Origin of the sequence: Aestuariivivens sp. NBU2969 (genome assembly GCF_019931125.1) — a bacterium.
Lineage (GTDB): Bacteria > Bacteroidota > Bacteroidia > Flavobacteriales > Flavobacteriaceae > Aestuariivivens > Aestuariivivens marinum.
The window spans coordinates 57,672-115,342 of the sequence record NZ_JAIOUU010000008.1 but is presented as its reverse complement, the minus strand read 5'-3'; the positions used below and the strand labels follow the sequence as shown (position 1 = coordinate 115,342).

The following is a 57,671-nucleotide window of genomic DNA, read 5'->3' as shown; positions in this document are numbered from 1 at the left end:
AATAAGTCTTCCGCTTTTTTCAATTCCTCAACTTTACCGCCCCCTCTATGTAAAAACTTTTGAGCCTCCTTAAAAACGGCATATGCTTCAGGATTATTTGTTGGTTCGTTATTTAAACGCAACTGCTCTGTATCACTCAATGTTATTTTTAACGCATTGGCTATATCTCTGGAAACGTCACTCTGAATTTTAAATATCTGAACCAAGGTATTATCATAATTTTCAGCCCATAAGTTTTTGTTACTGGAAGCATCGACCAAATTGGCATTAATACGTACCTGGTTTCGATCTACCCTTACACTGCCTTCCAATATATAATTAACTCCTAATTCCTTGGCTATATCCTTAAGCGGTTTATCTGTATCCTTATAATGCATTGCCGAAGCCCTTGAAATTACTTGAATATGCTGAATTTTAGATAAATGTGTTATTAAATCCTCTGTTATACCATCGGCAAAGCTATCCGATTCATTATCATTATTCATATCATTAAAAGGAAGCACTGCCAATGTTGGTTCCTTTAATTCGTATACCGCGCCCCTATTCATAATAAAATAGGTAAGCACCAAAATGGTTAACGATAAAACACCAAGGGCATAAAGGCTTTTTTTTCGGTAGTTTTTATAAATTTCATCATCTTTGGGTTTCGTTTTTCCTTCAAGTTTATTTTTATCAGGAACAACCAGATTGTTATTGGTCACTGCGAAAATAGGAATGACCTTATTAACATTCTTAAAATCGACAGCATCAATAAATTGAGTAGAAATGTCTTTTTGATTTCTAATTTGGTCATTTACCCTGTCTGAAATCAAAATACTTCCAGGAACAGCTAAAGACTCTATTCTTGAGGCAATATTAACCGCATCTCCAATTATGTCCGACTCCGTTCTAATGATATCTCCAACGTGAACCCCAATCCTAACAGGTATAGCGGGTGCTTCCTGAAAGGCTTTCTGCATTTCAATACCACATTTAATGGCTTCAACAGAGCTTCTAAAGGTACTTAAAGCACCATCACCATAATATTGAATGAGCTCTCCATTATAGCGTGCGGTAACATTATTGAATATCTCTCGGTGCTTCTTTCTTATAAGTATAGCCTCTTCCTCATCGTTTTGCATTAAGGACGTATAACCTTCTATATCAGTGAACATAATTGCAACGAGTTGTCTTTGCTGTGCCATAAATACAATTGAGTTTAAGAACTAATTTAGTCATTTATCTTTAAAAAGTATGCATTTAAAGATCCCGAAGTATTAAATACGTATAATAATTTTTATCTTTAACCTAGTCATTAATAGCATTATGTCCAATACAGCAACTAAAGAACTTATAACATTCCTTTCTTCAATTCCATTTTTTTCTGAAGTATCCGAAACGGCTTTACAAAAGCTTAGTGAAAACATTTCTGAAGAAACCTATATTAAAAACGAAAGTATTTTCAAAAAAGGCGATGAAGGGCATGCTATGTACGCTATTCTTTCTGGTGTCGTTAAAGTGCATGATAAAGACCACATATACGACACCTTTACGTCGGGTCATTGCTTTGGTGAATATGCCTTGATAGATAATGATCCCCGTTCGGCATCCATAACTGCCATTGAAAAAACAAGGGTTTTAAAAATTGAGCGCAAATATTTTTTGGATTTAATGAAAATTGATAGTGGTTTTGCCCAAGGCATTTTAGCAGTAATGATTAAACGGCATAGGGAATTGGATACCATTCAAGAACGCTTGGCAACTTCTAAACAGGCTATAGAACTAGCCAACAGTAAAATGAACGGACTAATAAACGGAGCCATGGATGCCATTATTATGTTCGATAGTGACTTTAAGATTGTTCTTACCAATGCATCGGCTAACAAACTTCTAGAAAACAACGATGCACTGCACCGCAACATTCTGTTTTTTTTAGCTGATGAAAGTGCAGGTTTAATTGAAGACATTGTAAAATCTGAAGCCTCTAAGGGACTAACCAATAAATACCTACCCAGCTATATAAAAGTAATTGGTTCTAATGAAACGGAAACTTTAAATGAAGGTACTATAAGTAAATATGGTAATGAGGACAATCCTTATTTTACACTTATTTTAAGAAACATTGAAGACCGTTTAATTGCTGAAGAGACCATAACCTTACTAACCAATAAAACACAATATTTAGAGGAAGAGATTCAGGAATTGACGAATAGTTATGGTATCATTGCCGAAGACCAAAGTATGAAGTCTGTTTTAAACCTGATCCAGCAAGTAGCAAAAACAGATGCAACGGTTTTAATACAAGGTGAAACGGGTACCGGAAAGGAATTAGTGGCAAGAGCGATCCATAAGGAAAGCAATAGAAATGATAAACCTCTTATACGGATTAATTGTGGAGCCATACCTACCAATCTTATTGAAAGTGAATTATTTGGCCATGAAAAAGGGGCGTTTACTGGGGCTACCACAAGTAGAAAGGGCCGATTTTTATTAGCTGATAAAGGCACTATTTTTTTGGATGAGATTGGTGAACTACCATTGGAGTTACAGCCTAAATTGCTAAGAATCATACAAGAGGGTGAATTTGATCCCGTGGGTAGTTCGGAAACCATCAAAGTAGATGTTAGGATTATTACAGCCACCCATAGGGACTTGTTGGAATTTTCAAAATCTGGAAAATTTAGAGAGGATCTTTACTACCGCTTAAATGTATTTCCAATTGAAGTCCCCGCCCTAAACAAAAGAGGCAACGATATTGTGCTTATTGCACAAGAAATGATCGATCGGTTTTCAAAAAAATTGAATAAACCAACTATTCATTTAAATGATTCAGATGCTTCATACTTAAAGTCATACCATTGGCCAGGTAATGTACGGGAACTTCAAAATCTCATTGAACGCGCCGTAATTGTATCGAAAAATGGCAGTATTAATTGGCAATCAATTATTCCCAACCAGCAACCTAATGTACAAGTTATAGACGAAGTGAAGCAAAACCGAATTCTCACCTCAAAGGAGCTGACTGCTTTAGAAAAGGAAAATATTCTAAAGGCTTTAAAACAAACCCGATGGAAAATATCGGGCAAATTTGGTGCTGCGGAGCTATTACGAATTCCTCCAACAACCCTTGCTTCAAAGATGAAAGTTTTAGGCATTGAAAGACCCATATAAAATCAATTTTTTTGTATTTTGGTAATATAAACCACTAATTTTCAATCCATGAGACACTTCTTCTTTATTTTCGCAATTTTAGCTCTTATGAGCTGTAATAATTTATCCGATACAAAAACACAACCCAGTGAAAATTTAGATTTATCAACATCGATTAAAGAATACCACAGCTATACGAATCATGATGACCAATATACTGGAGGCATTAAAATGATACCTATACAAACGCCTAAGGGTGAATTTAAGGTGTGGACCAAACGTATCGGGAACAACCCTACAATAAAAGTACTATTACTGCATGGTGGACCTGGCATGACACATGAACTATACGAATGCTTCGATGGTTACTTTCCGCAGGAAGGCATTGAGTATTATTACTACGACCAACTCGGTTCCTTTTACAGTGACCAACCCAATGACCTATCATTGTGGGATTTACCCCGATTTGTTGAAGAAGTAGAACAGGTTAGACAAGCCCTAAACCTTAACAAGGATAACTTTTACCTATTGGGCCAGTCCTGGGGAGGTATTTTAGCTATGGAATATGCCTTAAAATACCAGCAACATTTAAAAGGCTTGATTATTTCCAATATGGTAGCTTCCATCCCAGAGTACCAAAAATATTCAGATAACGTTCTAGCACCCCAATTACCGCCAGAGGTACTGGAAGAAATTATGATTTATGAAAATAACGAAGATTATGGTAACGAACGCTATTTAAACCTGGTTATGGAGCATTATTACACCGCACATATCTTAAGAAAACCACTTGACCAATGGCCAAACTCCATTAATAGAGCCATTCACAATGTAAACCCTAATGTATATGTTACCATGCAAGGCCCCAGTGAATTTGGGATAAAAGGCGATGCGACGTTAAAGGATTGGGACATTAAAGACCAATTGCACAAGATAACGGTTCCTACCTTAAGTATAGGTGCAAAATATGACACTATGGACCCTGAGCACATGAAATGGATTTCACAGGAAGTAAAAAACGGACGTTACCTGTATTGTGCCAACGGCAGCCATTTGTCGCAATACGATGACCAAAAGACGTATTTTGAAGGCCTTATCCGGTTTTTAAAGGATGTAGACACTAATACCTTATAGCCTAAGTTCTATTCTAATTATATTATCAAAACAATATTCAACTCTCACGATATTTCGTTAATATCTTACGATTTATCGTTAATTTATGATTATTCGTAAATACATTTTGTTTTAAATTAAATTTTAATATTCTGATTTTCAATACTTTAAAATGTTTGGCATAGCATATGCATTTTCATTGTCAAACATTTAAAAAATCAATTAACAAATTAAAATTTAGAAAACATGATTACAACAGCAAATGTAAAAAACGGAGTAAACGTAGATCAATTAGTAGAAACTATTGGAGCCGTTCAACAAAACCCAGAATTAGCCAAATTTGAATTCAGAGCAAAAAACAACTGGATAGATGGAGGTCATTGCGTATCTAGCATTAAAAGTTTTTATGGTGTAGGTCAGGAAGACACATCCCGTGAAGAAGCTTTCACTATGGAATGTAGTCACCCCAACGTATTATTAGGACAAAACGAAGCCGCTACTCCTCCTGAAGTTGTATTACACGCTTTAGCTTCTTGTTTAACTGGAGCCATGGTTTATCACGCCGCTGCACATGGTATTAACATTGAAGGTGCCGAATCAAGCATTGACGGTGGTATAGATTTACAAGGCTTTTTAGGATTAAAAGCAGAAGTTCGAAAAGGTTTTGATGGCATAAAGTTTAAATTAAAAGTTAAATCTGATGCCACAGCAGAGCAACTTGAAAATTTAGCCAAATTTTCTCCGGTATTCGACATGATTACCAACCCTACCCCTGTTTCAATTGAAATTGAAAAAGCTTAAATCCTTTAAGAAGGCTATTCGTAATCGGGTAGCCTTCTTCTTCTTATTATTCTTATTCTTTTTCACTTTCAAATACCAAAACACAAACACATGAAAGCTTCTTTCCATAGTATTTTAAACGCCAATCAAGCAGTAGCGCGAATAGCTTACCAAACTAATGAGGTATTTCCTATCTATCCTATCACTCCTGCCTCTGAAATAAGTGAATTGGTTGAAGCATGGTCTGCCCAAAAACTCACCAATTGTTTTGGTAATGTTCCATCTGTATTTCAAATGCAAAGCGAAGCAGGTGTCGCTGGAGCCATGCATGGCGCTTTACAAACCGGATCGTTGTCATCAACATTTACATCATCTCAAGGACTCTTGTTAATGTTACCCAACATGTACAAAATAGCAGGTGAATTAACCCCTAACGTAATTCATGTGGCCACAAGAAGTGTTGCCACGCATGCCTTGTCCGTTTTTGGTGATCACAGCGACATTATGGCTGTTCGACAATCAGGTTATGCTATGCTAGGAAGTGCTTCGGTACAGGAAGCCCAAGATTTTGCGTTGATAGCCAAAACGGCATCATTGGAATCAAGAATACCATTTGTACATTTTTTTGATGGCTTTAGAACCTCACATGAAATTGCCAAAATAGAAACCATATCTAATTATGTTATTAAATCTATGATGAGTTCAAAAGCAATCGAATCGCATAAGGCCAGAGCATTAAATCCTAATAACCCTGTTATTAGGGGCACGGCTCAAGGTCCTGATGTATTTTTTCAAAGTAGGGAGAGCATAAATTCTTTTTATAATGCCTGCCCGAATATTGTTCAAAAGCACATGGATGCTTTTGCTTTAAAAACTAACCGACACTACAAGTTATTTGAATACGTAGGAGATCCCAAAGCAGAACAAATCATTGTTGCCATGGCTTCATCAACTGAAACCATTGAAACTACCATAAAACACCTTAATCAGCAGGGTAACAAATTTGGGTTAATAAAGGTTCGTTTGTTTAGGCCTTTTAGTATGGAGCATCTATTGCAAGCCCTTCCTAAAACCACTAAATCCATTGCCGTTTTAGACCGTACTAAAGAACCGGGAAGTACAGGGGAGCCCTTGTACCTCGATGTCTTAAAATCCATTACCGAGGCATATCAAAATGACTTAATACACTCTTTACCAAAAATTTTTGGAGGACGCTATGGCTTATCTTCAAAAGAATTTAACCCTGTAATGGTTCAAACTGTTTTTGATAACTTAAAAAAAGAAACACCTAAAAACAATTTTACTGTTGGCATTCATGATGATGTTACCAAACTTAGCCTGGAATACAATAATACACCTCTTTTTAATGACAACACATACCAAGCTATTTTTTACCAAGAGAAAAATGATTCTAACAACAAAAGCTTTGCAAACACTCTAAAACTATTAGGTAAAAACAGCTATATACAAGGCTATACCCAAATAAGTTACAAGAAATCCAACGCTTATGATATTGCTCATTTGCGACTCAGTAAAACCAAAATAAAAGCACCTTATCTTATTAAAGAGGCTGATTTTTTGGCATGCCACAATATTAACCTTAGAGAAAATGGTTCCATCATAAAAAATATAAAAGCCAAAGGAATACTTTTAGTTAATACCTCTTTACAAACAGATATCTTTTGGCAGTCACTTTCTTGTAAAACACAACAGTACATCATAAACAAACAAATTGATTTACGCATTGTAGATCTTACTAAACTAAACAATATCATTACTTTAAAGAATATTAATATTAACGCATTACACGCTTGCTTTTTATCCATTAAAAATGAAAATGTTGATAATGATGAAAAAAACACTTTATTCTTAGACGACTTTATTAACAAGGTCAATATTTCAACTCCTATCAAGCAAGAAAAAACAGTTCCATTTAGCGATGATTTCTACAACACCTTACTTGGAAAGATGCTGTCAAACAAAGGTGATGAAATTTCTGTAAGCTCATTACCAGTTGATGGCACCTATCCTACCAATACATCAGTCTTCAATACACCTCAAAACAGTCCATTTTTACCAAAATGGAATACCGATTTATGCACCCAATGCGGCGCATGCAGCATGGCTTGTCCGCAAGCGGCATTACGCATCAAAGTATATGATGATTCGCACTTAGAAAGTTCGCCAAGGACCATGAAGTATATGGCATCCAAAGATTTCGACTTAAAGAACTATACCATACAAATCAATCCAGACCAATGTAATGGTTGTAATAATTGTATTGATGCTTGTCCAGCAAAAGCTTTAAAAGCGACTCACAAAGAGCCCAATCTTACTAAAGAGCAGATAAATTGGAATTATTTTGAAAGCATCCCTGAGTTCGATAGAAATAAAATAGATGTAACAAAAATAAGTCAGCAACAATTACAAGAACCTTTATTTAAATATGCCACAGGTATTAAAGGTTGCGGCGAAGCACCATATCTAAAATTAATGTCCCAGCTTTTTGGCAACAGATTGCTTATAGCAAATGCTACTGGAGCCAGCTCTATATTTGGAGGTGCATTGCCAACAACGCCTTGGTCTAAAAACAGTAAAGGACAAGGGCCGGCTTGGTCCAACTCATTATTTGAGGATAATGCCGAATTTGGTTTAGGATTTAGAATGTCTATAAACCAGCAAGAACAACAAGCCAAAACAATACTAAAGGATTTGGCTACAGAACTTCCTTTTAATTTGGTCTATGACATTTTAAATGCAGAACAAGCTGACGAAATTAGCATAAATGAGCAACGGGAAAGGGTAACTTCCTTAAAGTCCATATTAAAAACCATCAAATCAGAAAACTCTAAAAAGCTTATAAAGCTAGCAGATAGTTTCATTAAAAAAAGTGTATGGATTGTTGGTGGTGATGGCTGGGCTTATGATATAGGATATGGCGCATTAGATCATGTATTGGCTTCTGGTGAAAATGTAAATATTTTAGTTCTAGACAATGAAGTTTACGATAACACAGGTGGCCAAGCTTCTAAAGCTACTCCTTTTGGTGCCGAAGCAAAATTTGACTTCAATGGTAAAACCAAACAGAAAAAGGATCTTGGACTTTTGGCAATGAATTACAATGATGTTTATGTCGCTTCTGTAGCCATAGGTGCCGACCAAGAGCAAACCTTAAAAGCATTTAACGAGGCCGAGAACTTTAATGGCCCATCGATAATAATAGCTTATTGCCATAGCGATTCACATGGCATAGATATGACAAAACCTTGGCAATACCACAAAGCTGCTGTAAATTCTGGACAATGGTTGTTATACAGACATGATCCTAGAAAAACAAAAACCTTACAGCTAGATTCGAATGAACCTTCAATTAAAATCGATGATTATTTGAAACTAGAAGGGCGTTTTAAAAAACTGTTCAGAAAAAATACGGAAACCTTAACCCCTTGGTTAAGAGAGTATCAAAAGAAAATTGACAAAAGATTTGATAACTATTTGATGCGTTCATCTACAACTATTATAAACCGATCTAAGATTATTTCTAACAATAGAATTTTTAAAAGCTTAAAACCAGTAACACGTCATCATAATAATTAATAATCTAAAAAACTTAATCCTTTACATGCCAAACCCAAGACATGAATTATCAAAAAATAAACCTATAAATATACAATGCATGCTATTTTTTTGTAATTTAACCCTATACTTTTCTCCTATGATTTGGCTATATATAGCATGCCCCTAGTCTATCCACCACAAAATCATGCCTCAGATTTATTGATAAACATAGCCACTAAAAAAGTTTAATGCTTTTATGTTCTAACATAAATTTTAAAAAAATAAATGGAAATACTTAAGCATTATAAGAGAATAGTAAAACGCATATTGATATATTTTGTTGCGGTATTGAGCTTAGCTTTCATTTTTATGCTCTATTGTTTTGATGCATTACCCAAAAATTTATTCAAATCTAAATTTGCCCCTTCAAAATTATATTATATGAATTATGACATATCCCAGTTAAACAACTCAAAAGACAACGAGTTGCTAAAATATGGATATGAACTGTTCTTAAATACTCCAAAATACATTGGTCCTGATAATGGTGATCCAAAAATGATATATCAAGGTAACCGATTGGCTTGTAAAAACTGTCATTTAGATTTAGGCACCAAGCCTTACTCTGCTCCCTTAATAGGAATCATACAACGATTTCCACAATACAGGGGTAGGGAAAATAAAATAGGTACCATTGAAGAACGTATTAACGGCTGCATGGAACGCAGTATGAATGGAAAAATGTTACCAGAAAATGGTAAAGAAATGCAAGCCATTGTAACTTATCTAGATTGGTTAAGTCGGTATGCGCCAAAAGATGGCAAAATTAAGGGCACTGGGTTTTTAAAAATTGAAATCCCAAACAGGGCTGTGGATTTAAACCATGGTAAAGCTGTTTTTATTAAGCACTGTGTTGTTTGCCATGGTGAAGATGGCCAGGGTGTTATGTCCTCTAATGGTTACACTTATGAATATCCGCCTTTATGGGGAGATAATTCCTTTAACCATGGGGCCGGTATGACCCGCGTTATTACGGCAGCCCAATTTATTAAAGGGAACATGCCATTTGGAACGACTTACGACACCCCTGTATTAACCGATGAAGAAGCTTATGATGTAGCGGGTTATATAAATTTACAAGACCGTCCAAAGAAATTAAATCCAGAGAAAGATTTCCCTGATCTTAAGAAAAAACCTGTGTCTACACCTTACCCGCCTTATGCAGATAACTTTTCAGTTGAACAACATCAAAAAGGGCCTTTTCAGCCCATTATAAAATATTATAAGGAAAAATTTAACATCACTAAAACCAAGTAATTATGAAAACAATGAACGACAACTCAAGAAGACGATTTCTCGGTGCTTTGGCACTTGGAGCAACTGCAAGTACCATCTCTGTACTTTCAAACCCAATGTATGCCAACACGTCTATTTTTACCGACAAAAAAATGAATGAAACAGAAGATTGGTTCGATAAGATTAAAGGGACCCACCGTATTGTTTATGATGGTTCTACACCTCACATGGGCCTTCCTGTGTTGTGGAACTGGGCATTTTACCTGTCCAACAACTCAACGGGCTCACCTGATAGCGATATTACCGCTATGACCGTCATACGTCATACCGGATTATGCCTAGCATTTAAGGATGAACTATGGGCAAAATATAAGATGGGTGAATTCTTTGGTGTAAAAGATCATACTGGAGACTTCGCAGTGCGTAATCCTTTTTACGAACCACAAGATGGCGATTACCCTATAAACGGACCTGGAGGCATAAAAAGTCTTAATGAGAGGGGCGCCATGTTCTGCGCATGCGATTTAGCCACTAAAGTGTATAGCAATAAAGTTGCTGAGAAAATGGGAATGAATCCAGAAGAAGTTTACGAAGAATGGGTAAATGGTATGCTGGATGAAGTGAAATTGGTGCCATCGGGTGTATGGGCACTAGCTAGAGCACAGGCTCGAGGCTGTGGCTATGTTTTTGCTGGCGAATAATATAAATACAAGATTATGAAACGTTTATTAAATACTGTGTTTGTATTACTATTTTCCACAATAGTCTTTGCTCAGGAGAAACCTGTAAAAATTGTATTCGATGTAACTAGCAGCAATACAAAAGTCCATGAATCGACTATTAGACACGTAAAGGCCATGTCTAGCGCTTATCCAGATTCCAAGTTTGAAGTCGTTATGTATAGTGGCGCTATGGATATGGTTTTAAAGAATAAATCTGTAGTAGCAGACGATTTGGAAATGCTAGCCAAAAAAGACAATATCGATTTTGTTATCTGTGAAGGTACCATGAAACGCCATAATGTTGATTCAACGCAATTAATAACTGGCGTTAGAAGCGTTCCTGATGGCATTTTAGAAATTATTGAAAAACAAAAAGAAGGTTGGGGCTATATTAAAGAAAGTCAATAGTCAACACCAATCCAAATCATTTAGGCTGAATTGTTTAACACTTAGTAATTCAGCCTTTTTTATATCTTAAAACTAAATTATTCGTTACAAAACGTAAATTTTAGTTGTATAACTACAAAAATAGTTATATGTTTGTTGCAAATATTTTCATTATGCAAAAACTAACGAATAAAGAAGAAGAGGTCATGCATATTTTATGGAAGCTAGAAAAAGCCTTTGTAAAAGACGTACTTGCTGAAATAAAAGAAGACAAACCACACTACAACACCCTATCGACTATTATCCGTCATTTAGAAGATAAGGGCTATGTAAGTTACAATGCTTATGGTAAGACACACCAATACTACCCTATTGTTAGTAAAGAAACCTATAGAAAAAAATTCATGAACACTGCCATAGAGCATTACTTCAACAACTCCTATAAAAACGTGGTATCGTTTTTTGCCAAAGAAGAAAAAATTAGTGTCGAGGAGCTAAGGGAAATTATAAACCTAATTGAAAGCAAAAAGTAATTGCTATGGAATATTTACTTAAAGCAAGCTTAGTCCTCATTATTTTTTATGGCTGCTATAAACTGTTTCTACAACGCGATACCTTTTTTCAGTCCAATCGTTGGTTTTTGTTAATAGGATTACTAACGACATTTACCTTACCTTTTGTTATCATTCCTATTTATATTGAATACACGCCTACCCCTATAGAACATCTGGTTTTTAATGAACCTATAACAACTGAAGAAACTATTGAAACCCAAGTTTCTTTATGGTATTATTTAGGCATTATCTATTTAATTGGCTTTAGCTTTTTCGCCTTACGGTTTTGCATTCAATTAGTGTCCTTGCTTTGGTTAATTGCCAAAAACAAGAAACATAAACAACACGGGTATACCTTAATTGAAACCACTAACAACACCCCGCCGTTTTCATTTTTTAGGTGGATGGTCTATAACCCCAAGCAATTTAACAGTAAAGAACTAAAGCATATTATTTCGCACGAACGTGTACACGTCAAGCAATATCATACGTTAGACATTATTATATCACAATTGGCATCCATTACCTTTTGGTTTAATCCCATAAGCTGGTTTTACAAAAAGGATTTACAGCAAAACCTTGAGTTTATTGCAGATTATAAAGCGTTGAATAACACGTTTTGCACAAAAAGCTATCAGGAATTACTACTAAAAACCAGTGTTCCCGATTTTAAAATGGCACTGACCAATAATTTTTATTCATCATTAATCAAAAAACGAATCGTTATGTTACACAAATCAAAATCAAAAAAACGAAATCTATTTAAGTATGCCTTAGTACTGCCCATTTTAGTCTTGTTTTTAATGAGCTTTAATATTGAAGAGATTTATGTTGCAAGGGCTTTAAACCAAAGTAATCAGAAACAAAAACTAGCGGAAACTTACATCATCAAAAAAAACACTTCAGATACCGAATTAAAGGAAATTAAAGAAAAAATAACTGACAAAGGCGGCACTTTTACATACACACACCAAAGAGATAGCCGTAATAACATTATAGATTTAGAATTTGAAATAAAAAATAACGGTATCGGAAATTATAAAAGCGAACAACCTTTTAAAGAAGTATATTTTGGCACATTGAAAGGCGGCGGTATTTTTATTGCTGAAGATGAAAAAAACTATAAGAATTTATTGAAAAGAGAAAAAGTAGAGGCAAACAATCTGAAATCAGAAAACATAAAAATTTTTTTCAATAAGGACTTAACTGATTATGATCTTAAAAAGATTGAAAAAAAGCTTAAAAAACAGAATATCATATTTACATATTCCAATTTGGAAAGAAATGAAAAAGGCGAAATTTCCAAACTAAAAACCAAGTTTGAAGATAATGGTGGCTTTTGCACAACCAATTCTTATGAAAATCCTATAAAACCATTTTATTTTCACACGTATGGAGACGAATTTGGTGTAAAATTTCTTGAAAACGAAGTAAAAGAAGAACCATCTTCCACTAAAGGCGTTGCTATTACGCAGAAACCTTTAAAACCATTTAGCATCACAATTACCAAGGATTTTACAAATCAAGACTTAGAAAGTACCATTGCAAAGGCTAAAGAAAAAGGCACAACACTTAAGTTCAACAAGATAAAACGAAATGCTGAAGATGAAATCATTGCCATTCATGCCGAATTTAAAAACGATAATTCTGCAGGAACAATCACTTTTAATTCAGATGTACCGATAAAACCCTTCGCCTACTCTCAAGATAATTATAATAATGGCTTTGGAAAACCTAAAACAATATCCATTATTGGCTACGGAAACAACACCATTAAAACTACCACACCTGTTTTCTACCAAGGCAGTAAAACTACAGCTACAGATAGCATTTATTTTACAAACAACATTTTTTTTCCTAGTGACACCATAATTGTAAAAGGGTTTAGTACAATCCAAGGAAAAGAACCACTTTATATTATAGATAGTGTTGAGGTTGGCCCTGAACGCATAAAAAGTATACATCCAAATAGAATACAGTCTGTTACCGTTTTAAAAGATGCTGCATCAGTCTCTATTTATGGTGAAAAAGCTAAAAATGGCGTTGTCATAATTACAACAAAAAAAGATTGGGAAACCAAGTTTATTGTTGGCAAACCTTTTAATTCTGAAAATAATCAAGAAGAGTTTGTTATTACTGGTACTGTTATCAATACGAAAGGCTTGGGTTTACCTGGCAGCGAGATTGAAATTAAAGGAAGGGATGAAGGAGCAGTGTCTGATTTTGATGGCAACTATTCAATAAAAGTCACTAAAGGAGATGTCCTTATTTTTTCATATATAGGAATGGTTACAAAAGAGATTAAAATTAATAATAATAATAAAGTAAATGTCATATTAGAAAAAGATAACACAACAATTTTTGAAGAATTTCGAAAAGCGCTTTTTATTATAGATGGCAAAGAAGTAACCTACACAGAGCTTGAAAATTTAGATCCAAACACCATTGAATCCATGACTGTGTTTAAAAACAAAGCTGCTACTAAAAAATACGGTGACAAAGGCAAAAACGGAGTCATAGAAATTACGACAAAAAAAGACTAACTCAAAACAAAGAGCACTTCAAACTAGACACCTTTTATAGGTGTCTTTTTTTATACTCAAAAGTTTCACAAAAAGATGAAATCTAAAAAAACCCACCCGTTTTAAACAAAACTGGTCTAGGTTAAAAAAAATAGCACTGAAAATCCCCTACAATTATTTCAATTTATAATAATATTAAATAAATATATTACATATAATAACTTAATCGTAGACTAATAATTACATATTGTAGTTTATTACATTTTTTTACTTACATATTTGTATCTAAATCCATGAATTTCCATTAAAACCTTTGGAACTAGGGTGCTTAAACATATATATTGAAAACTCAATTGCAAAACAAAGTATATTTTATTAACCCTAAACTCGAAAATTATGATAACACTTGCTGAAATAATAATCGATTTAATTCTATCGATTATTGTCTAAAAAACCAAAAAGTAAAGCTTAGTCTAGAATAAGTTTTACTATTTTTACCTTGATTAAGAATGGTTTGATAAATGAAAAAGCAGGTTTTTAAAGTTTTAGCAAAGGTTAATAAAGCAATACTTCCTAGTTATTCAAAAAAGAATTTAGATTTAGCAAAAGCCAGTAAGTTACAATTGGTCATTATTGGCTGGCGATGGTATGTTACCCGAAACGCTTTAGATTAAGCACATACCTTTATGGTGTTGTCGCTTTATATAGCGTAGCAGATGGCGTCAATGAACTTATACCATAGTTACAATTGGATTCTAAGAAGACCGATTCTCCTTTAGACAACATTAATATCTTATCGGCTTCAGAAACTTCTACTTTACCGTCAATAACTATTAAAATCTGGGCAGACTTTGCCTTAGAACTATAGTCATTCGAATCAATCACCTCTATTTTGCTTAATTCAAAATCTGGAGCAGGGGTTTTATACACGCGTTCCATCCCGTCGGTTTGCAGCTCACCTACCATCACATTAGGAATGGTCGCTTCAAAAGCTACATGCTTAAGCAATTCAGGCACGTCAACATGCTTAGGAGTTAATCCGCCTCGCAATACATTATCGGAATTCGCCATAAGCTCCATATTCTGCCCCTCTAAGTAGGCATGGGGAATGCCCGCATCCTGAAAAACAGCTTCCCCAGGGTTTACCTTCACGATATTAAAAAAGTAAATGGAATAAATGCCTTTATCAAAATTCGTTTTATCTTCAGCAGCATCAACAGCTTTGGCAGCCCAATAATCCGGACTTGATTTTTCCAATTTTCCCGATTGGTATAAAGGCAAAATACGATTCACTAAAGGCTTTAGCACTTTATTACACGCATGAGTAGTTTGCTCCATAACATTTCTGTACAAGCCTAAGTAACCTTCATTAGCAAAAACAGGCAACAAATAGTTAAACTCTGGAACATCTTGCAGTATTTTAATTAGCTTATCTCTAGTCAAAAAACCATGAAGCAACCAAAATTCACTTAACGCAACCATAATCTCAGGTTTATGGTTATCATCCTTATAATTTCTATGGCTTGCTGCAATGGGAATACCTAATTCATTTTCTTTCTTAAAGCCTTTTTCGGCTTCTTTTTTAGTGGGATGTACTTGTATGGACAACATATCATGAACATCCAGAACCTTAAACAGAAAAGGTAATCTTCCAAAAGTTTTGGCTACATCAGTTCCCAAATTAGTACTAAGATTGGAATTTAAAAATTCATTTAATGGTAATCGTTCCCCAGATGATGTTTCAATCACAGAAGGGGCATTGTCATGGGCCCCTAACCAATATTCGGCATATGTTTTATTATCTGGGGTCATGCCCAAAAGGTTTGGAATAAAAGTTTTGCCTCCCCAGGCATAGTGTTGCAGTTTTCCCTTTAGTATATGCAATTTCGACATTTTATCTTAATACAACTTTAAGCAGTTAAATATTATCCTACAAATTTAAGCTAAACCTCATTAATATTGGAGTATAAGTTAACTTTACTTAAGGATTAAAGCCACAATACTTTTTTGGTTTAAATTGTATTATGGCTTTTAATTCTACCCTACATCTTAATGCCCTCTTTTTTATTGGCATTTCCGAAACGATATAAGCATTTATTATTGAAACACTTAAAAAGGTTTGTAATTAATTTTAAAGAAAAGGATGTTTAGCCTTTGTTATCTTAAAAATTAATGTTCGTGAATGGTAGAGTCTGCTTCTTTATTCTCACCTGTTTGATTCATTAACATAGTATGGTCGTATTGACAACATCCCGGTAAATTGTTATAAGCCTCTTCGCTTCCTAATACTTTTTCTGTATCGTAACCCGAAGCAGCAATTGCATTATGAACAGCCATTTCATCTGTTTTTGAACCATCAAAAGCGACGTCGATTTTCTTTTTGTCTTTATCCCAATTGGCAGTTGCAACACCTTCAACACTATTTGCAGCTTTTTCAATGGTCTTTTTACACATACCACAATTACCTCTTACGCCAAAAGACAACTCTGTCATTGCGATTTCTGTTGAAACTTCAGTAGTTGTAGTGTCTACTTCTTTTTTTGATTCATTTTTACAACTTGTAAAAACCATAGTTACTATTAAAGCTGCACTTAGAATTACTCTTTTCATTGTTTAAAATTTAATTATTATTTGTGTTAATTTATTCTATTACTTGTTTTACTTCTCCACAGGTAAGCATGGCGTCTCCAAAATAGGGGTTAAACACCTTTTCCTCCTTGCTCATCCAATAGCCTCCCTTGTTGTTGTCTGCCATGGGGCAAAATTCAACAAATACCTTTTCGTTAATCCCAAATAACTGTACGGCTCTTATTAAATGCAGGGATAACGCTTTAAAGCTGGCTCTTTGCTCTTCAATATCTTTTGAATTTGAAATTAATGTTGCCAAAGACTCAATTTCCTTTTCCAGTTCTTCCCAATGGTACTGTGCCTTGCCCTTTATTTCAATATCTATTTTTGATAAACTAGTTAATAGTTTTTTTGAATCTTCCATAGCATTACTGCCCTGCCCCTTGACCAGATTACTTTTTAAATCGATATAATTATCGTAAACCTGTTTTAGATAGTTCTGGAATTTCTTTGAAACTTCCAATCTTTCTGTATTACTGGTATATCCATCAGCATTTTTAGATCTGTTGTTTCCTGTGCTTAAATGCTCTTCATGACCGATGGCCTCCTTCCCGGTCCCATCATTCATCATAGATTTTTTACCTTGCAACTGTGCAGCTGCATCAACAGTAAACGTACCATTTGTGACTATTTCATTTCCAGCAAACAAACCTTCTAACACCTCATAGCTATCTCCTATTTTGTTTCCTAAAGACACTTCTTTCATTTCAAAAATCGGTGCATTGGGATTTGTTTTGAGATACACAACAGAACGCTCGCCTGTCCAAAGAATTGCTGAAGACGGAATGACCAACACTTCATTTGAGGTGTTTTTAGCCCCTTCAATTTTAGCAGATACGAACATGCCTGGTTTAAAAACATCATCCTTATTATTTAAAACCACCCGTAGATTTACCGTTCTCGTTTTGGTATTTAAAACTGGGTCTATAAAGTTAACCGTTCCTTTAAATGATGCGTTGGGATAGGCATTTGTGTATATGACAACGCCCTGCCCTTTTTTAAAAAGATCTATTTGATTTTCATACACGTCAAAATTTGCCCAAACGGTATTTAAGTTTGCGATTCTAAATAAGGCTTGACCCTGTTTAATATAATCGCCTTGCTCAACCAATTTTTCGATAACTGTCCCAGAAACCGTAGCATATACAGGAAAATTTTCCAAAACTTTGCCTGAACTTTCAACTTGGTTGATTTGATTTTCAGATAGTTTCCAAAGCTTCAACTTATTTCGAACTGCTTTATACAATTCAGGTTGCAATTCCTTTAAAGATGCTGCTGTTAATAACTCTTGCTGGGCCGCATACAATTCGGGAGAATAAATGGTCGCCAACAACTGACCCTTACGTACTTCTTCACCAGTAAAACTGATGTTTAAACCTTCTATTCTACCTGAAAAATAACTAACCTGTACTGCATTGGTTTCTTCATTTTCAACTATTTTACCTGATAATTTTATGACATTATTACCTATAGTATCCTCCATACCAACAACAGTAGTTTGTATGTTCGCTAATGCCATAGCATTTGGCGTTAACTTAAACTGGTCTGCCGTTAAGCCATCTGCAGTCACTTCGGCTGGAATTAAATCCATCCCACAAATAGGGCAATCGCCAGGTTCTGGTTGCATAATTTGAGGATGCATAGAGCAGGTCCACATTTGTTTAGATTCTGCAACTTCATTTTGATCTTGGTTTTCTTGATTAGATGAGCCGCCAAAGAGCAACCACCCCAAAAACATGCCAAACACTAATATACCTGAATAGACAATATATTTTTTCATTTTTATTTATTTTTTCTTTTTAAAATATTTCTTATTGTTGGTGATGATGTATACCATAGTAAAAAGCCACTTAAAACTGTTATTAACCCCAAAAGGGAAAACGCTCTTAAAATAGTAGTATTAAAGTTATCCCTACTTTCATAATCCATGGTGTGAGTCATCCATAAAAAGTCAAACCAACGCCATCTACGATGTTTTACAGTTTGAAATTGACCATCCGCAACTGAAACATAGGCTTTTAAAACATCATTTGTTTTATATGAAATGACATAAGCTGGCAATAATCGTTCACGATATTCGTGATGTTTATCCACTGCTTCTATTTTTTCTATAGATGTTACTTCCAAATTGTTTTTCAAATAACTTTGTGCAACATAAAGAGCCTCTTCTTCTGTAATGCCAGATTTTGGATTTCCATTTAATGCATTAAATAACCGCTTTTGGTTTATCCAGTAGTAAGGTGTGTTATTTATGTCTCTTAAATCAATAGTTTGAATACCATTGTCTATATTAAGTTGAGAGGGATTAATTAGATTTTTAAATGCTTTGGGTTGACGATCTAGATTTTTATAATGGTCTCCGTGAATATCATCAATATCCGTCCAACTAAAATACAAACCACTCATTGTCCAAAACAGAAATTGGATTCCCAAAAACAAACCTAAATAGCGGTGCGTTTTTCTAATTTTTAATGCTGTGTGCCTGTTTATCATAATTAAATATTGATACTTCTTAATCTTAATGCATTTGCTATTACCGATACCGAACTAAAGCTCATGGCCAATGCAGCAATCATGGGGGATAATAATATCCCAAAAAACGGAAACAAAACACCTGCTGCAATGGGTACACCCAAGGTATTGTAAATAAGAGCAAAGAACAGATTTTGCTTAATGTTTGTCATTATAGCATTGCTTAAATAACGTGCTTTAACTATACCTTGCAAATCTCCTTTTACCAGTGTTATCATAGCACTTTCAATAGCTACATCTGTTCCTGTTCCCATAGCAATACCCACATCACTTTTTGCCAATGCAGGTGCGTCGTTAATACCATCACCAGCCATGGCCACTACTTTACCGCTTAATTGCAACTTCCCTACTTCCTTAAGTTTGTCTTCTGGCAACATACCAGCCCGAAATTCCGCAAGATTTAATTCTGAAGCCACTGCTTGAGCAGTTTCGTGATTATCGCCTGTTAACATTACCACATCAACCCCTGTGTTTTGTAGTGCTTTAATAGCTTTTGCACTGGTTTCCTTTATTTTATCACCAATAACTACATAACCAACCACATTATTATCTATAGCAAGATAAGACACCGTTTTACCTTGTTTTTGATAGCTTTTAGCTTCCTCTTCCATTATGGGCGTAACTAAGGCATTAGCATATTCCATCATTTTTGGATTACCCAGTGACACTTTTTTACTATTGATCTCGGCCATAACACCTTTTCCAGTTACTGCCCTAAAATTGTTGGATTTTAATATTTCTGCATTATGCTCTTTACCATATTTAATGGTGGCTTCCGCTAGTGGATGTTCACTGTTTGTGTTTAACGAAACGATGTGGTTAAGCACTTCATTTTTATTGAAACCATTACTAAAAGCACTTACCTTTTGAACGGTTGGCTTACCTTCGGTTATGGTTCCTGTTTTATCTATTATTAGTATATTAACTTTATTCATTTTTTCGAGTGCTTCAGCGTTTTTAATCAACACCCCATTTTGGGCACCTTTACCCACACCAACCATTACCGACATTGGTGTTGCTAAGCCCAAAGCACAAGGGCAAGCAATTATCAAGACTGAAATAGCATTGACCAACGCATAAACATACACAGGGGCAGGGCCCCAAATTGACCAAACAATAAAGGTGATAACTGAAATCATCACTACTAATGGAACAAAATAACCAGATACTTTATCGGCTAAATTCTGGATTGGTGCACGACTTTTACTAGCATCATTCACCATTTGGATGATTTGGGAAAGCATGGTATTACTTCCCACTTTTTCAGCTTTCATCAAAAAGGCCTGATTGCCGTTAATTGTTCCGCTACTTACCTTGTCATCCTTTATTTTGTTTACCGGAATAGGTTCACCTGTAATCATGGATTCATCAACACTGGTTTCGCCTTCTGCTATAATGCCATCTACAGGAATTTTGTCGCCCGGTTTTACTTTTAAAATATCTCCTATTTCAATCGTATCAATGCCAACTTCCACCTCTTCACCATCAAGTATTTTAATGGCTTTATTAGGTGCTAACTTCAATAATTCCTTTATAGCCGAATTGGTTTTACTGTGTGCTCGCGCTTCTAATAATTGCCCTAACAAGACCAAGGTTAAAATAACCGTAGCAGCTTCAAAATAGACATGTACCGCACCAGATTCAGTTTTAAACTGCTCAGGGAACACATTTGGAAACATCATACCAACAACGCTAAATAACCATGCCACACCTGCACCAATACCAATAAGTGTAAACATATTCAGGTTCCACGTTTTAATACTTTTGTATGCGCGTTCAAAAAACATCCAAGTAGAATGAAATACTACCGGAATCGATAAAACCAATTGTATCCAATTCCAATATCTCTGGTCCATTATATCATACAACACATTGTTATTGAACATTTCACTCATTGCTATCAAAAAAATGGGTAGCGTAAATGCTGTAGCCAACCAAAACTTTTTCAAAAGTTTTTTATAGGTCTTTTCTTCTGCTGAAAGGTCTGGTTGCATTGGTACTAAATCCATACCACAAATAGGACATGGCCCTGCTTCCTCTTTTACAATTTCGGGATGCATAGGACAAGTCCATTGTTCAACCGATACTTTAGATAGATTTTGTTCCTCCACCAAATCCATTCCACAAACAGGACAATCACCATGTTTATCATAGGTTTTATCGCCTTCGCAATGCATTGGACAATAAAATATACCTGTGCCTTTTCCTTTTGATTCCTTTTCTTTTTTTGGTTCTAAATGATGGCTGTGTTCACCTTGATTATGAATACTATATCTATCACCATCATCTTTTAAAACCTTTTGAAGGGTTTCCAAAGGAATATGCTGTTCCATTTCGATAGTCGCTTCGGCTTTCTCAAGATTAACCGATACTTTAGAAACACCTGTTACTTTTGAAAGTGTTTCTTCTACGTGACTACGACACCCGTTACAAGTCATTCCGCGTATATGATAAGTGTGTTCCATTTTAATTCACTAAATAATTAATGATTGTACTTTGTACATAGTAGGTTTTAACGGCTTCAATTTGGCTTATTTGAAACTTTAGCTGTAATTCCTGAATGTCAAGAACATCATTAAAATCAATTGTTCCCGTTTCATAGCTTTTAATCAGTATATCTTCTGCATCTTTAGTTCGATTTAAATTTTTGGTCGCTGTATTATTACTTATCCGTGCTGCAACTCGTTCATTTATTGCTTTATCCAAAAGGGTTTCCAAGCTATTTAATCGCTCTTGTTTTTGGTAGTTAATTTCCTGTTTCTCAAGTTCATTCTGTTTGGTTACCGACTTGTATTTTTTACTAAAAATGGGAATGGACAGCGTTACCATAGGCATAACAATATCTTTTCCGTTATCGGTAAAAGTCATATCTGGACGTGGCTCAACATTAATATAGTCCAAACCAAAACCTATCATTGGACTGCTTTTCTTTTGGTTTAAAAATTCCGATTTTCCAATAGATTGATAAAGTTTATCATACTTCAATAATTCAGGATGCACCTCTAAATTTTCAATATTAATTTCAAAATCCTCTAAAGGAATCGTTAGGCTATCTACTATAGTAACGGTAACTTTATTTTCCCTATTTAAAAGATTATTGAAATTTGTTTGTTCAGCCAAAAACTGTTGTTGCAATACCTCTTTTAATTGCTGCAAATCGTTTTGACGCATTTGCAAACGCAAGACATCTACTGCAGATGCCTTTCCTACCTCAACCGATGTTAATGCTATGGTTTCGTAGGTTTTCAACAAGTTGATGTTTTCAATCAATACTTTCTGTTTTGCCTTGTTTGCATATAAGTTATAATAGGATTGCGAAACCAAAAGCATTAATTTGCGCTTAGCAATCACAATATCTTCATATTTAGCATCGGCTAACGCAATCACATAGTTTTCTCGTGAGGTTATTGTACCAAACCAGGGTAACATTTGCTTTACCGAAACTTTAAAACGCTGGGCACCAGTTCTTGTTTCTGGTTCACTCACAAAATAGCCAACACCAAATTCGGTATTGGGAATTGCGTTGGTCTCATTCACTTTTTCGAAAGCTCTTTTATGCTGCAGCTCAAACTTTTGAATTTCGGGATTGTTTTCCAAAGCTTCATTTACCAATACATTCAGTGATTGACTATTTATTAAGTGTACAGAGAAAAGTAAAAAAATAATAATTAAGACGCTTTTAAAGTGAAAAACTAAAAGTGAAAAACTAAAAATCAACTCTTCTATGATGTATTTTAACTTTTTCATTTTTAAACCTTTGATTTAAATGTTTTTATTGAACTTACCAACATGGCTACTAATTCTTTATTTAAATTAGAATGTTTTTTATACGCTTCAATACTTAAATAATCTGTATCCTTTAATAAATCTAACCAATACAGTGTTTCATTAGCCTCTTTTAGAGAAACACTCATTTTATTGATAAAATCTTTTTTGCTTTGTGCAAATTCGGCTTCACGAATAAGCGCTCCAATAGCAGTACCACTTCTTAAAAGCTGTTTGCTTAAAGTGTACTGCTTATTTTCAGAAATTAGTTTTTGCGACAATCTCACAATAAGAATTGCAAACTCGTAACTTTTATCCTTTAAAATACTTTTACTCATAATTTTTCATGCTTTCTTTCAACCTTCTCCATTTATCTATTCACTTTTCACTTTTATTTTTTCTCTTTTTATTTTCAATTCTGCTTTCCAACTGTATAATACCGGTACTACAAATAGGGTTATCAATGCTATCAACATCCCACCAAAACTTGGTACGGCCATCGGAATCATAATATCGCTTCCCCGTCCTGTTGAAGTCAATATAGGCAATAAGGCTAAAATGGTAGTTGCTGTAGTCATTAAACACGGTCTTATACGTTTTTCACCAGCTTCAATTATTGAAGCCCTTATCTCCTTTGTAGTTTCTGGTGTGTTTCTGTTAAACGTCTGGGTTAAATAGGTTGCCATTACCACACCATCATCGGTTGCTATGCCAAAAAGTGCAATAAATCCAACCCATACCGCAACACTTAAATTAATTGGATGCATTTGGAATAGGTCCCTTAGATTTTCTCCAAAGAAACTGAAGTTTAAAAACCAACTTTGGCCATATAACCAAATCATTAAAAACCCTCCTGCAAAAGCCACTGCAATTCCAGAAAATACCATTAATGACGTTCCTACAGAACGGAATTGAAAATATAAAATCAAAAAGATAATAGCTAATGCCAAGGGTACAACTACCGATAAGGTTTTTTCGGCCCGTAATTGATTTTCATAAGTCCCCGTAAATTGATAGTTGATACCTTTTGGCACAACTAATTCACCTGTGTCAATTTTACTTTGAATCAATGCTTGGGCATTTTCAACTACATTTACTTCTGCATAACCATCCTTTTTGTCAAATAATACATAACCTACCAAAAAGGTATCTTCACTTTTTATGACTTGTGGCCCTCGTTCGTAACGAATGGTTGCCAATTCGCTTAATGGAATAGGCTTTCCTTTTTCAACAGGTATATAAATTTGCCCTAAATCGCTTGGATTTTCCCTTAATTCCCTTGGGTAGCGTACACGAACTCCATAGCGTTCCCGTCCTTCAACAGTTTGGGTTAAAGGCATCCCGCCAACTGCAACTTTTAAAACGTTTTGTACTTCTTCAATACTCACGCCATATCGTGAAATTTTCGCTCTATCAATATCTATTAACAGATAAGGTTTCCCAACAATTCGGTCTGCAAATACGGCTTCTTCCTTAACACCATTTGCTTCTTTTAATATGCTTTCCAATTGTATTCCAAAAGCTTCAATTTGTTTTAAATCTTGACCTTTTATTTTAATACCCATTGGCGCACGCATACCTGTTTGTAGCATTACCAATCGGGTTTCGATAGGTTGTAGTTTTGGTGCAGAAGTAACCCCTGGCAGCCTAGTAACCTTTACAATTTCGTTCCAAATGTCGTCTGGTGATTTTATTTCAGATCGCCAATTACGGTAGAACTCGCCATGATCGTCTGGAATTAGTTGTTCTTTTAAATTGAAAGATGGCCACACCTCGCGTTGTTCTGCTAGCAATAACATTCCGTTTTTTAATACAAACGCACCTTCTTCATTTACTTTGTATCGCTGGCGTTCTCCTTCTTCATTCAACATATATTCTGGTTTGTACAGAATGATGTTTTCATACATTGATAACGGTGCAGGATCTAAAGCCGATTCTGTTCGACCTGCTTTACCAACCACGGTTTCAATTTCTGGAATACTTGCTACTGCCATATCCAGTTGCTGTAACACACGTTTGTTTTCTTCTATTCCCGAATGTGGCATAGAGGTAGGCATTAACAGAAAAGAACCCTCGTTTAATGATGGCATAAACTCTTTACCTGTATTTTTCATTATGAAAAAACCAGCGATCACAATTGCGGTTGGAATGGATAGAAACAGTAGTTTATTATTTAAGCACCACCTTAAAATACGTGTATAGAACTTAATGAATAATGAGAAAATACCTAATAAACCAAAGCAAATAACAGCTACAAAAATGAGATTTAAAAAGATACCCTCATTCACGCCTAAAGGACGCCAGTATTCTGCTAGCAAGAATACAATTGCAGATGCCGAAGTAATGATCTTTGCAAGGCTTGCCTTTTTATCTGAAATCTTATTTTGAACATTCAATATTGCCACAATACCAAATCCAATCAAAATCAATCCTAACCAATAACCGTAAAATAGAACTGCAACACCTAAGGCGATTAAAACACCATTTAAAACATATTTAAAATTCTTTTTAAGGCTCTTCTTTCTGAATAAAAATGCAGCAAAGGGTGGAATTAAAAATAACGCCACAATAATTGATGCCGTTAATGCAAATGTTTTGGTAAAGGCTAAGGGCCGGAATAGTTTACCTTCAGCACCTATCATTGTAAATACCGGAATGAAACTGATAATGGTTGTCATAACGGCGGTTATAATGGCACCCGAGACTTCTGCCGTTGCATTATAAACTATGGTATTTATAGATAGTTTGTCTTCATTTTCATCGAGATGGCGAATAATGTTTTCTGAAAGTATGACCCCAACATCTACCATAGTACCAATAGCAATAGCTATACCCGATAGCGCTACAATATTGGCATCTACACCAAAAGCTTTCATCGCTATAAAGACCATTAAAACGGCTACGGGCAATAACCCAGAAATCAATACCGAGGCCCTAAGATTAAATACCATGATGATGATGACCAATATGGTGATGAGTATTTCTAAGGTTAATGCTTCATTAAGTGTCCCTAATGTTTCCTGTATCAGTTCTGTTCTATCGTAAAAAGGAACAACCGTTACTTGTGAGGTGGTACCATCGGCCAGGGTCTTTGTTGGCAAACCTGTACTTAATTCGTTTATTTTTGCCTTTACTTTGTTGATCACTTCCATAGGGTTTGCACCATACCGTGCCACAACAACACCACCAACAACTTCTGCACCTTCTTTATCTAAAATACCTCTACGGGTTGCAGGACCTAAGGACACTTTAGCAACATCTTTAATTTTGATAGATGTATAATCTTCTGAAATCACTACTGCATTTTCGATGTCTGCAATAGATTTTACATAACCCAAACCACGTACCAAATATTCGGCTTGGTTTATTTCCAAAGTTTGAGCGCCAATATCACGATTACTTTCCTTAACTGCTTTTACAATGTGATGCAAACCAATATTATATTGGCGCATTACCTCTGGGTTTACATCCACTTGATATTCTTGAACATAACCACCAATAGAAGATACCTCGGACACCCCTCTTGCCGATGACAAGGCATATTTTACGTAGTAATCCTGAATGCTTCGCAATTCGTGTAAATCCCAACCACCAGTTACATTACCATTTTCATCGCGGCCTTCTAATGTGTACCAAAATATTTGCCCTAACCCTGTAGCATCTGGACCCAAAGCAGGGTTAACACCTTCTGGGAGCAACCCACTAGGTAAGGAATTGAGCTTTTCGAGAATACGGCTTCTACTCCAATAAAACTCTATATCTTCATCAAAAATGATATAGATACTAGAAAAACCAAACATAGACGAGCTGCGTATGGTTTTAACTCCCGGAATACCCAGCAATGAGGTCGTTAATGGATAAGTAATCTGGTCTTCTATATCTTGAGGGGAACGACCATCCCATTTGGTAAACACGATTTGTTGATTTTCACCTATATCTGGAATGGCATCTACTGCTACTGGATTACTTGGCAAAAAACCAGTATCCCAGTTAAAAGGTGCATTTGCAATTCCCCATCCCGTAAAAAGAACAAGCAATAATACAGCTACGAGTTTATTCTCTATTAAAAATTTAATGCTTTTATTTAACATGGTATTTGATAATTAAACCATTAGACATTGATGTTAAGAAAACATCAGATACACGAAATTATCCATACAACAAATCGTTATTGGATAATGTAATAAAGGTCTAAAATCAAATTAAATAAGTCTCATCAAGCTTGTATATTTGCCTGACGACAAGAGGAGGTTTATACGCTTTATAAACGTTGATATTCTTATTAAATCCTTCAAAAGAATCTAAATACGCATGTATGAAGGAAACCACAAACTGTTGTTGCTCAAATGACAGCTGATCTATTGGTAATTTTAATTCATCCTGCCCATTAACTACCGATTGCTCATCGCTACAACAATTCTTTTTGGAAACCGAACAGCTATCGGTCGAAGGATTCTGCATTTCCATACCACAACCCTTAGCTTTTTTAAAGATAGCCATTTCCACTAAAACATCACTGCAATAATGCATATTTACAGTAAATGACATGGTGGAAAAAAACACCAAAAATGCCATAAATACAGATATTACTTTATGCAGCAATTGTTTTATCATAAAGCAAAACTACAAATTTTTATTATAGAATGTTGTTTTTAACAAAAAATTAAAGTCCTTCATATTGATGCAATTAAAATTAAAAAAGATAATAAAAACCATATATCTGGTAACAAATGAGGCCTTTACCCCCCCCCTTTAAAAGGACGTTACTTAGCCAATTCGGTTAACGTGAATGCGCAATGTAAAATAACATTGCGCAAGATATAGCAAGCGCTAAAAAGCTTTTTAATCATGGTTTATAATTAGTAGATATTTTAAAAAAAATCATTTTTTTACTTTACCATACTTCTGTCCAACAATTGTCTAAATGAAAACTACTCGATGTAAGCAATATTACCAAACATGATATTTGTCATAAAATATATGATATATGAATTTTAATTTTAAAAAATTTAATTCAGTAAATAATATGAAAAATCAGATTTTTATTACGGTAGCATTGTTTATAGGTAGTTTTGTTTTATTATCAATGAACATTTCAAAAACTTTTGTTCAAGACCCATGGGAAGTTCCTGCCAAATATCAAAAAATGGAAAATCCTTATGCATCTGATGCTGATGCGGAAAATGTTGGCAAAATGCTTTATAGCAAACATTGCAAATCCTGCCATGGCACCAAAGGCAAGGGTGATGGTCCAAAAGCTGAAGGGTTAGAAACATCATGCGGTGACTTTACTTCTGGTTCCTTTAAAGAACAAACCGATGGTTCGTTATTCTACAAAATGATTTTTGGAAGAGATGAGATGCCTGGTTTTGACAAAAAAATTCCAAATGAAAAAGATCGTTGGCTTATTGTTAACTATTTAAGAGGCCTTTAGTCTGTAATCTATTTGAAACTATTTTTAATTAAATATAGACTCAATAAATTACCCATCTGTAACTATTAATTAGAATTACTATTAATGGATAAATCGTTACGCTATATAAGTATCTCACATATAACAGCCAGCGTCACCCAAAGATCACATTACCAATTTTCAAATGAACAAATAAGTGGTTTTGTAAATGGTCTTCGAAAAGAATTTAATGATATTTCGGGACTAATGTTATTGGCTACGTGCAATAGAACTGAACTCTATTTTGAGTCTATTAATACTTCAGCAACTTTAATAAGAGATTTTTTATTAACATTTAAAGGTCATCAAAGTTCAAGTATAGGCAAAACTCTTTTTAAATTAAGTGATGATACAGAAACTACTGTTAATCATTTATTGCAAGTATCATCAGGATTGGAATCTTCTGTGTTAGGTGATGCAGAGATCATTCATCAAATTAAAAAAGCCCATCAGTTTACAATAGCCCATCATTTACAGGGTTCTTTATTGGAACGTGCTTTACAGGCTGCCTTTAAATGTCATAAGCGCATTAGTAATGAAACCCACTTTAGGGACGGAACTACATCGATGGCCTATAAATCTTTAAAAACCATAAAAGATTCGTATGAAAAAGCAGCGCTAAGGTCAATAAATATTCTTTTTGTAGGTGCCGGAGATATCGTTAAGCAATTGTTTAAGTATAACTCTAAATTTAATTTCAAAAATATTTACATTACGAATCGCACTGAGCAAAGAGCCAAGAACTTATCTAAAGATTACCATTGTCATGTATTTGACTGGAACAATCTTTTGGAAAACAGACTTGAGGATTTTGATGTCATTATTAGTGGCATCAGCAATTCTGAGAACCTCATCAAAAAGGTGCCTCAAAACAAACAAAAAGTGATACTCATCGATTTATCTGTGCAGGGCAGTATTGACAGGGCTTTGGCCAATGAAGACCATATTACATATTATGACCTAGATGCCATAGCCGAAGATCTTAAAGAGGTAAAGGAACAGCGATTTTCGGCAATTGATGAGGTTAATAAAATTATTGCCCATGAACTTTCAGAATACTGTAAGTGGTTACATGAGGCTCCTTTAAGGGAATTACTGGCGGAATATAAAATAAAGGTAGCCAAAAAAGTGAATACCTATTTTGAAGCAGACAAAGAAGAAGAAAAAATTACAGCTGTAACCAATGAGGTGATGAGAAAATTGATGAGCAAACCAGAAACCTTCATGTCGTCATCAAAAATGGATAACATAATTTCTGAACAGGTAACTAAATATTGTATTGAAAACTTAAAATAATCCCATGACTAACTTGGAAGGGGCAATCCTAAACTTTATTAGGTTGCCCTTTTTTATTTTAAGAACCATTCCTTTATTATTTAAAACGCAACAATTCCCCAAATTAATGGATTGGCTATTAAGGCTTACGCAGGACAATAGGCATGTTATTCCAAAGGATTACATTAATTTAAAAGCTATATTTAAGTTATCTGTATCATATTTTACTAAAACAGTCACTTCTCTATCCGTTATTCCTTTTAATAATACCTCTTGAGCTTTGTTCAGCAGTTTGAACTGAATGAATGTCGAACCTTTTAATGTTAGAATTAGATAAATTAAATTTACCTTATAAAAAATAAAATTACACTTACTAAACTTGTTGAAATACTTATCCTTCAATTATAACCGGTAGACCTTAGGGCAAAACATAAAAACCCATAACCATAAAATGTAATGGTTTTTAAGTTGTTCAAAGATTTTTATATTTTAGAGAAGCATTTTTCTGGAATATGGAAAAAAAGATGTTAAAACGTCTTGGGCTTGGTAGAATTATAAAATAAGTGGCCCTTAAATATATAATATCATGAAAAACAAGATTTTAATAGTAACCTTACTTGCTTGTATATCTTTTGTATGCTTGTCCTGGACTACCAAATTTCAGGCAGAACAAGACAGTAATTGGGAAGTCCCAGAAGCCTATACAACCATGAAAAACCCTTATGCCAATACAATAGATACCGAAAATGTTGGGCGTGCACTTTTTTTAAAACATTGTAAGTTATGTCATGGGCAATATGGAAAAGGAGACGGTATAATGGCGGAAAACTTAGATATAGAAATTGCCGATTTTACCAAAGCTACTATTCAAGCACAAACCGATGGTTCGCTTTACTATAAGTTTTTATTTGGGCGTAACGAAATGCCTGCTTTTAAAGCAAAAATCAAAAACGAGGAAGATCGCTGGCTACTTATAAATTATCTTAGAAAATTAGGCGAATAATTTTAATTAAACGTTATGGTTCCCCAGGTATCCGGATTTGCTATGTTTGCAACTTCGGGCCAATAGCCATGTTGCTCCAAAGGATTGCTTATTTTAAAAGCCATTTTTATTTGTATGCCAGCTGATGGGTTTAAGCCTAACTTTGAAAAGCTTATCCTAAATTCAATATTGTCATTCCCTTCTTTAAAAGGAAAATTATTGGCCATCCAACCCATAGGTAGTGCTGAGCAATCCTCCCAATAATAATACTGCCCAACTGCAGAACAATTACTATATGATGAATGAAACCAGTAGCATTGTTCACCCCAATTATGGGCTTCTAAATTGCTGCTAATAAGGACCTCGGCATTATGATTACTGTTTTCTGAATTAGTTAAATTTTTAAAAGCTACATATAAATTTTCGGTATCATATTTTAAATAAACCGTTACTAGTGTTTCTGTTAGCCCCTCTATGGTTATGGCCTTGGCATCGAACCACTCGTTTTCATCAAGAACACCATCTGTAATTATTTGGGCATAATTGCTCTTGTTGAGCTTCAAAAGACTGTTTTGAGCCTGATTATCAATACAATAACAGCACATAACCACAAAAAAGCATAAAACCTTCTTCATAAGTTTATCTTTAGTACACTACCCTAATTTTTATAAAACTATAAATACAAAAACAACAGCTCTTTAGTACTGCAATTTATAATAATTCCATATCCCTTAATATGACAATTATCACAATTTTGCTCATAACAATACATTACATTTGTTTAGTTACCATTTTTACAACCCAATAAAAAATAGGTATTGGTTTGGATAATAAATACTATGCATCAGTATAAAATACATAGGTTTTTTTTAATTACGGGATTGATACTGTTTTCACAAACTAAGGTACAGTCGCAGGATACCACCTATGTTGATATCCTAGATTTTTATGCCACCAATACGGTAAGCTGGATCAATCAAATTCCGGCTTTAAAAGAAAATGTTAAAAAAACAAAAAAAGGTTGGTTCAAACGGTTGCTCTTAGGTAAAAGTGACATAACCACCTTGCAAAAACCTGTTGGATTGATTGGTTTTGACCACGAAGACTGTATCATCTTCGATCAGGGCCATGGTACGATCTTTATGGCCGAAGACAACAAACTTGAGATCCCAAAATTTCTACGAAAGGATGAAACCTATTATCCCTCCTTGGTTGGGGCCTGTATGCTACCGGATAAACGGATTTTATTTACCGATTCCAAACTCAATAAAATCTTTAGCTTTTCAGCAGACAGAAAAGAAGTTACCGAACTCAACAGCAATTTACAGCTTACGCAGCCTACCGGTATTGCCTTTAACAAACATAACAACCAGATATGGGTGGTGGAAACGGGCTTACACCGTATTACCATTTTAGACCCATTTGGCCAATTTTATAAAACCATTGGCACCAGGGGTAAAGGGAAAGCTGAATTTAATTACCCAACCTCCATCTGGATAGACCATAACGGATGGGCCTATGTGGTAGATGCCCTTAATTACCGTATCCAAATATTTGATGACGAAGGCCGTTTTATATCCATGTTTGGCCAAAATGGCAATGGCACCGGTTTTTTGGCCAGTCCCAAAGGCATTGCTACCGACAGTTATGGACATATTTATATTGTGGACGCCCTGTTTCATGGGGTACAGATTTTTGATGCCAAAGGCAATTATTTATACCAGTTTGGAACACAAGGGAGCAACCCTAGGGAATTTTGGATGCCTTCGGGGATTTTTATTGACGCCAAGGACCATATTTATATAGCAGACAGTTACAACAATAGAATACAGGTATTTGAACTTAATTATTCACCATGAAACCACTGGTACTACTCATCGTAATATTTATGGCAATACCTTTAAATAAGGTATATGCACAAGGTGTTTCACAGTCCAGGCATAATTTGTCTGCCTCTGGGAAAGGTGCTGTAAAAACTATGGATGATGACAGAGTCTGTATCTTTTGCCATACCAGTCATACCAGTAACCCAAAAGCCCCCATGTGGAATCGTAAACAGTCTGGGGCCATCTATACCCTGTACGACAGTTCTACTTTGAACGCCAAACCGGGACAACCCGATGGCACCTCCATGTTATGCCTGTCCTGTCATGACGGTACCGTGGCTTTGGGCAATACCTATAAAAACCCCAACAGCATGTCCTTTGCCCATAGCATGACCAAACGGGGTAACCTGGGTACCGATCTGTCTGACGATCACCCCATATCCTTTATCTATGATGAAAGTTTGGCAGCCGGAGATGGCGAATTAAATAATCCTGTAACTCTACCTTCAAATGTGCTAGATAAAAATGAAAAATTACAATGTACCTCCTGTCATGATTCGCACAAAGACATCGTTGGCAATTTTTTAAAACAAAGTAACGAATTTTCGGAGCTTTGTTTTACCTGTCATGAAAAAACCTATTGGGAAAATAGCAGTCACAACACAATAATGAAAACCTGGAATGGTACTTCTACAAATCCATGGTTGCATATGGATTCTCCCTATACCACGGTCTCCCAAAATGGCTGTTCCAATTGCCATGATATCCACAACGCTAGTGGTAAAGAGCGCTTACTAAAAAGGTATGCAGAAGAAGAGAACTGTCTGGATTGCCATAATGGCAATGTTGCTGAAAAAAATATACAGTTGGAACTTTCTAAACCTTATCGCCATAATGTATATGGTTATACAAATATTCATGATCCAATAGAATCAAATATTAATAAAACCAAGCATGTGGAATGTGTGGATTGCCACAATGCCCATGCCTCAAACTCCAGCACCGCTGAAGCCCCTTTGGTAAAAGGTGCAAATTTTGGGGTCAAGGGGATAAGCCAGGCTGGTATCGAAGTAAATCCTGCAGTAAATGAATATGAAATTTGTTTTAAATGCCATGCCGATAATGCCATGGTACAGGAAAAAACATCCCGTTATCTGGGATCTAGCAATACCAGACTGGATTTTAACCCTAATAACATTTCCATGCATCCGGTTATTGAACAAGGTAAAAATCCGAACCCTAGAGGTTTGATAACCCCTTATGATGCAAGTAGTAAAATTTATTGTTCCTCCTGTCATGCCAGTGATGGTGAAAACGCACCTGCAGGACCACACGGTTCGATTTATCCACGTATTTTAAAAGCCAACTACAATATGGATACAACACCCCAGATGGGCAAAAACTGGCCATATGTCATGCAAGGCAATTTTACGCTCTGCTTTGAATGCCATGAAGTCAATACGGTTACTACTATCCATATGCAAATCAGTGAAGGGCATTTTATGGAGACCATAGGCTGTAATGCCTGCCATGACCCCCATGGGTATGAAGGCGGTACGATGAGTGAAAATGCCTATGGCATTAATTTTGACCAAAGCGTGATCCAGCCCAACCCTATAAATGGCCGTATGATTGATCTCGATCAAAAGAAATGTTTTATGACCTGCCATGACCCCCGTGGTGTGGTGAATTATACCCATAAAGCCGAAGGCTCTGATTATTAAGGTCATTGTGAGCCCTTGTAAAGGGCGTGACAATCTCATGAATTGAACCGTCATTGCGAGCCCTTGATAAAGGGCGCGGCAATCTCATGAATTGAAACGTCATTGCGAGCCCTTGATAAAGGGCGTGACAATCCCATGAACAGGAACTCCACACAAAAAGACTGCCACGTCACCATCACTTTGGCTCCTCGCAGTGACCAAATGAAAACATCATTGCGAGCCCTTGTAAAGGGCGTGACAATCCCATGAACAAGAACTCCAAACAAAAAGACTGCCACGTCACCATTACTTTGGCTCCTCGCAGTGACGAATAAAACCGTCATTGCGAGCCCTTGTAAAGGGCGCGGCAATCCCATGAACAGGAACTCCAAACAAAAAGACTGCCACGTCGCCATTGCATTGGCTCCTCTCAGTGACATAATAGAACCGTCATGGCGAGCCTTTCAACTACGCTCAAGACAAGCTACACGAAGCCATCCCATGAATTGAACGTCATTGCGAGCCCTTGATAAAGGGCGCGGCAATCTCATGTAAAGGAACTCCAAACAAAAAAACGGCCACGTCGCCATTACATTGGGCTCCTCGCAGTGAAGTCATCACGAGGCACGTAGTAACGAAGTGATCTCCTTATAGTTAGTTCAGTACTCCCAATTAGGAGACTGCTTCGCTCACTGCGCTCGCTCGCAGTGACGTCATGGCGAGCCTTTCGACTACGCTCAAGACAAGCTACACGAAGCCATCCCATGAAATGAACGTCATTGCGAGCCCTTGTAAAGGGCGTGACAATCCCATGAACAGGAACTCCACACAAAAAGACTGCCACGTCACCATCACTTTGGCTCCTCGCAGTGGAGTCATCACGAGGCACGTAGTAACGAAGTGATCTCCTTATAGTTAGTTCAGCACTCCCAATTAGGAGACTGCTTCGCTCACTGCGCTCGCTCGCAGTGACGTCATTGCGAGCCCTTGTAAAGGGCGTGACAATCCCATGAACAAGAACTCCAAACAAAAAGACTGCCAAGTCACCATTACTTTGGCTCCTCGCAGTGACGAATAAAACCGTCATTGCGAGCCCTAGTAAAGGGCGTGGCAATCTCATGTAAAGGAACTCCAAACAAAAAGACGGCCACTTCGCCATTACATTGGGCTCCTCGCAGTGTCGTCATCACGAGGCACGTAGTAACGAAGTGATCTCCTTATAGTTAGTTCAGTACTCCCAATTAGGAGACTGCTTCGCTCACTACGCTCGCTCGCAGTGACGTCATGGCGAAGCCTTAAAAATCTCAAGAATAACCTATCGAATTCCCCTACATTTTTTACACCGTTTTAAATTATAAAGCATTGATTATAAATACAATAAAAGATATTTTTATCCGATTTAATTTTACAAAAAATTAGGAGCCAACTAGAAGAATTGAGCAATTTCAAGTCTTATTTAAATTTATTTTAAATAGCGTAATATACTGTTATATAGTTATTTACAAAAATGCTAAAAACAGGTGTTTTTCACAAAAAAAAAAAATGTCGCTCTAAGGATAAATTATTATTAACGTAATTTACTATATTTCAATACATTATATATTTTATAAAAAAAAGTAACGATAAAATTATCGATAAGCAGAAAATATGACTTTTGTCATATTTTTTACTGTGTATGGTAGTTATCTTCATTACAATTAATTAACATTATTTTTAATAAATACATGTATATATAAAAAACTTAAATTTAAGTCTTATGAAAACAACAAAATCTTTATTTTTAACATTATTATTATCGCTGTTAGGGGTCTATGCTTTTAGTCAAACATGGTCAACAACCAATATTGGTAATAATTTATCTACTACAGCACATAACTTTGGATCAAATGGTACCTACACATTTGCTGATTCACAAAATGTTGGTGATGGAAATGGTGTTTGTGCTGTTTGCCATACACCTCACAATTCTGTTACCACACTCCCTTTATGGGACCATGCAGCTTCATCCAGTGCATTCACAGAATATACTTCCATAACAAATACTCTGGATGGTACTTTTACTGCAGTTTCAGGTGCATCTGCATTATGTCTATCATGCCATGATGGCACAGCTAATATGGATAATTATTCTAAATCAGATAATGCTGGTATTGCAATGACTGATGGTGTTCCTGGTGATTTTGGTACAGATTTATCAAATGATCATCCAATTTCAATTTCCTACCCAGCCGATAATGTTGCTGCAACTCAACAAATGGACTTTGCTAGTAATTTACCTGCAGGTTTTTTATTTAATAATAATGTAGAATGCGCCTCTTGCCATTCACTTCATAACCCTGCTGTGGCACAAAAATTATTAAGAGTATCTAACGACAATAGTGCATTATGTTTAGAATGTCACATTAAATAATAATTATTTAATTCAAAAAAAAAGGCGATAAATATTATCGCCTTTTTTTTGTTAAACCTTAACCAGAATTACTTTATCAAAATTTTAAAAACCTTAATTTATAAGGTAAATAAGCTGACGTTTATCATAGTTTAAGCCCTATATTTCAAGTAATTTTATTATTAAATAAACTAATTTTATAATAAAACAACAACTATGTATACTAAATATTTTTTATACTTTACTGTAACAATCACTTGTCTTTTCAACTTTTCCTGTAGCCCTAAACTCAACCCAGATTATAATACGGGTTTGACTGAAAAAATACTATATCCAAGATATGCCGATACAGCCCGCTTTCAGTATTTGAAAGGTTTTTCGGCTAATACAGATATAGAGATACAGTCTAAATTTGATCAGGCCTTAACCGGGATAAAAAAAGTTGAATTTATGAGTAAACCCTACGGAGTTACTGTGGAAAAAAGCAAAGTTTATGTAGCGGATATTGGTTTGCCAGGAGTAAACATTATTGATCTAGAAAAAAAAACCTTCAAACAGTTTAAACCCATCCACAGAGATTTCACATTCATCCTGTCAATGGCAGTTGATAGTAATGATGATCTATATCTGTTGGATACTAAAACCATGACAGTAATTATTTATGATGTAGATGGCAAATTAAAAGATCAATTTAAGGTTCCTGAAAATTTAAGACCTGTAAGGATTAAGATAAAAGATGATAAAATTTATATAGGAGATATAGGTACCGGGAAAATTTATATATATAGCAAGGAAACTCATGAGCTCATTGACCAAATTCCAAAAAAAGAAGTTGTAGAAGGTGACAAAAATTTTGTATATATGGTCATGGATTTTGATCTTACTGACAGACATATATATATCTTGGATGCCGGTGAATACAAGGTAAAAGTTTTTACAATTGATGGTGAACTAGTTTCCAGTTTTGGAGAAAATGGAAAAGGATATGGGCAGTTTGTACGCCCAAAAGGTATTGCCGTTGATAAAGAAGGATACATCTTAGTTTCAGATGCCGCGACAAATGCTGTTCAACTTTTCAATAAAGATGGACAGTCACTTATGGCTTTTGGAATGCCTTATGGAATAGAAGCAGGAAAAAATGTTCCTGGATTATATCTTCCAGGTTCTATAATTATAGATTACCACAATTTAGATTACTATAAACCTTATATAGACTCAAAATATAATTTGAAATATGTTGTTTATGTAATGAATCAATTTGGCGTCAAAAAGTTAAAAGCCTATGGTCGATTGGAATTAAAACCAAACCAAAACCAATAATATAAAAATTCATATTTTTTAGATTAATTGACAAATAGGAAATTGTGCATTTCAAATCAACATGAAAGTAAAATATCTCATATTTATCATATTATTTGTGGGCATATTTATTGCTGGTTGCTCTGTACAATCAGGTTATAAAGTAAAATCTTTTTTTTTCGATGGTGTACCAAATCCAAATGCATTTGTTGTGCAGGATACTACAGTAACTATTATTGAGAAGGACTCGGTAATAGTTGAGGCGCCGATTGTTAAAAAAGAAGAAACACTTATTTTAGGTAGTATTCACACTCCTTTTAAAGAATATAAATGTTTTGAATGCCATGATGAAAAAAACAGAACCAAAGGAAAATTACCATTAACAGAGCTTTGTTATACTTGTCATAATGGATTTAAAAAAAGCTACCCTATTGTTCATGGCCCGGCAGAATCGGGAAGATGTACCATGTGTCACAGCCCACATAAAACAGACGAAAAAAAATTGATTTATAGTTCAAAACAGGATTTATGTCTACAATGTCATGAACAACATGATGTTATGGCCAATACTATTCATACCAATATTGAAGAACAGAGTTGTTTGGAATGCCATAATCCTCATGGTGGAGAAAACAGAGCCTTTTTAAAAAAAGAAGCCTGTTTGCAATGCCATAACAGTATTACAGATAAAAAAGCAACTTTACATGGCCCTGTAGATGCTGGTGAATGTGCTACTTGTCATTTACCACATGAATCTAAAGAACCAAAATTATTGGTAATTAATGGAACCTCTTTATGTCTGAGGTGCCATGTTACTAAAGATGTGTATTCAAAACCATACCATGTTAAAAATAAAAAACAAAGTTGTATAGCATGTCATAATCCACATGGTAGCAATGAGGCTTTTCTTTTGATTAAGCCTATCAATTCATTATGAAAAGATTAGTAGTCACATTGGTGTTCTTTTTTATGGGTATGCTTTTCTACTCACAGCAAACCAATATAGCAAAAGCCCCTTGGAGGTTACTATCTTATAGTGGTAATTTAAATGTAAATGGGAGTTATTATAAATCGTTTTTTGAAAAAGTGGAAGATGAGAATTATGGTTACCAATATGGTGTGGGGGGGTTTATTTCAACGCAAAGTTATGTATACCATCCAAACTTTTTAACTTTAATTGCGTCAATTGGGTATCAACCCCAGTTTGGTGAAGTGGTGTCATCCCAGATACCTGATTATGTTACAGGAACATCCGCATTACAATACAACATTAATGCAAATTTTTTACAATCCTTCGACTATAAAATTAATACCTATTTTAATTATGTTAAACAAAATAATGAAGATCGCTTTTTTAATCGCAACATCACTGACAAAAAATGGGGTGCTGAATTAAAATATAATAGAGATTATAGTGTTAGAGCCAATTTTGAACAAGAAAATATAAAACAAATAGATAATAATTCTAGCCGGGAACTTGAAGTGTCTTCAACCTACTTTAAGGGGTCTATTCTGAAATCTTTTTTTGATAACGATCGTAACGAATTGTCATTTAACATTCAAAGAACAACTTCTGAACAAATTAATATTTTTAAAAATTCAAATGAAATTCTAAATGTAAATTATTCTAATACAATTTATTTAAAAAAGAATAAAACGATTCCATTCAATTCGAGAATATTTTTTTCAAAACAAAAAGGAACATTTAATGATCAAATCATTGGTCTTAACGAAAGCTTAACTATGCCTATCGCAAAAAAATTAAATTTTCATAGTCGTTTTGGTCTAAGAAGGACCGAAAGAGAATTTCTAATGATTAAAAACTTGAATTTAAGTGGGAGTCTAAATTATCAACTTTATAGCAGTTTAAGAACTAATTTACAAGTAAATTACAATAGAGCTGATCAGATAAAAAACTTTAATTTAAATAATAAATCAGTTAATTTTAGAACTAACTATAATAAAAATATACCTTTTCTTAAAGGTAATATTCGTCTTGGTTACTCCTATGAATATCAGATTCAAAATAGAACAAATGAAAAAAATGACTTTACAATTTTTAATGAAGAACAGGTGTTGCAGGATGCTAGTATAGTAATATTGAACAGGCCAAATGTTATTATTGAATCTATTGTTATAAAGGACATTACAGGCACACTCATTTATGAAGAAAATTTAGACTATATTTTGATTCAAAGAGGAATTTATGTTGAGATCCAGCGTTTGATTGGAGGTAATATTTTAAACAATGCTTTAATACTTATAGACTATAATACCTTTCAAAACGAATCTTATGATTTTAATGGTAAAGGTAATGTATTTGAAACAAGATTAAACATTTTGGACAACCTACTCAGGTTGGAATATTTGTACGCTAAAAAAATTTATGAGGTTAACTCCGGTAATAAAGGTAACTTAGGGCTAAACGCCTTTACTCAATATACCTATGGCGCACATTTGAATTATAATATATGTAGAGGAGGCATTTCGTATTTAGACAATTCAAGTGAAATTATGCCCTTTAAGCTATGGAGTTATTATTTTAGTGTTAACAAATCTCTTTCTGCAAAACTTAGAGTTATTATAAATGCTAGGGTTGATGATTATATTATGTATTTTAATGAAGGTGATACCAACAAAATTTCTACACTTTCATCAGACATGGCTTATAATCTGAATCCCAGTACCAGATTTGTTTTTAATCTTAGCTATAATGAACAAAAGGGTATACAACAGAATTTTAATTTAATCTCAGGTAGCGGTGAAGTCAAAAAAAGATTCAATCAGCTTTTATTCTCATTGAGTCTTAGGTATTTTAACAGAACAATTCCTAATATAAAAGACAAAACAAGTTATTTTGGGGCTAATTTCAGAATACAGCGAAATTTTTAGAATATAATGACATAAAACCATAAATCATGAAACAGTTAAAGAGCGCAGTACAACACTACAGCAGGACAATCCTAACAGGGTCAGGGCGTTATTTAGGGATTCTTTTATTACTATTGGGGCTGTCTTTACCCGCCCAAAACAGTACAGATAATAACTGTACCACCAATTGCCACCAACGTACGGTAAAAAAAGATATTTTACATGGGCCCACCGCTACCGATTGTACCAGCTGCCATGAGCCCAATGGCAAGGAACACCCTGTAGAGGACGTATCGGCCTTTAACTATTTTGCAGAAGGTGCCGACCTCTGTTATTCCTGCCATACCGAACTTAAGGAAGAGCATAGTTTAAAATATGTGCACAAACCTACCAAAAATGGGGAATGTACCGAATGTCATGAGGTACATAGTTCCAACGATCCCAAATTGGTATTTACCAAAGCCCCCGATCTTTGCTTTTTCTGCCATAGTGATTTTGATGATGATCGGGCCACGGCAAAATCGGTACATACAGCATCCTATACTGGAGCAGCCTGTTTGCAGTGCCATAACCCGCATGCCTCGGTAGAAAGAAGACTATTGGTAGGCAATAACCGCGAATTGTGCCTAAACTGCCATAACAAAACCATTAAAAAAGAGGATGGTACTACCCTGGCCAACATTGAAAAACACTTAAATGAAAGCACTCATGAACACAGAGCCTTAGGCAGAAGCTGTACCTCTTGCCATAGCCCTCATTTGGCTGACAGGGAACGGTTGCTTAAGGAAAACTTTACGGTAGGCATTTATACAGAAGGTATTGAAGACAATTTTGCTTTATGTTTTCAATGCCATGATACCGATCTGTTCAATTTAGAAACCACCAATGCAAGCACGGAATTTAGGCAGGGCGATCGTAATTTACACTTTGTACATGTTAATAAAACCAAGGCACGTAATTGTACGGCCTGCCATGACATTCATGGTGCACAAAACACCAAACTCATAGCAGCTACCGTTAAATTTGGGCGATGGGATATGCCCTTGAATTTTATACCCAACGACAATGGGGGCACCTGTGCTACAGGTTGCCATAAAGAACGAAGTTATGCAAGGACACCTTAACAGAAACAATGAAAGTTAATTTTATGGACTTAATATTCCGATGAAACAAAAAAGTGCAAACATATACTATAAAATTTTAAGTCATTTCCCGTTATTGATTTCGATTATAACGGTTATCCTATATTATCATTCCCTTTTTGGAGAATTTATAATTGATGATGTAACTTATTTAGATAATACCAAATTAACCTCATTAAACCCATTAGATATCAAAGCTGTTTTTGTGGAGGCGACCAACAAATGGGGAGAACTGTTGCCTTTACGGGATTACTTATATGTTCTAGAATACAATACTTTCGGAAAATGGACCACAGGATACCATCTAGTAAGTCTACTGTTATTTATAGCTTCGGGATTTATGGTGTATTACTTCTCAAAGTTGCTCTTTGAAGACCGCATATTTAAAGATCAAGCTCCTGCGAATAAGTATTGGCCTGTGCAGCTATCCGCCTGTATCGTCATGAGTTTCTTTTTATTAAATCCCATGTATGTGGAATCGGTGGCCTATATCTCTGGTCAAAAGGACATCTTATCAGTATTCATGATTTTAATTTCTTTGGTTTTCTTGTATAAAACTGGAAAAAAATCCACTAAACCCATGTATTGGATTTTTGGTTTGGGTATCCTCTTCCACTATTTAGCCGTATTATCAAAACTGTCTGCGCTAGCTACCATTATTTTTGTTCCTTTTTTATGGTTGATAACGAGCGATAAAAACCCTAGGCATTTATTAAAATTAGTTGGATTTTGGTTACTGGCGAATATCCCCGTTTTTTTATGGGTACAATATATTTTAACATTGCCATCCTTAGGGAAAATATTTGTATACACACCACTATTTGAAAGACTAATGAGAGCCATAAATATTATAGGCATTCATTTAAATAGGATTACCTGGCCCAATGAATTGCGTTTCGGTTATGAATTTCTATGGCCTAAAGCAAATGATTTTCATTGGTATACCAATTTCAATCTTTATTCTTTAATTGGCTTACTTTTTATTTTTGTTTTAATCTTTTTATTTTTTAAATACCGAAAATCTTATATCACCTTGGGGATGCTCTTTTTTATCATCTACTTAGCCCCTGCCTTATCTATTTTTCCCGATCTACCCAATGAAAAGATCTATGATCGTTATTTGGCGCTTCCGCTCATCGGTATTTTTATAGTTATATTGGGTCTACTGTATCTCTTACAAAAATATTGGCCTAAAACCAAACTGGTGCTGGCCGGGTGTGTGGTGTTTCTCTGTGTGTGCTGGTATGTCATGACAATTAACTATATTCCAGTATATAGAAATGATGTGACTGTTTGGGAAAATAATTATAGGTTAGATCCAAACAAAGATTTTAATATTCATGCCTATATTAGGGCATTGATATTAAATAAGAAATTTACACAGGCAGAGTTTGTTATTAAAAATATTGACTCCAAAGTAAATGTTAATATGTCTGATGCACTAATAGAGTATTATTTAGGTTTTAATTATTTTGCTCAAGAAAAATATGAATTGGCAGAACCTCTGTTGTTTTCGTCAACAATTAAGGCTTATAAATCTGGTGCATATCCACATGCTAATTATTATTTGGCCATTATTTATTTAAATAAAGGTGAAGTTGAAAAGGCCGAAAAGCTACTTAGAGAACAATTAGCACTTCCAAATAAGGTATTATTGGATGTTATTAAGATTGAAAAATTATTAGAAGAAATTCAACAGTTAAAACAACATCAAAACAATTAATCTTAGTCATAAAAAAATATAAATTTTAAAAGTCAATCTTTATTGTACTTACAATATAGTCGATATCTTTTTGAGACAGCTCATAAAAAAACGGCAGTCGCACAAGGGTATCGCTGAATCGGTCACTATACATTAGTGTTCTTCCATCGTGTTTGTTCTTATAAAAAGGGCTTTGGTGCAGGCTTAAATAATGAAACACCGCAAGAATACCATGGGCTTTCAAATGGCTGATGATTGCACTGCGTTGCTCTGGAGTTTGGCACACCATATAAAACATGTGGGCATTGTTGGTAGCGTAGTCGGGGGTTTGCGGCAGCATCACCCCTTTCCGGTTTGCCCATGGGTGCAAGCCTGTATAATAGGCATTCCAATGTTGTTTGCGTTGGTGTTGTATGTCGTCCAGATTTTCGATCTGTGCCCATAAAAAAGCGGCAAGGATATCGGAAGGTAAAAAGGAAGATCCCACATCTACCCAGCCATATTTATTGACCTCTCCTCTAAAAAAAGCAGCCCGGTTGGTGCCTTTTTCCCACACCACTTCGGCTCGGCAGAAAAATTGCGAATCGTTAATGACAAGCATACCGCCTTCGCCCGAAGTCAGGTTTTTGGTTTCATGAAATGAAAAGGTGGCTAAATGGCCTATACTTCCCAGTGGTTTTCTTAAACCATCTTTTCCGGTGTAAAAACTGTCTATGGCCTGGGCGGCATCCTCTACAACATATAATCCATACTTGCTGGCCAGTGCCATTATGGTATCCATATCGCAGGCTACGCCAGCATAGTGTACGGGAACAATGGCTTTGGTTTTGTTGTTAATCAAGGTCTCCAGAGTACTGGTGTCCATATTGGCGTGATAAGGAAGGCTGTCGGTAAACACAATCTTGGCCCCTTGTCTTACAAAGGCATTGGCGGTACTGACGAAGGTGTATGAGGGCACAATCACCTCATCGCCCGGTTGGATATTCAATAAAATAGCCGCCATTTCCAAGGCATCCGAACAGGAGGTCGTGAGCAGGCATTTCCCAAAACCATAACGCTGTTCAAAAAATTGCTGGCACTTTTTGGTGTATTTTCCGTTGCCCGAGATAAAACCCCCTTTTAAAGCGTCTTCAATATAAAGGGTTTCCTTGCCCGAAAAATGGGGTTTGTTAAATGGAATCATAGCTTACATTTTTATATGGTAGGTGTGTTTAATAAGCATGTTATTATCCGTTACTGGTATAATTTCTTCCTTAAAATTACATTTTGGATAATTTGAAAGATAAAAGTCATACACTTTTTTTCCAAACATGGAATAATAAATATCATTTTGAAAATACCAGACGATGTCCTGGTTAAATATGGTATAGACCCCCAAATTTCTGTTACCCGTATAGTGTTCAATTTTGTCCTTGTTGGCTGGACTACCAGCTAACCATCCCAAAGAATAGGCCTTTGTGTTTTTAAATGGTGTATCGAAAATTGGATAAAACTGTAAAACCACCCAGCTCACATAAAAAGATTCTGGTCTGGCTTCCAAAGCAGCATGAATTTTTTGGTTGGTTTCAAATGCTTCGTTAACCGCATCCATTTTCATTACCGACTTTGATAGGGGCACAAGAAGAACGCCAAAACTAAAAATAAAAAGTCCCATTTTTAAATATTTCAAATTTCTAATGGCAATCCGTTGAAAAAGATGGTCAAAATTTAAAAAGTAGATTAGCAAAAGACCTATTGGTAGTAATAATCCAAAAGTAATATTGGGCTTTAATTGACCCTCTACATATATCAAAATAATTAATGAAATTATCACAACATAGATGAATGCGGAAAATAGTATGAGAAGTTGCTTCCATTTATGTTCAATAAAAAAAAGCGTCAATAAAATAAATACAAGAAGCCATTGAATAAAAGTTTTAAAATAATTATAAAATACTTTAATTATTGTTTTCAGGTTCTCATAAATATAAGCCAAGGAGATTTTTTCAGTCAATTTCGGACCAGAATATGCAACTTTTATTAATTTGTCTTTGGTAAATTTCAAATGACCTACATCTAAATTAAAAAAAGCTACTAGCTCGAGATCTTTAAGGCTCCAGCCAATCTCTTTCAATAGTTCAGCACTAAGGTTAAAACGCATTTGACTATTGTCAGATGCCGTAACTTTAGATCTTAACTTATTGAATTCTCGATATTCTTTGAATTCGATATGCTTATTGTAGACTATATCGTCTATTATGCCTGACCCTATGCTTAAAAGTACGGAAAGGACAATAAAAAGAAGCTTATTATAGTGTTTTGTGTAGAGTAAGTAAGCAAATAAAGGGAGGCCCAAAAGGAGGATCATTTTAAAAACATCTGCGCGTATCAATGCCCCTAATACCATAAGAAACACCCCAAACCCCATCTCAAGGTAGCTTTTATTTTTAGCTGTGAAAATTAATAGCACCCCCCCTATCAAGACAACGGCTGCCACTACGGTAAAAGTAATAAATAAAAGACTCGTCATTATTAAGGCCAGTATCAAAACATGCCTAAAAATTTTTAACCAAAGGGATTCATTTGTAGTTGCAAACGCATATTGAATGGCAAAATAGCCCATAAACAGCGCGCTAAGCAAATACCAGCTGTACCAGTTTATCGTTGGTGCATAAGTGAAAAGAAGTTTTAATATATAACCGAGTATGACATTAGTAAAAAGTAAAAATTCAGAAGGATTCCCGGAGATGGCACCTGAAGCAATGGCATTCATGGCGGTATCATCATTTAATGAAAAAAAAACAGGAAATATTGTAACAATAACAGCAAACTCAAAAAGACAACAAACAAATAGAATGGGTAACTTTGATACTGAGTTTTCTGAAAAACGGTTTTGAAAATCTGTTATAATATTTTTCATTATTTACTAAAGATAGTCAAGTTGAATTTTAACGTATAAACCTTGCTGGGTTTCCGACATAAAGTCCTGATTCAACAATATTTTTAACAACAACGGTACCACCTCCAGTTTGTGTATTCGAAACAATATTTATATTGTCAATAATAGTGGTGTTGATTCCTATATTACAGCATTCCTCTATTTTTACAAACCCTGCAATACTCACCGAAGGTGATAAAAAAGAGTGTTTACCAATAATGGAATCATGAGCGATGGAACAGCTATTGTTAATAATCGTATTCTCCTCAACTATAGAATTTATATCTATACTGCAATTAGGATAAATAACGCATCCCTTTCTAATGATAGCAGTTCCGTCTGCCCATGACGTACTATGTATAATTTTTCCAAAAGGAATCTTATCTTTTAATTGGCTGTATATTTCTTTCCTTTTATTTAAATAATTATAGCCAATGCCAATAATTAATTCATCAAAAAGTTTTTTGTCAAATAAATAATCAATTTGATTTGTTTTTCCAATAATCTTAATGCCATTTATTTCTTTTTCTGAAGAAAAATCATCTATAAAAACTACTTTAGAATAATGATTATCCGTTAAGGCATAATGGGCTATTTGTTCTCCCAATTTTCCAGCTCCAACAATTCCTAAAACTTTTTTCATTTAATAGATTTTTCTAATTATGGCATTAGGCCTGTTTTGTACTTGGTTAAAGATTTTATAAATATAAATCCCTATAATTCCTAAAAATGTTGTAATCACACCTAAAATCAATACGTTTATCACCACTAAAGATGTCCAACCGAGCTGAACAGACTCACCTAAATATATTTTCTTTAAGACCAAATATAAACTTGCCAATAAACTACCAAAAGTAATAGTTAATCCAGTGTAAAATAAATGAACTAAGGGTTTCCCTGAGAAAGATGCAATGGCTTGAACCATAAGCGCAATGCGTTTTTGTGTGTCATAAGTGCTTTTTCCTGTTCTTCCTTTCTTTTTAACAGGAATACCAACTTGATTAAATCCAACCCAATGCATCATACCACCTAAAAACAGGTTGGAATCTCCCAATGTAAGAAACTTTTCGAGGTAGCTACTTTTCATTAACCTTTCGGTTAACATGTTTTTTGGTATTTCTACATCAGAAAATTTAGATAAAAGCCACCAAAATAGTTTTCCACCTAAACTTTCAATAATTTTTCCCTTTCTTTTTTCTTGAAATCCGTAAACCACATCTATATTGTCATCTTCATTCATTACCTTAAAACAATCAATCAAAAAAGAAGGTGAAACCTCCAAATCGTTATCAATTAAAAATATAAAATCTCCCTTTGCCTCTTGGAGTCCAATTTGCATGGCGTAGTGATGACCAAAATTTCTAGATAAATCTATAATTTTTATTTGGGGAAGTTTACCCTTTCTTTCTAATAAATATTCTAATGAATCATCTGGCGAACCATCATTTACGAAAATCAATTGGTAATCGGTTATTTCTAAAAAGGCAATCGATTCAGTAATTTCTTTGAGAAAAGATTTTAAAAATGGTTTTGAATTATATAAAGTGGAAACTACAGATAATTTCATTTTTATAGACTTAAATTAAATAATATGTTTTATCAGTCATCATTTTAAATTTAAAATATTTTTAGCATTTTCTCCCTCATTAAATAGCAAATCAACTATGGAAACTTCATGAACAAAAGGCGGGTAAAGTTGGTTGTATTTTTTATAATTTGAATAATCCATCCATGTTAATTCAATTTTTTCATTTAAAAAGGTTTCTTCACTTAAGTAGCTTTTAGCAGCAGGCCCAGTTAAATATTCGGTGGCATTTACTTTTTTTAGCAGATCAACCACACGATCTTCTTTTGCTCCTTTTAAATTATAATTTCTAGAATCTTCGAAATCTGTTTTGATTTCTAATAAATTACAAATTAATTTTATAAGGTGCTGATTCAACTCAGAAAGATAAGTCCATTTTTTTTCAAAATATACATTTTTAAATAACTCTTGATAGGTATTGAAATAAGGCGCATTGGAATAGTTTTGTCTTAAAATTTCCCAATGTTTCTGTTGCCAAATTTGATTTTGCAGTTTGACATCACAGATCAATCTATTAAAGTCATATCCACAAGGAAGTGTAAGCCACTTTAAACCATTCGGGGTTTTTATTTTGTTTCTGTTGCGCCAATCATTCTTTGTATATTTTACATCATCATAGAAAACAAATAAATCAACTTGGTTTATTAAATCGAAATAACCTTTCCAAGGTATGTAGTTAGATTGAGATATAGCTACTTTTTTTTTCAATTTAAATTCATGCATTAAGTTAAATTACCTTAATAACACTATCAAGTCTAAGTGTTAATTATTACACAACTAATGATAATTCAAAGAGACTATATTTCCTTTGTAAATTTATAGTTCATTAAATTTAAAGTATAAATGAGCTGCCAATTTTACAATAATACCAAATACTAAAAACATCTTAATTACCAAGTCACTTATGTTATTTTTTTAATTAATGGTATAACCTATATTAGTCTAAAATAACTCCTTCTTCGAGTATGACCTTATAGAAATAGCCAGCTCCAAAATCTTTATCCAAAGCGATGACACCCTCAAAAACCACCACATCACCAACAGCCAGAATTTCCTGGGTGGTGATCATTAAATCGTAAGCGCCTTCATAAGACGTCCCATCCTGAAAATGTACCCAGTTTTTCCCCATGATACTGGGCGTAAATTTGGTGACTTCGCCCACAACTTTTATGGATTTTCCAGCGTATTGTTGCGGGTTTTCAAACAGGGTGGCAATGCGAATGCCTCCTTCAACCGCTTCAATATTCAATTCCAATTGATCTAGCGTTGGTTGTTTGGCAGGTACCACGTCTTCCTTTGGGGCATCTGGATCGACCATGCCACTATCAACATTAATGGCTTCGGCACTGGTAATGGAGCCTAAGAACAGGACCGAATCGAAGGTTCGGTTAAGTTCGGTGCTTTGAAAATTGGGCATGGCCATACCGCCTTTATAATAGTATATTTCGCCTAATTTGGCCTCAATGGTTGGAACGGCGATCCATTTTTTTTCGCCATCTTCCAAGACATTCAAATAGGTATACGACGAGACTTGCAGTACCTCCTGAACGATGCCTTTTCTTAAGCCACTATCGGTATGTGGGTCCTGTGCAGTGGCATTAATACCAAACAGAAATAACATTAAAGCGAGTACTGATTGTAATAGTTTCATGAGTCTTTTTTTATATTATTTTATAATGGTGGCGTTTTCAATGATGATATCATAAACATAGCCTGCTCCAAAATCTTTATTTAAAACCACTGTTCCTTTAAAGCTTACAATATCTCCCAAAGTAACCTCATCGGTAGATGTTGCCGTTACATCGAATACACCGTTAAATTCAGTACCGTCCTGAATATGAATCCAGTTTACATTCATAATGGCAGGGTTATATTTGGTTACTTCTCCTTTTAACTGTACCACCTTATTGTTATAGGTTTCTCTGTTTTTTAGCAGCTCCGCAATGGTAATGGTGTTTTCGGAAGCTTCAATTTTGATATCTTTTTTCTCGACGGTAGTTCGTTGTGTTCCGGTAGTTGCTGTACTGGTACCTGAACCCTTTGGTCGTTTAAGACCGTCTTCTGTACGGCTTATATGTTCAACAAAATAAACGGTTTCAAAAGTTTTGTTCAATTCCTTGCTTTGAAAATTTGGCATCTCCATACTTTTACCAAAATAAAAGGTCTCACCTACTTTGATATCGGTTGTGGGTCCTGCAATCCATTTTTCAGCACCATCTTCCAGTCCTCTTATATAGGTGTATTCACTCACATGAAAGACTTCCTGTGCTATAACTTTATGAACGTTGGCAGCATTTCCTGTTTCCGTTTTTGTCTCATTTTTACAAGAGACCATTAATAGCATCACAAATGCTAAACTCAAATAATATTTCATGTTTCTAGGTTTTTAAAGTTTGTATTCATATAGCAAAAATAAACTAAATATAATGATGATTACCTGACAAATGTCATCAAAAACAAAGGGGTATTAAATTAATTTTGTCCTAGAATATATTAGGAAAACTAAGTGCGTTATGAAAAAATTATTAAAGATTCTTTTCTCCCCAAGAACAACACTAGGCCTGTTGGTCATCTTTGCCATGGCAATGGCTGCAGCTACATTTATAGAAAACTCCTACGATACCATAACGGCTAAATTATTGATCTACAATGCCAAATGGTTTGAAATTTTAATGGTACTCATGATCCTTAATTTTATAGGCAGTATCAAACGCTATAATTTGATTAGCTGGAAAAAAATCTCTGGATTTATATTTCATACCGCTTTTGTGATTATTATTATTGGTGCTGGGGTTACCCGCTATGTAGGGTTTGAAGGTAGAATGGCCATTAGAGAAGGAGCTTCCTCCAATTTTATATTAAGTGATGAAACATTTTTAAGTGTAAGAGCTAATGACGGGGTAAAAGATTATGCCGTGGATAAATCATTGGCCTTTGGGATGATTACCAATAATTTTTTTGAGCTAGAACTGAAAACAGAGGGTAAAGGCGATGTCCAGATTGCTTATAACAACTATCTAAAAAAGGCTAAAGAAACTTTTGAGGAAGGACAAGACGGTGGATTTACCATGCTTGCCCTTACCATAAGTGTCGATGGCCATAAGGATGAAATGCTCATCAAGGATGGAGAACTACTTTATAATCATAATTTCCCTATTGCCTTTAATAATAACTCAAGGGCCGATGCCTTAAAAATTATGGGGACGGCCGATAACCTAACCATAAGCTATCCGGCCAATATTGTCACTGCGGCCATGCCTGCCATGACCGAAGGTGTAATAGAAAAAGACAGTTTGGGTGCTTTTACCCGAATGATGCTGTACAAACCAGAGCAATCTGGCATTGCATTGGTACTCACCAAAGTCTATCAAAATACGGCTATAAAATATGTTGAAGGTGGCCCTGAAGACAATTTGCCAGGGGCCTTGATTTTAGATGTCACCCACAATGGGATAACCAAAGAGGCAACCATTTTAGGAGGCCCCGGTTATATAGATAATTTTCAGGACGTTCCTTTGGATGGTATCTCACTTAAGATGGCCTACGGCGGAAAAAAAATAATGCTGCCTTTTACACTGCAGCTACGTGATTTTCAACTCGAACGCTATGCAGGTTCCATGAGTCCTTCCTCCTATGCCAGTGAAGTGACCCTTATTGATCCAACCAAAGGCATAAGGGAGGATCACCGCATCTATATGAACAATGTTCTGGATTATGGTGGGTATCGCTTTTTTCAGTCTTCATACGATAAAGATGAAAAAGGAACCATATTGTCCGTTAACCACGATATGTGGGGTACATGGATAACTTATATTGGATACGCTTTAATGATTATTGGTTTTGTATGGACGCTCTTCAACAAAAACTCCAGATATTGGGAATTAATGGGTAAGATAAGACATCTAAGAACCCAAAGAAAAGGACTCACCGTAATATTGCTAGCCTTATTGTTTTCTACTCCCCTTATAGCGCAGCATAAGCAGACCCATCAACATCAGGAAAACCCTTACTCGGTGAGTGAAGCTCATGCCAATAGATTTGCCGAACTTGTTGTGCAAACTTATGACGGCCGATTTGCGCCCGTTCACACCCTGGCCATAGATGTGATGCATAAAATAAGTCGAAAAGATAAATTCAATATCCCAAGTAGAGGAAAAATGTCGGCTGTTCAGGTGTTTTTGGACATGCCTTTAAATCCTGAATTCTGGAAAAATCAAAGTATCGTTTATGTTCGCGAAAAAGCAGTTACCGAGGTCATTGGCATGACCGGTAAATATGTAGCTTTTAACGACTTTTTCAATGAACAAGGCGCCTATAAATTACAGACTTTTGCCGAGACAGCTTTTAGAAAACCAGATGCTGAACGCAATACATTTGATAAGGAGATTATTAAAGTTAATGAGCGGTTGGAAGTGTTTATGATGGCATTTCAAGCCCATATGCTCGATATTTTTCCAGTGCAGAACTCCCAAAACAACAAATGGGTAAGCTGGGAAGATCAACGCGCACAACAGCCCTTAACAGGACCACTTAAAATTATTAATGATGATTTGCAGTTAGAAGTGCTTAATTATAGTGGTATTATGCGGGCGTATTTTTTGGAAGTTATTGAAGCCACCAAAACCGCCGATTATAAACGGGCTGACAAATTGCTTGGATACCTAAAAAGCATACAGCGCCAAAGTGCTGCCGCAGACATTATTCCTTCAACAACCAAAATTGAAAAGGAAATAAGTTATAATAAATCCAACATTTTTATCAATTTAAAAAATGTCTATGGTCTGTTAAGTGTATTATTACTATTCCTGGCCTTTGTTGATAATTTACGTGCAAAGAGAAGTAAGGTTCTAAGCTGGGCTTTAAATGTATCTATAGCCCTGTTGGCAGTAGGTTTTCTTTACCATACTTATGGTATGGCCATGCGCTGGTATTTGTCGGGACACGCCCCGTGGAGTAATGGTTATGAAGCCTTGATTTTAGTATCATGGGCAAGTTTACTGGCCGGTTTCAGTTTTATGCGCTACTCAAAAATCACTTTGGCAGCGACCTCATTACTGGCGTTCTTTACCTTAATGACAGCCAGTCACAGTTCTTACGACCCGCAATTGACCAATCTGGTACCGGTGTTAAAATCGTACTGGCTCATTATACACGTAGCAACATTAACCATTAGTTATGGTTTCTTGGGCCTTGGTTTTGTGCTCGGGCTGTTTAATATGTGTATTTATATATTTAAAAACAAAAAGAATGGAAACCGTTTGAGTTTGATTACAAAAGAACTAACCCATATCAATGAAATGAACTTGACCATTGGATTGTTTTTAGCAACGATTGGAACCTTTTTGGGCGGTGTTTGGGCCAATGAATCCTGGGGCCGTTACTGGGGTTGGGATTCCAAAGAAACCTGGGCATTGATCATTACTATTGTGTATACCATTATTTTGCACTTTAGATTAGCGCCTAAATTAAAAGGTGAATTCATTTTTAATCTCGCAGCTGTATTTGGTTTCGGATCGGTACTCATGACCTTTATAGGTGTCAATTACTATTTTACAAAAGGTTTGCATTCTTACGCAAGTGGTGAGACACCGGTATTCCCCATGTGGGCATGGATAATTATTCTCTCGATTATAGCCCTAATGGTTATTGCGGGAATCAATCAGAAAAAATATAAAAGCTTAACTGATGATTAATTAGCTAGGTATTAAATACCATTAAAAAAACCTTGTCTGTTTAGTTATAGATAAGGTTTTTTTTATTCAGAAAGTATATTGATAAAAGCATATGATGTTGCTAAGATCTGTTTTCTTCCAAACGTGATGCATTATACGATTTAAAGATGGCCGCAAGCATGAGTATTAAAAACGAAAGGACCGTTACCCAAGCCCATACTGGGAAGATCGGAGGGTCATCGGTAGCATATCGATGTAATCCTTTGGTAAAGTAATAGTTTACCCCAATGAAAGTCATCAACACGCTCGAAAATGAAACTACTGATCCTATATTAAAAGCCAGGAATGAGTTTAACTTTGGAATGTACTTGAAATGCAAAATCAGACCATATGCCAAAACAATAATTAATGACCATACCTGTTTAGCATTCCAGGACCAATAAGTTCCCCATGATTCATTGGCCCAGACACAACCTATATAGGTGCCTACTGCCACTAGTAACATTCCAATAGTTACTAATTTTTCGTTTATATAGGTTAATTCTTCTATAGCAAGAGAAAATAATTTTTCTTTCTTTTTAGTACTCGCTAAACTGAGAATGATATTAATGAGGCCAAGCATAAAACTTAGTGCTAAAAATCCGTACCCAATAGTAATGATGGCCACATGTATGATAAGCCAGTACGATTTTAATACTGGATTTAGATTTGTTAGTTGAGGATCGTAGTAACTAAGGCCGGCTACCATAAGTAAAACAGCTGTAACAAGAGCAGTCGCAGCTAAAGATATTTTAGAGAAATTCAAAACAGAGAAACCTGCAATTACGGTGCCCCATGCGGCCAATAAAATAACTTCGTATCCGTTACTCCATGGTGCATGACCGCCTAAATACCATCGCAGTCCCATTCCAATGGTTTGTATGATAAACGCCGTAAAATAAATTCCAATACCGATTTTAATTGTTGAGTTAATAAAATTGTTTGGATTTGTTTTAAAGTTCTGAATCAATGTAAATGTTAGAAGAAAAACACCCAGTAAAGCATACAAGTACTTTAGATAATCAAAAATATTTAACTTATTATAGATAACTTCTAAATTGAGTTTACTTTCAGAAGGCATTAGTTCTTCAGGAGTTAATTGGCGTTGGATATGTTTTATATAACCAAGAATTTTATTAGAATTTGAATAATCTTGTGTTCTTCTGGCTTGTACCGTTGAAATTAAATAGGCCCTCATTATGTTGCTATAGGAAAACTCTGGTAGCTGTAAGTCTCTGTTCAAGGTCAGTAAATCACCCTGAATAGGAATAAAAGCCGCTTTTTCATCCCAGCTTAGCCAATTGTAGTTGGCAGAATTTTGTTCTGGAAATAGTTTAAGAGAGGTTCCATTGATAATCATCAAAAAGATACTGATTCGCTCGGATACCTTTATGATTTCTCTGTCGAAATTACTTTGGTCGGCGGCATTTTTTTTAAAGGCTTTTTCATTTAATGCTTTTAGTTCATCTGATTTTGCTGAAAAATCATAGAAAGAAGCGTGTTTACCTGAAATTCCTAATATACTTTTTAAAGAAGGTTCTCGAACAACAATTATCTTTTGATTTTTCCAATACTCGGGATCCACTAAAATGTCTAAAAAAAGCTGCATGGGTTTCATGGTGCCTTTTTCTTCGGTTTTAATCTGATTCTTTCCTGAAATTTTGTGAATTACATCGGTTGCTAAAGAATGAACCGATGAAAAACGGCCGTCATAGGTTTGAACAATCATATGTCCAAACCTGTCCGCGTGTTCAGAACTTATGGGATTTGCAACTTGAGCATGTGTATTTTGAAAAAGACTTAAGGCTAATAGGAGTAGTAGTAAAAGGGTTTTTCTTCGTGCTCTTACATCTCTAATTTTTTTATTCAATTGTGTGTAATACGTTCTGTTGGAGAACAGAATTAAAAGAGCTCCCAAAGCCATTAAAAAGTATCCAAAATAGGTGATTCGAGTTCCATAATAATCGTAATTAACTGAAAGTATGGTGCCTTGTTGGTTCTCATCGTAGGAGGTTTGAAAAAACCGGTACCCCTCGTAATCTAAAACATGGTTTTTGTAAATAAGATGTGATTTTTTTAATCCTATTTGATCATCGATTAAAAGTACGTCACTTTCTGAGTATGATGGGATATCCGTACCTGGATAGTTTGTTAATGTAAATTTATTTAATAATAAGGAGAAAGGCATTTTTATAGGTTTAGGCCCATACACCATTTCTAAGGTTAAATCACCAAATTGAAAAGCTTTAAACTTTTGAGTGTACATGGTTTTGTCATACAGTAACATGGCCTCATATGATTGTCCTTGATAGATTATGGTAACAATTAATACGTCTGGATTGGAATCATTATTACCTGAAATTAGTTTATGATCGGTTCCATTAGGGGCCATTTCTGCGCGAGCAATAAAATTTTTGTAATCAATTTCTAGAATACCGTCCAATTCAAATTCCAGATGAAATGAGTTCTTTTCAATTTGGGATAGGTGTAAAGGTTTTTCACTGACAAACGAAACAGAGCCATCTTGAGTGCGTATCTGAAGATAAGGTTCAATGGTGTAAATTGTGTTTACAGACTCCTTTTCAATAATATGCATATAAGCCTGATAGCCGTAATGCCGAGTTACGATACCTCCAAGAATAATGAAAACAAAAGAACTATGGAAAATGAATTGGGGTAATTTTTCTTTTCTAAATAATCTTCTTTTATAACTTATGAAAAGATAAATTACAATAAACAACCCCATAAAAAATTCAAACCATGTAGCATTGTAAATGAGTAAATCTGCTGTTGATTTGTCATATATTTCTTCTATAAACGTGGCGCCTCCTATAACTAATATGAAGACTAACAGCAGTAACATAGAAAATTTAATTGAAAAGATGGTATTCCAAAATTGTCTCATACAGCGTTTGATTATAGTTGAATCAACTTAAAGAATCTTGCTCATTTAGCAAAAATAAGTTTAATAATTAACATAAAACCAATGATATGATTCAAATAAAAAGAAGGAAATAAATAAAAAACGGAGATTAAAATCTCCGTTTTTTATGATTAAAAATAGTACAATTTTACCAGCAACTTTGGCCAGATGCACAATGTGTACCTGAGCCCCTATCTAATCCAGGAGCCATGGTTCCTTGACCAGGTCCATCATGTCCAATTGGATTTGTAGTAGGATTATTAGGGTCAAAATTGTATGGGTTGAACCAAGTTTTACCATCAACATGATATGGGGTACCATATGTTCCCTGTAATTTTGTGTCTGTTGGGTTCACGTTGTTTGTATCAACATTATGACACCAGAAACATTGTACATCCGGCCAACCATCATCATAACCAGTACCATTCCATGGCTGTACATCATTGTCAGTATAGTGATTTGAATTTCCTTCGTGTGCTCCCGTTGCAGTATGAGCACCAGTATTAGGATTATTTATCTCTACTGGAACGGTAGAAGCTGTTATAGTATATGGAGGGTTGAAATTACCAACAATTGGCACTCCTCTTCTTCCTCCAACTGAAGGGTGACAATAATCACACCCTTCATTCAATGCAATACCTTTTGGAATTGTACCAGTATCCCATCTTGGTGTAGGATTGACATATATAGGAGTCATTGGAACGCCTGCATCACCACTCCATGTATTTAAAGTTGTTTCGTTACCAGAACCGTTAATATCCCCTCTAAAAGCACTACGGCCGTTACTGTGACAATATATATTTGAACAAGTCTTTGTTCCAGAATCCCATGTTGGTGTGGCTGCATCCAGTCCAAATCGGGATGCCAATCCGGTAGGGTTGAAAACCACATCAACGGTTCCACTTGAG

Annotated in this window: 42 protein-coding genes (2 of these 42 cut by a window edge); 22 read left to right on the top strand and 20 right to left on the bottom strand. The window is 35.2% G+C overall.

Translation table 11 applies throughout. The annotated features are described in order from the left end of the window. Positions 1–1,184, bottom strand: partial view of a FlgO family outer membrane protein gene (locus tag K7G79_RS08020; protein ID WP_223550846.1) — the 5' portion only. Its footprint begins 850 nt before the window's first position; only the first 1,184 of its 2,034 coding nucleotides appear in the window; it begins with the start codon at positions 1,182–1,184; its stop codon lies off the left edge, out of view. 121 nt (positions 1,185–1,305) lie between these two features. On the opposite strand from K7G79_RS08020, the gene K7G79_RS08015 reads away from it, so the two are divergent. The 10 genes from K7G79_RS08015 to K7G79_RS07970 all read left to right on the top strand — a co-directional run bounded on the left by K7G79_RS08015 (position 1,306) and on the right by K7G79_RS07970 (position 14,735). Further along, positions 1,306–3,150 carry a sigma 54-interacting transcriptional regulator gene (locus tag K7G79_RS08015; protein WP_223550844.1) on the top strand — a complete coding sequence of 615 codons (1,845 nt, stop codon included), beginning with the start codon at positions 1,306–1,308 and terminating at the stop codon, positions 3,148–3,150. Positions 3,151–3,237: 87 nt separating this feature from the next. Beyond that, the gene (locus K7G79_RS08010) at positions 3,238–4,263 is read left to right on the top strand and encodes a proline iminopeptidase-family hydrolase (protein ID WP_223550842.1); all 1,026 of its coding nucleotides are present in this window, start codon (positions 3,238–3,240) and stop codon (positions 4,261–4,263) included. Between the two features lie 225 nt (positions 4,264–4,488). After that, positions 4,489–5,043, top strand: a complete 555-nt coding sequence (locus K7G79_RS08005; RefSeq protein ID WP_223550840.1) for an OsmC family protein — start codon at positions 4,489–4,491, stop codon at positions 5,041–5,043. A gap of 90 nt (positions 5,044–5,133) precedes the next feature. Next, complete coding sequence (locus tag K7G79_RS08000) at positions 5,134–8,619, top strand: 4Fe-4S binding protein (RefSeq protein WP_223550838.1); 3,486 nt, start codon at positions 5,134–5,136, stop codon at positions 8,617–8,619. Positions 8,620–9,021: 402 nt separating this feature from the next. Continuing rightward, the gene (locus K7G79_RS07995; RefSeq protein ID WP_223550836.1) at positions 9,022–9,897 is read left to right on the top strand and encodes a c-type cytochrome; all 876 of its coding nucleotides are present in this window, start codon (positions 9,022–9,024) and stop codon (positions 9,895–9,897) included. Between the two features lie 2 nt (positions 9,898–9,899). Beyond that, positions 9,900–10,577 carry a twin-arginine translocation signal domain-containing protein gene (locus K7G79_RS07990; RefSeq protein WP_223550834.1) on the top strand — a complete coding sequence of 226 codons (678 nt, stop codon included), beginning with the start codon at positions 9,900–9,902 and terminating at the stop codon, positions 10,575–10,577. Positions 10,578–10,592: 15 nt separating this feature from the next. Continuing rightward, positions 10,593–11,006: a DsrE family protein gene (locus K7G79_RS07985; protein WP_223550832.1), complete on the top strand. Its 414-nt coding sequence runs from the start codon at positions 10,593–10,595 to the stop codon at positions 11,004–11,006. A 152-nt stretch (positions 11,007–11,158) separates the two neighbouring features. Then, positions 11,159–11,518, top strand: coding sequence for a BlaI/MecI/CopY family transcriptional regulator (locus tag K7G79_RS07980; RefSeq protein WP_223550831.1), 360 nt, complete (start codon positions 11,159–11,161; stop codon positions 11,516–11,518). Positions 11,519–11,523: 5 nt separating this feature from the next. After that, on the top strand, positions 11,524–14,082 hold the full coding sequence (locus K7G79_RS07975; protein ID WP_223550829.1) for a M56 family metallopeptidase: 2,559 nt from the start codon (positions 11,524–11,526) through the stop codon (positions 14,080–14,082). Between the two features lie 500 nt (positions 14,083–14,582). After that, positions 14,583–14,735, top strand: a complete 153-nt coding sequence (locus K7G79_RS07970; protein ID WP_223550828.1) for an SsrA-binding protein — start codon at positions 14,583–14,585, stop codon at positions 14,733–14,735. A gap of 10 nt (positions 14,736–14,745) precedes the next feature. Here the strand turns inward: K7G79_RS07970 and manA are convergent, their stop codons facing one another. The 9 genes from manA to K7G79_RS07925 all read right to left on the bottom strand — a co-directional run bounded on the left by manA (position 14,746) and on the right by K7G79_RS07925 (position 27,588). After that, positions 14,746–15,954, bottom strand: coding sequence for a mannose-6-phosphate isomerase, class I (gene manA, locus K7G79_RS07965; protein ID WP_223550826.1), 1,209 nt, complete (start codon positions 15,952–15,954; stop codon positions 14,746–14,748). A 276-nt stretch (positions 15,955–16,230) separates the two neighbouring features. After that, a complete protein-coding gene (locus K7G79_RS07960) occupies positions 16,231–16,671 on the bottom strand; it encodes a heavy-metal-associated domain-containing protein (RefSeq protein ID WP_223550824.1) in 441 nt (146 codons plus the stop codon). 31 nt (positions 16,672–16,702) lie between these two features. Further along, entirely contained in the window at positions 16,703–18,469 is a 1,767-nt protein-coding gene (locus K7G79_RS07955) for an efflux RND transporter periplasmic adaptor subunit (protein WP_223550823.1), read from the bottom strand. 2 nt (positions 18,470–18,471) lie between these two features. Continuing rightward, the gene (locus tag K7G79_RS07950; RefSeq protein ID WP_223550821.1) at positions 18,472–19,182 is read right to left on the bottom strand and encodes a hypothetical protein; all 711 of its coding nucleotides are present in this window, start codon (positions 19,180–19,182) and stop codon (positions 18,472–18,474) included. Between the two features lie 2 nt (positions 19,183–19,184). Beyond that, a complete protein-coding gene (locus tag K7G79_RS07945) occupies positions 19,185–21,686 on the bottom strand; it encodes a heavy metal translocating P-type ATPase (RefSeq protein ID WP_223550820.1) in 2,502 nt (833 codons plus the stop codon). Position 21,687: 1 nt separating this feature from the next. Then, the gene (locus K7G79_RS07940) at positions 21,688–22,968 is read right to left on the bottom strand and encodes a TolC family protein (protein ID WP_223550818.1); all 1,281 of its coding nucleotides are present in this window, start codon (positions 22,966–22,968) and stop codon (positions 21,688–21,690) included. 2 nt (positions 22,969–22,970) lie between these two features. Continuing rightward, a complete protein-coding gene (locus tag K7G79_RS07935; RefSeq protein WP_223550817.1) occupies positions 22,971–23,324 on the bottom strand; it encodes a four helix bundle protein in 354 nt (117 codons plus the stop codon). Between the two features lie 36 nt (positions 23,325–23,360). Further along, on the bottom strand, positions 23,361–27,077 hold the full coding sequence (locus K7G79_RS07930) for an efflux RND transporter permease subunit (RefSeq protein ID WP_223550815.1): 3,717 nt from the start codon (positions 27,075–27,077) through the stop codon (positions 23,361–23,363). 106 nt (positions 27,078–27,183) lie between these two features. Continuing rightward, positions 27,184–27,588: a hypothetical protein gene (locus K7G79_RS07925; protein ID WP_370634199.1), complete on the bottom strand. Its 405-nt coding sequence runs from the start codon at positions 27,586–27,588 to the stop codon at positions 27,184–27,186. A 424-nt stretch (positions 27,589–28,012) separates the two neighbouring features. On the opposite strand from K7G79_RS07925, the gene K7G79_RS07920 reads away from it, so the two are divergent. The 3 genes from K7G79_RS07920 (at position 28,013) to K7G79_RS07910 (ending at position 30,716) form a co-directional block, all read left to right on the top strand. Beyond that, positions 28,013–28,420 carry a c-type cytochrome gene (locus K7G79_RS07920; RefSeq protein WP_223550813.1) on the top strand — a complete coding sequence of 136 codons (408 nt, stop codon included), beginning with the start codon at positions 28,013–28,015 and terminating at the stop codon, positions 28,418–28,420. 84 nt (positions 28,421–28,504) lie between these two features. Continuing rightward, positions 28,505–29,734 (top strand): hypothetical protein, encoded by a 1,230-nt coding sequence (locus K7G79_RS07915; RefSeq protein WP_223550811.1) that lies wholly within the window; start codon positions 28,505–28,507, stop codon positions 29,732–29,734. A 565-nt stretch (positions 29,735–30,299) separates the two neighbouring features. Further along, a complete protein-coding gene (locus K7G79_RS07910) occupies positions 30,300–30,716 on the top strand; it encodes a c-type cytochrome (protein ID WP_223550809.1) in 417 nt (138 codons plus the stop codon). A 2-nt stretch (positions 30,717–30,718) separates the two neighbouring features. Here K7G79_RS07910 and K7G79_RS07905 read toward each other — a convergent pair whose 3' ends face one another. Next, complete coding sequence (locus tag K7G79_RS07905; protein ID WP_223550808.1) at positions 30,719–31,330, bottom strand: hypothetical protein; 612 nt, start codon at positions 31,328–31,330, stop codon at positions 30,719–30,721. A 204-nt stretch (positions 31,331–31,534) separates the two neighbouring features. On the opposite strand from K7G79_RS07905, the gene K7G79_RS07900 reads away from it, so the two are divergent. The 8 genes from K7G79_RS07900 (at position 31,535) to K7G79_RS07865 (ending at position 43,648) form a co-directional block, all read left to right on the top strand. Further along, positions 31,535–32,554, top strand: a complete 1,020-nt coding sequence (locus K7G79_RS07900) for a 6-bladed beta-propeller (RefSeq protein ID WP_223550806.1) — start codon at positions 31,535–31,537, stop codon at positions 32,552–32,554. After that, a complete protein-coding gene (locus K7G79_RS07895) occupies positions 32,551–34,245 on the top strand; it encodes a cytochrome c3 family protein (protein WP_223550805.1) in 1,695 nt (564 codons plus the stop codon). The genes K7G79_RS07900 and K7G79_RS07895 overlap by 4 nt, the downstream gene beginning before the upstream one ends. A gap of 1,735 nt (positions 34,246–35,980) precedes the next feature. Continuing rightward, positions 35,981–36,634: a cytochrome c3 family protein gene (locus K7G79_RS07890; protein WP_223550803.1), complete on the top strand. Its 654-nt coding sequence runs from the start codon at positions 35,981–35,983 to the stop codon at positions 36,632–36,634. Positions 36,635–36,829: 195 nt separating this feature from the next. Next, positions 36,830–37,933 carry a 6-bladed beta-propeller gene (locus K7G79_RS07885; protein ID WP_223550801.1) on the top strand — a complete coding sequence of 368 codons (1,104 nt, stop codon included), beginning with the start codon at positions 36,830–36,832 and terminating at the stop codon, positions 37,931–37,933. A 61-nt stretch (positions 37,934–37,994) separates the two neighbouring features. Continuing rightward, the gene (locus K7G79_RS07880) at positions 37,995–38,849 is read left to right on the top strand and encodes a cytochrome c3 family protein (protein WP_223550800.1); all 855 of its coding nucleotides are present in this window, start codon (positions 37,995–37,997) and stop codon (positions 38,847–38,849) included. After that, on the top strand, positions 38,846–40,804 hold the full coding sequence (locus K7G79_RS07875; RefSeq protein ID WP_223550798.1) for a hypothetical protein: 1,959 nt from the start codon (positions 38,846–38,848) through the stop codon (positions 40,802–40,804). The genes K7G79_RS07880 and K7G79_RS07875 overlap by 4 nt, the downstream gene beginning before the upstream one ends. Positions 40,805–40,830: 26 nt before the next feature. After that, positions 40,831–41,907 (top strand): cytochrome c3 family protein, encoded by a 1,077-nt coding sequence (locus K7G79_RS07870; protein ID WP_223550797.1) that lies wholly within the window; start codon positions 40,831–40,833, stop codon positions 41,905–41,907. 40 nt (positions 41,908–41,947) lie between these two features. Further along, on the top strand, positions 41,948–43,648 hold the full coding sequence (locus K7G79_RS07865) for a tetratricopeptide repeat protein (protein WP_223550795.1): 1,701 nt from the start codon (positions 41,948–41,950) through the stop codon (positions 43,646–43,648). A gap of 25 nt (positions 43,649–43,673) precedes the next feature. On the opposite strand, the gene rffA is transcribed toward K7G79_RS07865, so the two are convergent. The 7 genes from rffA to K7G79_RS07830 all read right to left on the bottom strand — a co-directional run bounded on the left by rffA (position 43,674) and on the right by K7G79_RS07830 (position 50,503). Next, a complete protein-coding gene (gene rffA, locus K7G79_RS07860; protein WP_223550793.1) occupies positions 43,674–44,810 on the bottom strand; it encodes a dTDP-4-amino-4,6-dideoxygalactose transaminase in 1,137 nt (378 codons plus the stop codon). A gap of 3 nt (positions 44,811–44,813) precedes the next feature. Beyond that, entirely contained in the window at positions 44,814–46,526 is a 1,713-nt protein-coding gene (locus K7G79_RS07855) for a hypothetical protein (protein ID WP_223550792.1), read from the bottom strand. 28 nt (positions 46,527–46,554) lie between these two features. Next, positions 46,555–47,187: an acetyltransferase gene (locus tag K7G79_RS07850; protein WP_223550790.1), complete on the bottom strand. Its 633-nt coding sequence runs from the start codon at positions 47,185–47,187 to the stop codon at positions 46,555–46,557. Beyond that, on the bottom strand, positions 47,188–48,111 hold the full coding sequence (locus K7G79_RS07845; RefSeq protein ID WP_223550788.1) for a glycosyltransferase family 2 protein: 924 nt from the start codon (positions 48,109–48,111) through the stop codon (positions 47,188–47,190). A gap of 39 nt (positions 48,112–48,150) precedes the next feature. Further along, on the bottom strand, positions 48,151–48,837 hold the full coding sequence (locus K7G79_RS07840; RefSeq protein WP_223550786.1) for a WbqC family protein: 687 nt from the start codon (positions 48,835–48,837) through the stop codon (positions 48,151–48,153). 229 nt (positions 48,838–49,066) lie between these two features. Beyond that, the gene (locus K7G79_RS07835) at positions 49,067–49,780 is read right to left on the bottom strand and encodes a hypothetical protein (protein ID WP_223550785.1); all 714 of its coding nucleotides are present in this window, start codon (positions 49,778–49,780) and stop codon (positions 49,067–49,069) included. Positions 49,781–49,795: 15 nt separating this feature from the next. Continuing rightward, positions 49,796–50,503, bottom strand: a complete 708-nt coding sequence (locus K7G79_RS07830) for a hypothetical protein (protein ID WP_223550783.1) — start codon at positions 50,501–50,503, stop codon at positions 49,796–49,798. Positions 50,504–50,642: 139 nt separating this feature from the next. Between K7G79_RS07830 and ccsA (K7G79_RS07825) the strand changes: the two genes are divergently transcribed. Further along, entirely contained in the window at positions 50,643–53,822 is a 3,180-nt protein-coding gene (ccsA, locus tag K7G79_RS07825; protein WP_223550782.1) for a cytochrome c biogenesis protein, read from the top strand. A 100-nt stretch (positions 53,823–53,922) separates the two neighbouring features. Here ccsA (K7G79_RS07825) and ccsA (K7G79_RS07820) read toward each other — a convergent pair whose 3' ends face one another. After that, positions 53,923–56,703 carry a cytochrome c biogenesis protein gene (ccsA, locus tag K7G79_RS07820; RefSeq protein ID WP_223550780.1) on the bottom strand — a complete coding sequence of 927 codons (2,781 nt, stop codon included), beginning with the start codon at positions 56,701–56,703 and terminating at the stop codon, positions 53,923–53,925. Between the two features lie 208 nt (positions 56,704–56,911). Continuing rightward, positions 56,912–57,671, bottom strand: the final stretch of a protein-coding gene (locus K7G79_RS14750; RefSeq protein ID WP_304504274.1) for a cytochrome c3 family protein. It continues 4,322 nt past the right edge of the window; the window shows 760 of its 5,082 coding nt (coding positions 4,323–5,082); its start codon lies beyond the right edge, outside the window — the gene reads right to left on this strand; it ends in the stop codon at positions 56,912–56,914.

Bases quoted from the DNA above. Each gene is read 5' to 3' on its own strand.
- K7G79_RS07870 (WP_223550797.1), top strand. From the start codon at position 40,831: ATGAAACAGTTAAAGAGCGCAGTACAACACTACAGCAGGACAATCCTA.
- K7G79_RS07955 (WP_223550823.1), bottom strand. From the start codon at position 18,469: ATGAAAAAATATATTGTCTATTCAGGTATATTAGTGTTTGGCATGTTT.
- K7G79_RS07900 (WP_223550806.1), top strand. From the start codon at position 31,535: ATGCATCAGTATAAAATACATAGGTTTTTTTTAATTACGGGATTGATA.
- K7G79_RS07845 (WP_223550788.1), bottom strand. From the start codon at position 48,111: ATGAAATTATCTGTAGTTTCCACTTTATATAATTCAAAACCATTTTTA.
- K7G79_RS07865 (WP_223550795.1), top strand. From the start codon at position 41,948: ATGAAACAAAAAAGTGCAAACATATACTATAAAATTTTAAGTCATTTC.
- K7G79_RS07915 (WP_223550811.1), top strand. From the start codon at position 28,505: ATGGATAAATCGTTACGCTATATAAGTATCTCACATATAACAGCCAGC.
- K7G79_RS07985 (WP_223550832.1), top strand. From the start codon at position 10,593: ATGAAACGTTTATTAAATACTGTGTTTGTATTACTATTTTCCACAATA.
- K7G79_RS07835 (WP_223550785.1), bottom strand. From the start codon at position 49,780: ATGAAACTATTACAATCAGTACTCGCTTTAATGTTATTTCTGTTTGGT.
- K7G79_RS07910 (WP_223550809.1), top strand. From the start codon at position 30,300: ATGAAAAACAAGATTTTAATAGTAACCTTACTTGCTTGTATATCTTTT.
- K7G79_RS07995 (WP_223550836.1), top strand. From the start codon at position 9,022: ATGAATTATGACATATCCCAGTTAAACAACTCAAAAGACAACGAGTTG.
- K7G79_RS07920 (WP_223550813.1), top strand. From the start codon at position 28,013: ATGAAAAATCAGATTTTTATTACGGTAGCATTGTTTATAGGTAGTTTT.
- K7G79_RS08000 (WP_223550838.1), top strand. From the start codon at position 5,134: ATGAAAGCTTCTTTCCATAGTATTTTAAACGCCAATCAAGCAGTAGCG.
- K7G79_RS08010 (WP_223550842.1), top strand. From the start codon at position 3,238: ATGAGCTGTAATAATTTATCCGATACAAAAACACAACCCAGTGAAAAT.
- K7G79_RS07935 (WP_223550817.1), bottom strand. From the start codon at position 23,324: ATGAGTAAAAGTATTTTAAAGGATAAAAGTTACGAGTTTGCAATTCTT.
- K7G79_RS07855 (WP_223550792.1), bottom strand. From the start codon at position 46,526: ATGAAAAATATTATAACAGATTTTCAAAACCGTTTTTCAGAAAACTCA.
- K7G79_RS07950 (WP_223550821.1), bottom strand. From the start codon at position 19,182: ATGATAAACAGGCACACAGCATTAAAAATTAGAAAAACGCACCGCTAT.
- K7G79_RS07975 (WP_223550829.1), top strand. From the start codon at position 11,524: ATGGAATATTTACTTAAAGCAAGCTTAGTCCTCATTATTTTTTATGGC.
- K7G79_RS07980 (WP_223550831.1), top strand. From the start codon at position 11,159: ATGCAAAAACTAACGAATAAAGAAGAAGAGGTCATGCATATTTTATGG.
- K7G79_RS07970 (WP_223550828.1), top strand. From the start codon at position 14,583: ATGAAAAAGCAGGTTTTTAAAGTTTTAGCAAAGGTTAATAAAGCAATA.
- K7G79_RS07960 (WP_223550824.1), bottom strand. From the start codon at position 16,671: ATGAAAAGAGTAATTCTAAGTGCAGCTTTAATAGTAACTATGGTTTTT.
- K7G79_RS07890 (WP_223550803.1), top strand. From the start codon at position 35,981: ATGAAAACAACAAAATCTTTATTTTTAACATTATTATTATCGCTGTTA.
- manA (WP_223550826.1), bottom strand. From the start codon at position 15,954: ATGTCGAAATTGCATATACTAAAGGGAAAACTGCAACACTATGCCTGG.
- K7G79_RS07885 (WP_223550801.1), top strand. From the start codon at position 36,830: ATGTATACTAAATATTTTTTATACTTTACTGTAACAATCACTTGTCTT.
- K7G79_RS07990 (WP_223550834.1), top strand. From the start codon at position 9,900: ATGAAAACAATGAACGACAACTCAAGAAGACGATTTCTCGGTGCTTTG.
- K7G79_RS08005 (WP_223550840.1), top strand. From the start codon at position 4,489: ATGATTACAACAGCAAATGTAAAAAACGGAGTAAACGTAGATCAATTA.
- ccsA (WP_223550780.1), bottom strand. From the start codon at position 56,703: ATGTTACTGCTGTTAGTCTTCATATTAGTTATAGGAGGCGCCACGTTT.
- rffA (WP_223550793.1), bottom strand. From the start codon at position 44,810: ATGATTCCATTTAACAAACCCCATTTTTCGGGCAAGGAAACCCTTTAT.
- K7G79_RS08015 (WP_223550844.1), top strand. From the start codon at position 1,306: ATGTCCAATACAGCAACTAAAGAACTTATAACATTCCTTTCTTCAATT.
- K7G79_RS07895 (WP_223550805.1), top strand. From the start codon at position 32,551: ATGAAACCACTGGTACTACTCATCGTAATATTTATGGCAATACCTTTA.
- K7G79_RS07875 (WP_223550798.1), top strand. From the start codon at position 38,846: ATGAAAAGATTAGTAGTCACATTGGTGTTCTTTTTTATGGGTATGCTT.
- ccsA (WP_223550782.1), top strand. From the start codon at position 50,643: ATGAAAAAATTATTAAAGATTCTTTTCTCCCCAAGAACAACACTAGGC.
- K7G79_RS07830 (WP_223550783.1), bottom strand. From the start codon at position 50,503: ATGAAATATTATTTGAGTTTAGCATTTGTGATGCTATTAATGGTCTCT.
- K7G79_RS07945 (WP_223550820.1), bottom strand. From the start codon at position 21,686: ATGGAACACACTTATCATATACGCGGAATGACTTGTAACGGGTGTCGT.
- K7G79_RS07880 (WP_223550800.1), top strand. From the start codon at position 37,995: ATGAAAGTAAAATATCTCATATTTATCATATTATTTGTGGGCATATTT.
- K7G79_RS07850 (WP_223550790.1), bottom strand. From the start codon at position 47,187: ATGAAAAAAGTTTTAGGAATTGTTGGAGCTGGAAAATTGGGAGAACAA.
- K7G79_RS07940 (WP_223550818.1), bottom strand. From the start codon at position 22,968: ATGAAAAAGTTAAAATACATCATAGAAGAGTTGATTTTTAGTTTTTCA.
- K7G79_RS07905 (WP_223550808.1), bottom strand. From the start codon at position 31,330: ATGAAGAAGGTTTTATGCTTTTTTGTGGTTATGTGCTGTTATTGTATT.
- K7G79_RS07930 (WP_223550815.1), bottom strand. From the start codon at position 27,077: ATGTTAAATAAAAGCATTAAATTTTTAATAGAGAATAAACTCGTAGCT.